A 57,296-nucleotide genomic window follows, 5' to 3' on the forward strand; every position below is an offset into this window, starting at 1 on the left:
GGTTGTTTTCCAGTGGGGGGGACCACCAACACAACGCGGGGTGGCGCCAGCATCCCGGGGCGACAATAGCCCCTCGGCATCAGCATTTCCCCCCCCCCCCCCCCCCCCCCGCGAACGCCGCCAATCACTGCCGACAACAGCTCCAGTCCTTCTACGCTGACGTGAAATCAGGCCCGGCAACGCCAGACCCAGGCATCAGCATCACGGACGTACCAGCTCCAGAAACGGGGGATATCTTGGCATGGAGTGTCGATGCCGGGACAAAGATGGATACACTGGGAACCTACCATTTGCCCAATGCGTTGCTTACTTTTAGTATATTTTACTGATTTTCAATTTGATAACTCTAATTTCATTTTATGCATGTTATAGTGAAATTTAGAAAAAAATCAGGAAAAATTGTGGCAATTCCAAAAAAACAACACTTTCAATTTCTCGATGGACTACGCTTTATCTGTGCCGTATGGGTTGTTTTTTCTCATCTAGGAGAACCGCCAATATTTACAGTGTTCGATGGCAGCGCTCTATCAATACTGGCGGTGCTTGCTCAAAAAGTTTTTTCGATCATGTTCAACGGCACTGCAGCGGTCGTGGTGTTTTTTATCATTTCCGGCTTCTGCATCCATTATCCCTATGTGTCGGGGCGGGAGTTTAGCGTTTCCGCTTTTTACATATCACGTTTGACCAGGATTGCGATACCGATGTTAGCCGCGATCGCAATTTCACTTTTTTTACCACACGGTTACACATCACTGGAGGCCGTACTCTGGTCCCTGTATTGTGAAATCGTGTATTACACGATCTATCCACTGTTACGACTTATATATTCGCGTTTTGATTACTATTTACCCATTGCCATCAGCTTCATCGTATCGTTTGGCTTGGCATTGGTGCCCGATCAGCATGACGGTTTTTTTTGGACCTATGGCGTGCTTGGATCGGCGTTATTGGGTTTGCCGATCTGGATGTTGGGCTGTCTGGTTGCAGATGTCGTGCATGGGCAACGACCACCTAAATTGTTGCAGTACCCTCATGCTGGATTAGTGTTGCGCGTATCCGTTCTGGTTCTTTGCATATTGACTGCGCTATTACACAATAAAACCGCTTTTGACTTCAAATTCTCGATGCTGTTGGTTGCGCCATTCTTTGCGCTATGGGTTTTATTCGAATTCAACCAAATAAAATCGTTTTGGCTGTTCGAAAAAACCTCTTCAGTTGGTCAAGGTTGTTACTCCATTTATTTGGCACATAAGCTAGTGCTACCTACGATGTCGCTTTTTTTTGTGGTTGATGCTGGCTCCCTTGGATGGATATTTACTATGACAGGAGTCGTGATCGGTTCTGCGGTATTTTATTTTCTTATTGAAAAACCTGCTCATCGATTGTCTAAATTTTTAAGCAAACGTAAATCTCGTGATACAGTTTCCGCTTTGACTAACAATTAGTTACCTACCTCAGAGTGCAGCAATTTTGTTGAAGACCCAAGAAGTCTAAGTAACCCCCAATAAATTATTGTGATTTCTGACCTCCATAACCGGCGCTCTGTGGCGTTGCCCACTGCTAGCAGTGCTCGCACTGCGTCGCAGCGGGCGCCTTGCATAGCATCCGGTTCTGTTCGTCATAAATTCACAATAATTTCCTGAGGATTACTTAGCTGCATTCACTGACCCGCTCTCCGCAGAGGCATCGCGGGTTTTTTATTGCCCAGCATCATCGCTCACTCCTGCATGAATGCCACAAACTTTTTCAGCATATCAATACATGCAATGAGCAATGCAATTCAACAACAAATCACCCACTATGGCAGCACCGCCGTCACCTCGATCTCCACGCGCGCCCGGTCCTCGATCAGGCCGGCCACCTGCACCGCCGTCATGGCAGGAAAATGCTTGCCGATCAGCTCACGGTAGGCCACGCCGATTTGCGGATACGCCGCCACGTACTCCTGCTTGTCGAGCACATACCAGTTCATGCGCACGATATGTTCGGGCAAGGCGCCCGCCTCGGCCAGCACGGCGACGATATTCTGCAGCGCCTGGCGCACCTGGCCCGCGAAATCGTCCGTGTGAAACTGCCCCTGCGCATCCCAGCCGATCATGCCGCTGACGTACACCGTGCGCCCGCTGGCGGCCACGCCGTTCGCATAGCCGCGCGGCCTGGCCCATCCCGGTGGTTGTAAAACTTGCATATTGCTTCCCTCGTTATTCATGCGGTTCATGCCGCTCATGCGTCCACCGCCGCCTCGCGCAGCAGTTCGCGCGCGATGATCAATTGCTGCACTTCGCTGGCCCCCTCGTAGATGCGCAAGGCGCGAATTTCGCGGTACAGGCGCTCGACCGGATGGTCGCTGACCACGCCCATGCCGCCGAACAGTTGCACGGCAGCGTCGATCACCTGCTGCGCCGTTTCCGTGGCCGTCAGCTTGGCCATCGCCGCCTCCTTCGTCACCTTGCGCCCCTGGTCGCGCTGCCAGGCGGCGCGGTAAGTCAGCAAGGCAGCCGCGTCGATGCCGGTGGCCATCTGCGCCAGTTTCGCCTGTGTCAATTGAAAATCGGCCAGGGTCTGGCCGAACATCTGGCGCTTTGTCGCGTGGCGCAGCGCTTCATCGAAGGCGCGCCGCGCAAAGCCCAGCGCGGCGGCGGCCACCGAGGTGCGGAACACGTCGAGTGTCGCCATCGCCACCTTGAAGCCCTGCCCCGCCTCGCCCAGGCGCTGCGACACGGGCACGCGGCACTGGCTGAAGCGCAGGCGCGCCAGCGGATGCGGCGCGATCACGGCGATGCGCTCGGCGATTTCCAGGCCAGGATTGTCGGCATCGACGATGAAGGCGCTGATGCCGCGCGCGCCGGGCGCTTCGCCCGTGCGGGCGAACACCACGTAAAAATCGGCGATGCCGCCATTCGAGATCCACGTCTTTTCGCCATCGAGCACATACGCGTCGCCGTCGCGCCGTGCCGCGCACGCCATCGCCGCCACGTCGGAGCCGGCCTGCGGCTCGGACAGGGCAAAGGCGGCGATGCGCTTGCCGCTGGCCACGTCCGGCAGATAGCGCGCCTTGTTCTGCGCACTGCCGAACAGGCCGATGGCGCCGGAACCGAGTCCCTGCATGGCGAAGGCAAAATCGGCCAGGCCGTCGTGACGCGCCAGGGTTTCGCGCATCAGGCAAATGGCGCGCGTATCGATCTTGCCATCGGTGCCCGTGGCGTGCGCCAGCCAGCCGTCCTGGCCCAGTTGCGCCACCAGTGCGCGGCAAGCCGCATCGACGTCGGCGCCATGCGCACCGTCCAGGTGCTGCGTCGCCCAGGCATCGAGCTCGGACGCAAGCTGCGCATGGCGCGCCTCGAAAAATGGCCAGTCCAGATAGCTAGTATCACGCATGTCAATTACCCTCGAACTGTGGTTTTTCCTTCGCCACGAAAGCGTGATAGGCGCGGTGAAAATCGTTGGTGGCCATGCAAATGGCCTGCGCCTGCGCTTCCGCCTCGATGGCTTCATCGACGCCCATGTTCCACTCCTGCTGCAGCATTTTTTTCGTCATGCCGTGCGCGAAGGTGGGGCCGCCGGCCAGGCCGGCGGCGAACAGCTGCGCCGCCTCGCCCAGTTCCTCCGGTTCGACCAGGCGGTTGAGCCAGCCCCAGCGCTCGGCCTCGGCGCCGGCCAGGGAGCGGCCCGTGTACAGCAGTTCGGCAGCGCGACCCTGGCCGATCACGCGCGGCAGCAAGGCGCAGGCGCCCATGTCGCAGCCGGCCAGGCCCACGCGGGTAAACAGGAAAGCCGTCTTGCTGCGCGCCGTGCCGAGGCGGATATCGGAAGCCAGCGCCAGCATGGCGCCGGCGCCCGCGCAAATGCCGTCGATGGCGGCGATGATGGGCTGCGGGCAGGCGCGCATGGCCTTCACCACATCGCCCGTCATGCGGGTAAAGGCCAGCAGGCCGGGCATGTCGAGCTGCGTCAGTGGGCCGATGATGTCGTGCACGTCGCCGCCCGAGCAGAAATTGCCGCCGCTGCCAGTGATCACCACGGCCTTGACGTCGTCCGCATGCGCCAGCGCGCGGAACAGCTCGCGCAATTCCGCATACGAATCGAAGGTGAGCGGATTCTTGCGCTCGGGCCGGTGCAGGGTCAAGGTGGCGACGCCTGCGTCGACGGAAAACAGGAAATGCCGCGCGGCGTAATGGGCCAGGCTGGCGCGGTTGCCTGGCAGGTCTTGCGGCTGGCCGGGTAGGTGGCGCATGCTCAGTCCTTTATGGAAATGTCATTGAGCTGCTGCTTCATCTGCGACAGCAGGTCGATCAATCGGGTTTTGTCGTCCGGCGTCACGCCGTGCAGCAGTTCGGCGATCCAGCCTTCGTGCACGCGCGCCATCTCGTCGAAGGCGCGCCGGCCGGCCGGCGTCAGCTTGACGCTGTACGAGCGGCGGTCCTTCGGGTCGACCACGCGCAGCACCAGTTTTTCCTGCTCCAGCTGGTCGGTGATGCCCGTGATATTGCCGCCCGTGACCATCATGCGCCGGGACAGTTCGCCCATGCGCAAGCCTTCGGGAAAGCGTTCGAGCTGCGCCATCAGATCGAAGCGGGGCAAGGTGATGCCAAAGGTGGCGCGCAAACGCGTGCGCACCTCGTTTTCGATTTTCACCGTGCACGACAGCATGCGCAGCCACAGCTTGAGCGACTGGTGGTGGTCCTGCGTCAGGCGGCTGGCCAGATCCAGCACCGGTTCGGCCTGCGGGAGGTCGCGTTCATTGTCCATTTTATCCATTGTCTACATGACTTCACCGCCGGCGACGGCGATCGATTGTCCATTCATGGCGGCCGACGCGGGCAGGCAGAGCCAGGCCACCGCATCGGCCACTTCCTGCGGCTGCACCAGCCGCTGCTGCGGATTGCCAGCCGCCAGTTCCGCGCGCGCCGCGTCTGCGCCGCGCCCCGTCTTGCGCACGATGTTCTGCACGGCCTGCGCCACCATCTCCGTTTCCGTGTAACCGGGGCAGACGGCGTTGACGGTGACGCCGCGCAGCGCCACTTCCAGCGCCAGCGCGCGCGTCAGGCCGATCACGCCGTGCTTGGCGGCGACATAGGCGCTGACATAACGATAGCCTTTCAGTCCCGCCGTCGACGCCACGTTGACGATGCGTCCCCAACCCGCTTCCAGCATGGCCGGCAGGGCCGCCTGACAGCAGTGAAAGACCCCCGTCAGGTTCACGGCCAGCATCTGCTGCCAGATGGCGGCATCCGTCTTGCCGAACGGCGCCGCATGCGCCTGGCCCGCGTTATTGATCAATATATCGATGCGGCCGAAATGCGCGGCGGCCTGCGCGAAGCCCGCCTGCACCGACGCTTCCACGGCGACGTCGAGCACGCAGATGGCGACCCTGCCCGCGTGGCCCGCCTCTTCCAGCTGCATGCGCGCGCGCGCCAGCCGCGCACCGTCGCGCCCGGCCAGGGTGACCCTGGCGCCCGCGTCCAGCAAGGCGCCCGCGCAGGCCAGGCCAATGCCGCTGCCGGCGCCCGTCACCAGCGCATGTTTGTCGGCCAATGCGCCGTCCATTCGTTCCTTGTTCATGTCATCCTTCCAGCAGCCGCGCGGCCACCTGTTGCGGGGTCAGGCCCATGCTGGCGGCGGCCAGCTGGCGCTCGCGCTGCAGATTGCGCTCCAGCTGCTGCTGGCCCGGCCGATACTGTTTCGGCCAAGTTGCACCGGCGCCGCTGTAGCCGATGCGCGCCGTCTCCGTCAGGGTCCAGGCCGGGTTGGCCAGGTGCGGGCGGCCCACGGCGCACAGGTCGGCGCGCCCGGCGGCGATGATGCTGTTGGCGTGGTCGGCTTCAAAAATCGAGCCGACGGCCATGCTGGCGATGCCGGCTTCATTGCGCACGCGGTCGGCGAACGGCGCCTGGAACATGCGCCCGTACACGGGCCGTTCGAGCTTGCTGACCTGGCCCGAGGAACAGTCGATCAGGTCGGCGCCGGCCTGCTTGAACAGGCGCGCGATGACGACCGCATCGTCGGGCGTGATGCCGCCTTCGACCCAGTCGTGGGCCGAGATGCGCACGCTCATCGGTTTATCCTGCGGCCAGGCGGCGCGCATGGCGCGCAATACGCGCAAGGGATAGCGGCAGCGGTTTTCCAGGCTGCCGCCATACTCGTCCGTGCGGCGGTTGGTCAGCGGCGAGATAAAACTCGACAGCAGATAGCCGTGCGCGCAATGCAGTTCCAGCCAGTCGAAACCGGCGACGGCCGCGGCCAGGGTGGCGCGCACGAAGTCTTGCTCGATGCGCGCCAGGTCGCTTTCCGTGGCCGCGCGCGCCAGCTGCGACACGCCGGCCAGGTACTGCTGTTCCGAAGCCGAGATCAGCGGCCAGTTGCCTTCCCTGAGCGGCAGGTCGATGCCGTCCCACATGGGGCGCGTCGAGCCTTTCGGCCCCGCGTGGCCCAGCTGCAGGGCGATCTTCGCATCGCTGTTCGCGTGCACGAAATCGACGATGCGGCGCCAGGCCTGCGTGTGCGCTTCGCTGTACATGCCGGGGCAGGCGGGCGTGATGCGCGCATCGGCCGACACGCACGTCATCTCGGCAAACACGAGGCCCGCGCCGCCCATGGCGCGCGCGCCCAGGTGCATCAAATGGTAGTCGCCCGCCACGCCATCGACGGCGCTGTACTGCGCCATCGGCGAGACGGCGATGCGGTTTTTCAGCAGCACGCCGCGCAGCCGGAAAGGCGTCAGCATGGGCGGCAAAGCCTCGTCCCGCATTTCCACGCCGGCCTGTTCACCCGCGCGCCGCGCCAGCCACCGTTCATAATCGGCCACGTAGGCGGGATCGCGCAGGCGCAGGTTTTCATGCGAGATGCGCTGGCTGCGCGTGAGCATGGAATAGGCGAACTGCGGCGTTTGCATGGCGCTGTAGCGCTCGACGTTTTCAAACCACTCCATGGAATTGCGCGCCGCGCTCTGGATTTTCAGCACCTCGATGGCGCGCAGCTGCTGGTAGGCGGCCAGCGCCGCATCCGTACCAGCAGCGGTATCGGCCTGCTGGCCAAAGCAGCGCGCCAGCTCAATGGCGTCTTCCAGCGCCAGCTTGGTGCCCGAACCGATCGAGTAATGCGCCGTGTGGGCCGCGTCGCCCATCAGCACGACGGGCACGCCATCGTGCCGGTGCACCCATTGCCGGCAGACGATGCGCGGAAAGGTGATCCACTGGGCCGAGCCGCGCAGATGCGGCGAATTGCTCAGCAATTCATGGCCATCGAGTTCCTCGGCGAACAGGGCTGCGCAAAAGGCGATGCCCTCTTCCTGACTCATGGCATCCAGGCCCGCCGCGCGCCACACGTGTTCCGGCGTTTCGACGATGAAGGTCGACGTCTCGCCGTCATACTGATAGATATGCGCCTGGAACCAGCCGTGCGGCGTCTGGCGGAAGGCGAACGTAAACGCCTCGAATTTCTTGCGCGTGCCCAGCCAGACGAAGCGGCAATGACGCTGCTCGATCTCGGGCTGGTAGCTGGCCGCATAGCGCGTGCGGATGCGGCTGTTCAAGCCGTCGCTGGCGATCACCAGGTCGGCGCCGTACTGCTTCGCGATGGCCTGGTCGTCCTGCACTTCCGTCTCGAAGACGAGATCCACGCCGAGTTCCTCGCAGCGCGCCTGCAGGATATTGAGCAGGCGCTTGCGGCCGATGCCGCAAAAACCATGGCCGCCCGAGCGCACGGTCTCGCCCTTGAAGTGGATCTCGATATCGTCCCAGTGGTTGAACGCCTGCAGGATGGCGCGCGCCGTCGGCTCGTCCGCGCTGGCCAGGTTGCCCAGGGTCTGGTCGGAAAACACCACGCCCCAGCCAAACGTGTCGTACGGGCGGTTGCGCTCGATGACGGTGATGCGGTGCTCCGGGTTCTGCTTTTTCATGAGCAGGCTGAAATACAGGCCGGCGGGGCCGCCGCCGATGCAGACGATATTCATGGGGTGTCCGTGCGAAGTTTGAAGCGCTGCAGCTTGCCCGTTTCCGTGCGCGGCAGCGCAGGCAGGAAACGGATGGCGCGCGGATATTTATACGGGGCGATCTGCTGGCGCACGAAGTCCTGCAGTTCGGCTGCCAGCAGGTCGCTGGGCTGGCAGCCCTCCTTGAGCACCACGTGCGCCTCGACGATCTGGCCACGCTCGGCATCGGCGCGCCCGACCACGCCGCATTCGGCCACGGCCGGATGGCGCAGCAGCGCCTCCTCCACTTCAGGGCCGGCGATGTTGTAGCCGGCCGAGACGATCATGTCGTCGCTGCGCGAGCGGTAATAGAAATAGCCGTCGGCATCCATCTCGAAGGTGTCGCCCGTCAGGTTCCAGCCATTCTGCACATACTCGCGCTGGCGCGGGTCGGACAGGTAGCGGCAACCGGTGGGGCCTTTCACGGCCAGGCGGCCCGTCACGCCGGGCGGCTGCGGCACGCCCGCGTCGTCGACGATGCATGCCTGGTAGCCGGGGATGGCCTTGCCGATGGCGCCGCGGCGTATGCCCTCGCCCGTGGCGGAGATGAAGATGTGCAGCATTTCGGTGGCGCCGATGCCGTCCGTCATGGCCAGGCCCGTCGCCGCCTGCCAGGCGTCGCGCGTGGCCAGCGGCAGCGCCTCGCCGGCCGAAACGGACAGGCGCAGGCTGCGCAGGTCGTGCTGCGCGGCCAAGGGTGCCATCTGGCGGTAAAAGGTGGGCGCCGTGAAGCAGATCGTGGCGTGATAGGCGCCGATGGCGCGCAGCAGACCCTCGGGCGTGAGTTTTTCCAGCAACACGGCGCAAGCGCCAAAGCGCAGGGGGAACAGCAGCAGGCCACCGAGGCCGAAAGTGAAGGCCAGCGGCGGCGTGCCGATGAAGATATCGTCGGCGCGCACCTGCAGCACGGAGCGGGGAAAGCAGTCGCAGATGGCCAGCAGGTCGCGTTGCATGTGCATGGTGCCCTTGGGCACGCCCGTCGTGCCCGAGGTAAAGCTGATCAGGCAGACGTCGTCGGCCGCCGTGTCGCATGCGGCAAAGGGCGCATCGTGGGCGGCCATGCGCTGTTCCAGTGGCGCGTCGTCGGCGCCAAAGCACAACATCGGCGGGCATTTCGGCACGCCGTCGAGTTCCCCGCGCAAGCCCTGCGCGCACAGCACGGCGTTCACTTGCGCCTTGGTGATAATCGTGGACAGTTCACGCGCGCGCAGCAGCGGCATGGTCGGCACGGCGATGCAGCCGGCCTTCAGCACGGCCAGCAGACAGGCGGCCATCATCGGCGTATTCGCGCCGCGCAGCAGCACGCGGTTGCCGGGGATCAGGCCCAGGTCGGCGCGCAGCACGTGGGCGATGCGGTCGACCTGGCGCGCCAGCTGCGCGTAAGTCCAGCGCTGGCCGTCGGCAAGGATGGCGGTGCGTTCGCCGCCACCGCTGGCGACGGCCGCATCGAGCAGCACGGCGACGCAATTCAGGCGCGGCGGATACCGCAGCTCGGGCAAGTCCAGGCACAGCTGCGGCCAGAGTGCGCGCGGCGGCAGGTGCGTGCGCGCAAAGTCGTCCTGGGGAGATGCGGTGCTGGGCGAAGGGTCGCTGCTCATGCTCATCCTGGCTGGTAGCGGGCGCGTGCACATGGCCCGGAAGCAGATACTTTAAACCTAAAGTATTTTCCCGGCAAGCAGAAAACAGCAAATTCAGTCAGCGCCGTCCTGCCGCAGCAAACGCGACTGCTGCGCCACGCTGCGCGCCAGTGCGGCCAGCGCCGCCTGTATCTGATCGCCATCGAGCACCGATGCCTGCAGCAGGTCCATCATCCCGGCCTCCGCGCCATGCAAGCCCAGGGTGCGGCAACCGAGGTGCAAGCGTTCGAGCTGCTGGCGCGCCTGGGCCGGTTCGCCGCGCGCCAGCAAGGCGTCGACCTGCTCGCTGGCGGCATCCACCTGCCCCTGGAAACCCGTCAGATAGGCCTGCAGGCGTTCGCTGTCGATGCCGAGGCGCTGCAAGGTGTCGCGCGGCGCCTCGGCCGGCAAGGCGGAGATGTCGAAGCAGGCGTCGATATGCTGGCGTACCTGCTCCGGCTGGAAGGGTTTGACGATATAGCCTGCGGCACCGGCCTGCACGGCGTCACGCACCGTATCCTGGTCATTCGCCGACGACACGAGCACCAGCGGCATGGCGTCAAGCGTGCTGTCGGAGCGGATTTTCTGCAGCAGTTCCATGCCGGACAGGCGCGGCATGCGCAAATCGCAAAAGCACAGCGACGGGCGCAAGCCCCCTTCGAGCTGCTCCCACGCCGCCGCACCATCTTCGGCTTCCACGATATCGTGCACGCCGCAGCTGTCGATCAGATGCATCAATACCATGCGCGACACGACATCATCGTCAACCACCAGTACTTTCATTGCTTTCTCCATTGCCGGCGGCGTCAGGGGCCTGGCCGTATTCTACCCAGTTTCGCCGCGCGTTCGAAGGCCGGCATTGCCTATTTTACATTTCCTTGCCCGAAACGGCTATTTGCGCCAACAGTGCGCGCAATTGCGGCAAATGCAGGGCCACCTGCGTCCAGCGCCCGCCGTCCGCCGCCTCTTCCATTTCCGTGCACAGCATGTGCAGCTGCGTTTCGTCGAGATAGGCGGCGCTGCCCTTCAAGCCGTGCAGCAGGCGCCCGGCGTTGTCGCTGTCCTGCGCCGCCAGGGCGGCGTCGAGTTCGCGCAGGCGCCCCTCCAGGTCGGCGACGAAGGCGACGCGGATGCGCCGTTGCAGTTCACCGCTGCGGATGGACTGGGAGGGGGCCGCGACGGGGGCAGCCGGCGCGATGCCGAACAGGGCATCGAGTTCGGCCTGCCCCCGTGCGGCGGCGCGCGGCACGTTCGACGGCATGCGCGGCAACATGAAACCGCGCTGCAGCTGGCGCTCGATGGCGCGCGCCAGCAAGGCATGCAGCGCCGCCTCGTCGACCGGTTTGCTGAGGAAATCATCCATGCCGACGCCAAGATAGCGGCTGCGGTCTTCATCGCTGGCATTCGCCGTCAGGGCCACGATCATCAGTTCCTGATCGCGCACGGGCTGGTCGGGCCAGCCGCCCACGCGGATCAATCGCGTCGCCGTGGCGCCGTCCATCTCCGGCATGCGCCCGTCCATCAGGACCAGGTCATAGCGCGTATGCACGCAGGCCGCCACCGCCAGCACGCCATTGGCGACCACATCGACCCTGTGCCCCAGTTCTTCGAGCATGACGCGGATGATGATCTGGTTGGTGGGGAAGTCTTCCGCGCACAGCACGCGCAACTGGTGGCTGTGCGGCGCCAGAGCCACCTGCGGCACCAGCGGCGGCGCCACGCCATCGGCCAGCGGCAAGGTGAAGGCAAAGGTGCTGCCCTGCCCCGGCGTGCTGGCCACCTCGATCTGACCATCCATCAATTCGACCAGCTGGCGGCAGATCGCCAGGCCCAGCCCCGTGCCGCCGTAGCGCCGCGTGGTGCTGGCGTCGGCCTGCTCGAACTTCTGGAACAGGCGCGCCATCGCGTCCGCATCGATGCCGATGCCGCTGTCGCTGACCGTAAAGCGGATCAGGTTGACACGGCGCCCGCCGCTGCCGCTGGCCACGCCGGCCCGCTCGACGCAGACGCTGACGCCGCCGCGCTGGGTGAACTTGAAGGCATTGCCGACCAGGTTGACCAGCACCTGGCGCAAACGGGTCGGGTCGCCCACCACGAAGGGCGGCAAGTCAGGCGCGAAATCGATGGCAAAACCGATGCTGCGCGCGGCCGCCTGCTCCTCGAACAGGCTGACGACCGTCTCGATCGCCGCACCGAGCGCGAAGTCGATATTTTCGATACTCAGCTTGCCCGCCTCGATCTTGGAAAAATCGAGCAAGTCATTGATGATCACCAGCAGCGACTGGGCATTGGCCTGGCCGCGCAATATCTGCTCGCGCGTGGCATCGTGCAGCTGCTCGTCGCGCAGGGCAAAGCCCAGCATGCCGATCACGCCGGCCAGCGGCGTGCGCATCTCGTGGCTCATATTGGCCAAAAACTCCGACTTCTGGCGCGTCGCATCCTCGGCTTTGCGCTTGGCCTGGCGCAGGCTCTCCTCGTTTTTCGTCAGGCTGCTGTTGGCTTGCGCCAGCTTTTCCGACTGCGCCAGCACTTCGATTTCCTTGCTCTGCAACTCGGCCGTGCGTTCGCCGACCAGTTTTTCCAGCTCGTTCTGCTGGCGCCGCAGCGCGCGCACGCGCTGCCGGTAAGCGCCATACACGGCGCCCAGCAGCAGCGCCGCCATCAGGGTGCGGAACCACCAGGTTTTCCAGAACGGCGGCAGGATCGTGATGGCCAAGGTGGCGCCGCTCTCGTTCCACACGCCATCCTTGTTGGCCGCCTTGACGCGAAACACGTAGTTGCCCGCATCGAGGTTGGTGTAGGTGGCAAAGCGCCGCCCCGCATCCGTCATGACCCAGTCCTGGTCGAAGCCCTCGAGCCGGTAGGCGAACATGTTGCGCTGGGGCGCAGCGAAATGCAGGGCCGCGAATTCCAGCGAAAAGACACTTTCACGGCTGGTCAGCACCAGCTGGCGCGTATGGTCGATGGCCGTCCTGAGCACATGCGCGAATTCGCCGCGGCCGATGGCCACCGGCTTGTTGAAGATCTGCAGCTCCGTGATGGCCACCAGCGGCGGCACGCGGTTGTCGTGGATATCTTGCGGCACGAACGCCGTCATGCCGTTAAAACCACCGAAATACATGGTCCCGTCAAACGCGCGCAGCGCCGCGCCATCAAAGTACGAGCCTTCCACCGTGCCATCGGCGCTGTCATAGTTGCGAAACAGGCCGCTGCGCATGTCGAGCCGCGTGATGCCGCTATTCGTGCTCAGCCACAGCTGCTCGTTGTCGTCGCCGAGGATGCTGGCGACGGCATCGTCGGCCATGCCATCCTTGCGCAGGAAGCGCCGGAAGCGGATCTCGCCCTTCGCATCGACATCCATGCGGTTCAAGCCATTGGCCGTGCCCACCCACAGCACGCCGCGCTTGTCCTCGTGCAGATAGTGCACCTCATCGTGGCTGAGGCTATGCGGATTTTGCGGATCATGGCGGAAATGCCGGAAGTGGCCGCTGGCGCGGTCCAGCAAATCGAGGCCGTGGAAGGAACCTATCCACAGCCGCCCCTTGCCGTCTTCCAGCACGGGCCGCACCATGTTGTCGGACAGGCTGTGCGGGTTGGCCGGATCGTGGCGGTAAGTGGTAAAGGCCCGGCTGACGGGGTCGAAACGGTGCACGCCGCCGCGCGTCGAGACCCACAGCATGCCGCTGCGGTCGCTCACGATATTGCGGATGGTGTCGCTGTTCGGATCGCCGGCGGCAAAGCGCATGGTAAAGAAACGCCCGAGTACCGGATCGAAGCGGTGCAAGCCCGTCGAGCCGCCCACCCACAGGGTGCCGTCCGGCGCCTTGTACAGGGTGGTGACCTGCTCGTCGCGCGACATGCCGGGCGCGCTGCGCAGGTCGAACAGGCGCGAGCTGCCGTCGCGCGTATCGTACAGTTTCAGGCCGCCCTTGGTGGCCAGCCACAGTTTGCCATTGCCCGCGTCGGCCACGGCGCGCACTTTCTTGTCCGCCAGCGCGCCCACATCGCCGGGCGCCCGCGCCATGCGCGAAAAGCCGCCGCTGCCCAGGTCGACCCGGCTCACGCCGTTATACCAGGAGCCGACCCAGAAGGTGCCCGCACGGTCGCGGTACAGCGACGACAGCTGGTTGTCGGCGACGCTAAATTTGTCGCCCGTCTGGTGCCGGTACTGCAGGAAGGTGTCGCTCTCGGGCTGCCAGCGGAACAGGCCATCGGCATTGCTGCCCAGCCAGACGGTGGCGTCGATATCCTGGTACAGGCTGGCCACGCGGATGGCGGAAAAACCCTGTTTTTCATGCAGGCGCAGGCGCGACTGCGGTGCCTGGCCGGCGCCTCCCAGGCGCCAGCGCTCGGCGCCGGCCATGGTGCCGATCCACAGATTCTGCTGGCGGTCCACCAGCAGCGACTGGATCACGTTATATTTGGAGCCGGGCGCCGTGTCGACGGCGAAATGCTCGAAACGGTCGCTGCCCGGCGCCAGCATGTCCAGGCCCGTGACGGTGCCGATCCACAGGCGCTGTTGCGCGTCCAGCGCCAGCGCCTTGATTTCATTGTCGCCCAGGCTGTGCGGGTTGCCCTCTTCATGGTGCCAGGTGCGGAAGGCGCCCGTGGCGGGGTCGAAATGCTGCAAACCGTCCGAGGTGGCGATCCAGAAGCCGCGCGCGCCATCGTCGAGGATGGCGTGGATATGCCGGTTGCCGTTGCCGCGCTTGCTCTTTTCGGCCGGGACGTAATGCGTGAAGGTCTGGCTGGCGGGGTCGAAGCGGTCCAGGCCGTTGTCGGTGCCCACCCACAGCTGGCCCTGGCTATCGACATGCAGTTCGCCGACCCAGTTGTCGGCCAGGCTGGTCTTGTCGCCCTCGATATTCTTGTAGACGACCATGCGATAGCCGTCGTAGCGGCTCAGGCCAGACTGGCTGCCAAACCACATATAGCCCTGCCGGTCCTGGGCGATGGCCAGCACCGATTCCTGCGCCAGGCCCTGTTCCACACTGAGCTGATCGAAACGCAGGGTGGGCGCAGGCGCCGCCGCGGCCGGGCCGCCCGGCAGCAGCAAAGACAACAGCAATACCACTTCGCAAACACGTCGAAATACCAGCACAATCGTCCTGTCAAAAAAAACGCGAAAAAAACGCACGCCACTCCAAGGGCCGTCTCAGGAACCAAAGAACGCCAGGACATCATCCTTGCGGGCCTGCGTATCGCGCTGTCCAAGACGGATCAGCTCGTTAGTATACGTCGATTCGAACAATAAATACGATGCCAGCGCCGCACCGCGCGCTTCGGCCGCGCCGATGCCCGACAACATGGTGCGGATGGGACGCGGCAAACTGCCGATATGCCGGCTGGCGATGGCGTCGAGCCGCTCGGACGGCGCGATGACCAGCAATTCCACGGGCCGCAAGGCCGTCTTGCCCAGCAACTCGGGCGGCAGCATCGACAGGGTCAGGTTGATGCGGTTCAGGCGTTCGATGTCGACGGCCAGGCCATCGAGGAAGATCGACGACAGCGCATGGCCGGCGATCTGCGCCAGGCTCGGGTAGCGCGCCGCTTCGGCCGCGGCGGGCGCCGGTTCCGTCATGCGTCCCGCGCCCACCACCAGCACCTTGTTCGCCCCCAGGTGGATGGCCGGCGAGATCGGCGCCAGCTGGCGCATGGAACCGTCACCGCAGTATTCGCGCTGGCCGCCCACGTACAGCGGCACGGCGGGAAAAATAAAGGGGATGGCGGCCGAGGCGAGCAAGTGTTCCACGCCGATCTGGTCTTGCAAGGCCAGCCGCTGCGTGCGCACCCAGGGCGCGATCTCGGCCCCCGTCTGGTAAAACGTCATGTGGCGGCTGCCCGAATACGACGACGCCGTCACGGCCAGCGCATGCAGCAGTCCATCGGCCAGCGCCGCGTCCAGGCGCGGCAGGTCGAGCATCCGGTGCAGCAGGCTGACCAGCGGGGTATTGTCGAGCAGGGAATTGGGCGGCGAGGCATGCCACTGGCGCAGCAGCCAGCCAAACGACAGCAGCGACAGCCAGCGCGCGCCCGAACGGATCACGCCCAGCGAATCGGCGCGGTAAACTTGTTCGACCTGGATATGCTGCCACACGTCGAGCAGCTTTTGCACGCCTTCGCCGAAATTGTCGGCGCGGCAAGCCAGCGCCGTGGCGTTGATGGCGCCGGCCGAGGTGCCGCAAATGATGTCGAACGGGTTGCGCGCCGGCGCCCAGCCCGCTTCCCACAATATCGCCGAAATCGCCTGCAGCACGCCCACCTGGTAGGCGGCACGGGCACCGCCTCCCGTGAGTATCAAGCCTGTTTTATTTTGCATTCCCATGCTGGCAGATTAGCAGGGTCTTGATACTTTGTGGAAAAGTTTCAATCTCCCTTGACCATGCCTTCACGGCGTGGATCGGCGCCGCCAAACCAGAAATCCTTGCCGTGCGCATGCAGGCGCATGATGCCCTGCAGGCCGGAATTCTGTTCGATGACGCGCACCTCATGACCCATCGCTTGCAGCGCCTCGACCTGGGCGGCAGGCGCGCGGCCCTTTTCCAGCTCCGTCGGGCCGTTGCGGCTGCCGAAGTTCGGCAGGCTGATGGCCTGTTGCACGTTCAAGCCCCAGTCCATGGTGCCGACCAGCACCTTGGCGACATAATTGATGATGGACGAGCCGCCGGGCGAGCCCGTCGCCAGCACGAGTTTCTGCGTGCCCTTCTCGAACACCAGCGTGGGCGACATGGCGCTGCGCGGGCGCTTGCCCGCCTCGACACGGTTGGCGATGGGGCCAGCGGCATCGCGCGAATCGAACGAGAAATCCGTCAGCTGGTTGTTCAGCAGAAAGCCGTCGACCATCTGGCGCGAGCCGAACGCATCTTCCACGCTGGTGGTCATCGACAGGCCGCCCCCAAAAGCGTCGACCGCCACCAGGTGCGAGGTCGACGGGCGCTGCAGCGCGTTATCCATGCCCCACGCCACTTGCATGCCGGGCGGCGTGCCGGGCAAGGCTTTCACCATGGATTTGTCGCCGATCAGCGAGGCGCGCTGCGCCAGATAGCTTTTGTCGAGCATCGAGGCGATGCCCCTGCCGGGCAGCGGCACGAAATCCGTGTCGGCCACGTAGCGGTTGCGGTCCGCGTAGGCCAGGCGCCCCGCTTCCGAAAACAAATGGATCGCCTGCACATCGAGCACGCCGTCGACGGGCGCATACGGGCCGATGTCCTTCACTTCCAGCATGCCCAGCATCTGCGCGATGGCGATGCCGCCCGACGACGGCGGCGGCATGCCGCACACGGTCCAGGCCTTGTAATCGCTGCACACGGGTTCACGCACCTTGGCGCGGTAACCGGCGATGTCTGCCGCCGTCAGCTTGCCCGGATTGCTCGGGTGCGAGGCCACCTTGGCGGCGATGTCGCGCGCGATGCGGCCCTGGTAAAAGGCGTCGGCGCCGCCACGCGCGATCTCGCGCAGGGTGCGCGCCAGCTGCGGGTTTTTCAGCACATGGCCGACGGGCCAGGCCTTGCCTTCGCCGTCATAGAAATAGGCGGCGGCGACAGGGTCGCGCTTCAGGGCCTGGTCCCAGCTCAACAGGCCGTTGAGGCGCTGGCTGACGGGAAAGCCGCCGTGCGCCAGGCGGATGGCGGGGCCGAACAGGGTCGCCCACGGCAGCTTGCCGTGTTCCTTGTGCGCCAGCTCCAGCATGCGCAGCACGCCCGGCGCACCCACGGAACGTCCGCCCACCACGCCCGTGGCGCGCGAGACGGGGCTGCCGTCCGCATTCTGGAACAGGTGTTCGTCGGCGGCGGCAGGCGCCGTTTCGCGCCCGTCGAAGGCCTGCACGCCCTTGGCCGTGGAGTACAGCAAAAAGGCGCCGCCGCCGATGCCCGACGATTGCGGTTCGACCAGAGTCAGTACCAGCTGCGTGGCGATGGCCGCGTCGATGGCGCTGCCGCCCTTTTTCAGCATCTGGTAGCCGGCATCGGCGGCCAGCGGATTGGCGGCGGCGACCATGAATTTCTGCGCCGCCCAGCCACTTTTTTCCGCATACGCGGTGGCGATTTCCGGCGCCTTTTGCGGCACTTCGGCAAATACGGGACTGGCGGCCAGGGCGCCCAGCAAGGTCAGGCTCAGCGCCAGCGGCTTCAATGTGATCATGGATTCTCCGATAAAAAAAGGGCGCACAGCCGAGCAAGGCTGTACGCCCCATACGGGGGTATCCTACATCAAATCACGCCGGGCTTATTTGGGCTGCATGCGAATCGCACCATCGAGACGAATGGTTTCGCCATTGAGCATGACGTTTTCCACGATGGCTTTCACCAGCTGCGCGTATTCGCCGGGCTTGCCCAGGCGCGATGGGAACGGCACCATCTTGCCCAGCGCATCCTGCACTTCGGCCGGCATGCCGAGCAGCATCGGCGTCTCGAAAATGCCGGGCGCCACCGTCATCACGCGGATGCCGTTGCGCGACAGGTCGCGCGCCATCGGCAGGGTCAGGCCCACCACGGCCGCCTTCGACGACGCATACGCGGCCTGGCCGATCTGGCCATCATAGGCTGCCACGGACGCCGTGTTGATGATGATGCCGCGCTCGCCTTCAGCGGTGGCATCCTGTTTCGCCATGGCATCGGCCGCCAGGCGGCACATATTGAAGGTGCCCACCAGGTTGATGTTGACGACTTTCTGGAACAGGGCCAGCGGATGCGGGCCGTCCTTGCCCACGGTTTTCACGGCCGGCGCCACGCCGGCGCAGTTGACCAGGCCGCGCAATGTACCCAGCTTGCCTGCCGCTGCCACCACGGCCATGCCGTCTTCTTCCGACGTCACGTCGCACTGCACGAACACGCCGTTCAGTTCAGCGGCCAGCGCCTGGCCCGCCTCCGTCTGCACATCGGCCAGCACGACCTTGCCGCCAGCGGCCGTCAGCATGCGCGCCGTGGCGGCGCCCAAACCCGATGCGCCGCCCGTGATGATGAATACATTGTCCTGAATCTGCATGAAATCTCCTGAGTGATGAGGCCCGTGTTCCCGGCGCCCGATGGTTGCATGGTGCATGATGCCATCATTACGTTTACGTAAACGTAATGTCGGCGACAATTGTAGCCATTTTTGCGCTCACCGAGCGAAAACTTGCGGCGCCGGCGTACGGCGGGGTTAAAAACACTGAATAAAGGCGCCGTTGCGGTGGCAGATGCGCCCGTTGGCATCGAGAGTGGCATTGCCCGCGCCGTTGTAGCGCGCACCGGCCGCATCGCGGCAGCCGCCCGTGTCGCAGGCACCGATGGGCTGCGGCGCGCCGGGCATGGGCACGCTCGGGCCGGGCGGCAAGGGTGCCATGGGCACGACGGGTGGCACCGGGCGCTGCACGGGCATGCGGCCAATTACTTGCGCCACGGAACGGCGCGGCTGCACGGGCGGTGCCGGGCGGCATGGTTCCACGGCCAGCTTGCCGCTGTCGCGCGGGTCGAGCTGGCATACCGGCAAGTCATCAAGCGCCGCCGGCTCCTGGGCGCCTGCATGGCCGCCAGCGAGCAGCATGGCGCAGGCCAGCGCCGGTATGGTTTTGATCATCGTCTTCATGTCCCCTCCCCGAGCATCGATCATACCGCTTTCATGATTGGCACACGCCGCGCCAAATGCCATGCACATGCTGCAACGGTGTTTTATTTCCTTTCAGCACTTTCCTTCTTGCCAGGATGGCATTACAATAAGAACGATTCTTATTCTCATTAAGAAAATTCGAGCGCAGTTGATTCTCTTTTCATTCATTGATACCCGAGCCACCCGGAAGGCAGCCAGGAAATAACAACATCCGGAAAGTTCACCATGACCCAGCGTAGTCCCGCCATCGCAGCCCCCGTCGCCACTCCCGCCCGTGCCATCCATTCCACCGCCCTGCTCCTGCCCTGCCTGCTGTCGCTGGCCGTCAGCAGCGCCTGGGCCGAAGGCAATGTGGCCGCCGATCCCACCATGAACACGGTGGTCGTCACCGCGTCCGGCACGGCCATCGACATCAAGGATGCGCCGGCCAGCATCAGCGTCATCACGCGCGAGGAAATCGAGCGCCAGCCCGTGTATGACTTGAATACCCTGCTGCGCCGCATCCCCGGCGTGACGGGTGGCACCAGCCCCACGGGCGAGGAATCGAAGATCAAGCTGCGCGGTTTGCCCGATAAATACACCTTGATCCTGGTTGATGGCAAGCGCATGGGCAGCTCGGCCGACACGGCTTACCGTCCCGACCTGGGGCGCCAGGACTTGAACTGGATCTCGCCCGAGATGATCGAGCGCATCGAAGTGGTGCGCGGCCCCATGTCCTCGCTGTACGGCTCGGACGCCATGGGCGGCGTGATCAACATCATCACGCGCAAGGTGCCGGGCAAGTGGAACGGTTCGGCCACGGCCAACTACACGCAGCCGCAGGACAGCGACCGCGGCACGGCGCACCAGTTGGGCGTGAACCTGGCCGGCCCCCTGTCGGACACGGTCGGCATGCGCCTGGGCGTGGCGCAATCGAAGCAAAATCCCGATGAGCGCAGCAGCGGCAAGGCGGGCGGCATCGGCGGCGAGCGCAACCAGACCGTGAGCGGTCAGTTGAACTGGGCACTGAATAACAAGCACAGCCTGTCGCTGGACGCCAGCTATGGCCGCCAGGAAGCGAGCGATTCGCCCACCGTCAACGCCAATGGCAGGCCTGTGTTCAGTGCCTGGGGCGCCAGCAAGCTGATACGCAAGAGCGCCAGCCTCGGCTATGACGGCCGCTATGATTTCGGCAAGGCCAAGGTCAACCTGTACCACAACGATTATGATAACCAGTTTATCGGCACGGTGGCCAAGTCCAAGGACAGCACGCTGGACGCGACCCTGGAGAAACGCCTGGGCTGGGGCATCGAGCAATTATTGGTGATGGGCGGCCAATGGAAACACCAGGAATTGACGAATACGGACACCATCGGCACCGTGCCCACCGATTACCTGGGCAATCCCGTGAGCGGCGCGACCTTGTCCGGCACCACCTCGGCCCTGTTCGCGGAAGATCAGCTGTTCCTGCGCGAGGACTTGACGGCGACGGCCGGCCTGCGCCTCGACCACCACAGCAAGTTCGGCAACCACTACAGCCCGCGCCTGTACCTGGTGTACCACCCGCTACCGGCCTGGACCGTCAAGGGTGGCGTATCGCAAGGCTTCCGCGCCCCCAGCCTGAAGGAAAATGCACCGGGCGCCGCCACCCAGTCGGGCGGCAACGGCTGCAACGGCTTGCGCCCGATGGGCTACATCACGGGCGGCTGCTACATGGCCGGCAATGCGGACTTGAAGCCGGAAACGAGCACGGCGGCCGAATTCGGCGTGGCGTACGAACACAACGGCTGGGATGCAGGGTTGACGTATTTCCACACGGATTTCAAGAACAAGATCGACTACACGCCGCTGGGCTTCTTCCAGGGACAATGGTGGACCAGGATGACGAATATCCAGAAGGCGCGCACCAGCGGGCTGGAAGGCACGTTGACCATTCCACTGACGAAAAACCTGAACTGGCGTAACAACCTGACCTATATGGCGGAAGCGAAAAACCTGACGACCGGCGTCAACCTGCTGTCGACACCGAAAGTGTCGCTGTATTCGGCGCTGGGCTGGCAAGTGAACGACCAGTTGTTCGGCGAAGTGTCGGCCCAGTACACGGGCAAGGAACTGGACGCCGAAGCGCGCTCGGCGACGCGCCGCAAGCCCAACAAGGCCTACACCATCGTCGACGCGATCATGTCTTACAAGATCACGCCAAACTGGACCGTGCGCGGCGGCGTGGAAAATCTGTTCAAGAAGGGACCGGCCAACGACGGCCTGGTCACCTACTACGTGCCGGGCCGGCGCATGTTTGCAGGCCTGACGTCGCGCTTCTGACGCAGCACCGCCCCGCAGCCTGTGCCGCGGGGCGGCAGCGAGTGCCTGGCCCTACTGCGCCGGCAACACTTGCACCGGTGTGGCCGGCGCCAGGATGGGCGGTGCGGGCGCGTGGATGGGCGCCGGTGCCCTGACGGCCAGCCAGCCCGTGGCCGGCAACAGCGGCACCAGCAGCAGGGCCACGATATTGATGATCTTGATCAAGGGGTTCACTGCCGGACCGGCCGTGTCCTTGTACGGGTCGCCCACCGTGTCGCCCGTGACGGCCGCCTTGTGCGCGTCCGACCCTTTGCCGCCGAAATGGCCATCCTCGATGTATTTCTTCGCATTGTCCCAGGCGCCGCCGCCCGTGGTCATGGAAATGGCCACGAACAGGCCCGTGACGATGGTCCCCATCAACAGCCCCCCCAGCGCCGCTGGCCCCAGCAGCATGCCCACGACGATGGGCACCACCACCGGCAGCAAGGACGGCACGATCATTTCGCGGATGGCCGACGCCGTCAGCATGTCGACGGCCTTGTCGTATTCGGGCCGCGCCGTGCCTTCCATGATGCCCTTGATGTCGCGGAACTGCCGCCGTACTTCCACCACCACGGCACCGGCCGCGCGGCCCACGGCTTCCATCGCCATGGCGCCGAACAGGTACGGTATCAGGCCGCCGATGAACAGGCCGACGATGACCATGGGGTTCGACAAATCAAAGGTGATGTGCTGGCCCACCGATTCAAGCGCATGCGTGTAGTCGGCAAACAGCACCAGCGCAGCCAGCCCGGCCGAACCGATGGCATAGCCCTTGGTGACGGCCTTGGTGGTGTTGCCCACGGCGTCGAGCGGATCGGTGATGGCGCGCACGGAATCGGGCAAGCCCGACATTTCCGCGATGCCGCCCGCGTTATCCGTGATGGGGCCATACGCGTCGAGCGCGACGATGATGCCCGCCATCGACAGCATGGCCGTCGCGGCGATCGCGATGCCGTACAGGCCGGCCAATTGATACGAGACGAGGATGGCGACGCAGACGGCCAGCACCGGATACGCCGTGGACTTCATCGACACGCCCAGGCCGGCGATGATATTCGTGCCGTGGCCCGTCGTCGAAGCTTCGGCGATGTGGCGCACCGGCTTGAAGTCCGTGCCCGTGTAGTACTCGGTGATGTACACCATCAGGCCCGTGAGGACGATGCCGACGACGGTGGCGCCCAGCATCTTGTAGCGCATGGCGTCGTCGGGCCACAGCAGCCACGTCACCACGGCAAAGCCCACCAGCGACAACCCGGCCGCCCACCACAGGCCCGTGTACAGGGCCGACATGATCTTCGCGCCCGGCTTGGTTTTCACCATCGAGCAGCCGACGATGGAGGCGAGGATGGAAACGGCGCCCAGCAGCAGCGGGTAGATGATGGCCGTGCTGCTGGCCTCTGCCATCAGCAGTGCGCCCAGCAGCATGGTGGCGATCAGGGTCACGACATAGGTTTCGAACAGGTCGGCCGCCATGCCGGCGCAGTCGCCCACGTTGTCGCCCACGTTGTCGGCGATGACGGCAGGATTGCGCGGATCGTCCTCGGGGATGCCCGCCTCGACCTTGCCCACCAGGTCCGCGCCCACGTCGGCGCCCTTGGTGAAGATGCCGCCACCGAGCCGCGCGAAGATGGAAATGAGCGAGGCGCCAAACGCCAGGCCGATCAGGGGCTTGATCAGGTCGTGCTGGGTCAGGCCGGGCGCACCCGTCGTCACCAGCAGCCAGTAGAACAGGGTCACGCCCAGCAAGCCCAGTCCCACCACCAGCATGCCGGTGATCGCGCCGCCCTTGAAGGCCACGTTCAGGGCCTGGTTGATGCCCAGGGTGGCCGCCTGCGCCGTGCGCACATTGGCCCGCACCGAGACATTCATGCCGATGAAGCCGCAGGCGCCCGACAGCACGGCGCCGATCAAAAAGCCCAGCGCCGTGTGCAGGCCAAGCAGCGCATAGATGGCGATCAGCAGCACCACGCCCACAAACGCGATGGTGCGGTACTGGCGCGCCAGGTAGGCGGCCGCGCCCTGCTGGATGGCCAGGGCGATTTCCTGCATGCGCGCGTTGCCGGGATCCTGGCGCAGGATCCAGCTACGCGACACCAAACCGTAAATGACTGCGACCACGCCGCAGGCTACCGCAAACCACAAACTGGCTGCCATATCGTCCCCTTCTGTTTTTATCCGACGTCATTGCCAACAGCTGCAGACCGCACCGGGTAGGTGCGCGCAGCCAGGAAAACACGACCTGCAAAAAACCTGAACCACGAAAACGACACGGCACCACTGGCGAGCAGCGGGCACAAAAAAGCGGACACTCAGGTCCGCTTTTCAAAAACTGCTTATTCCGCCAGGGCGGCAAAGGCGCTGTCGCGGATTTGCTCGACCGGACCGACGCCGGCGATGCGGCGGTATTTCGGCGCGCCCGGCAGGCCGGACTTGGCCCAGTCGTTGTAGTAACCGAGCAGGACCTTGGTCTGGTTGTGGTACACATCCAGACGCTTCTTGACCGTTTCCGCCTTGTCGTCGTCGCGCTGGATCAGCGGTTCGCCCGTGATGTCATCGACACCGTCGACCTTCGGCGGGTTGAACTTGACGTGGTAGACGCGGCCCGAACCCGGGTGGCTGCGGCGGCCGTCCATGCGCTCGATGATCGAAGCGTCAGGCACGTCGATTTCCAGCACGTAGTCGACATTGATGCCGGCATCTTTCATGGCGTCCGCTTGCGCGATGGTGCGCGGGAAACCGTCGAACAGGTAGCCATTGGCGCAATCGGCTTCCTGCAGGCGGTTCTTGACCAGGCCGATCATGATGTCGTCCGACACGAGGCCGCCCGCATCCATGACTTTTTTCGCTGCCAGGCCCAGTTCCGTGCCTTCCTTGATCGCCGCGCGCAGCATGTCGCCCGTGGAGATTTGTGGAATGTTGTATTTTTCTTTGATGAAGTTAGCTTGGGTGCCCTTGCCGGCACCGGGTGCTCCTAAAAGTATCAGACGCATTGAAAGTTCCTAAAAAACAGATTTTGGATGGTGGTATGTGTAATTATTTTTTTTAGATGATGTTGCTATGGCTATCTTTCCCCACGAAACTTACCACAAAAAATCCCCGGAGCGCCAGTTTGCTATCGAATTGCTATGCCCTGATTGATCAAAGCCAGCAATTAGCGCGACGGACGTTTCAAAATGTGGTTTTTACTGCAGGCGCACAAATTATATTTGCACGCCTGCCGTTTTGCGGGTAATGCCTACAGGGCGCCGTAGTGGGCTTGCACCCTGGCAAGATCTTCCGGCGTGTCGACACCGGCTGCCGGCGCGCTATCGGTCACATGCACGGCGATGGCATAGCCATGCCACAGCACGCGCAACTGCTCCAGCGCCTCGATGGCCTCCAGCGGCGAAGCGGACAATTGCGGATATTCCTGCAAAAACGCATTGCTGTAGGCATACAGGCCGATATGGCGCAGCGGCACATAGCCGGCAGGCAGGCTGTCTTTCGACTGCGCGAAGCCATCGCGGTGCCAGGGAATGGTGGCGCGCGAAAAATACAAGGCACGGCCATTTTTATCCAGCACGACCTTGACGACATTCGGGTTGAAGGCCTCAAGCACATCGTGCAGCCGATGCGCGCACGTGGCCATGGGAACGGTGGCGCTGATCTGCGCCGCGCAGGCGGCCAGCAGGCCCGGATCGATCAGCGGTTCGTCGCCCTGCAGGTTGACGACGACGGCGTCCGGCGGCAACGCGAGCGTGCGCGCCACTTCGGCGATGCGGTCCGTGCCCGACGGATGGTCGCTGCGCGTCATGCACACTTCCACGCCATGCGCGGCGCAGGCGGCGCGAATGCTGTCATGGTCGGTGGCGACGATGACGCGCGCGGCGCCAGACAGGGCTGCCTGCTCGGCCACGCGCACCACCATGGGCTTGCCGCCCAGGTCGGCCAGCGGCTTGCCCGGCAGGCGCGTCGAGGCCAGGCGGGCCGGGATGATGACGATGAACGCCATCGTTATTCCACTGCGTCTTGCAGGGTGCGCGCTTCGTCCGCCCACATGATGGGGATGCCATCACGGATAGGATAGGCCAGGCGGTCGGCGCGGCAAATCAGTTCCTGCGCCTTCTTATCGTGTTCAAGCGGACCCTTGCAAACAGGGCAGACCAGGATATCAAGCAGTCGAGCGTCCACGACATTTCTCCACAATTTGTTGGGCCAGCGCGCTATCGATGCGCGCACTGACGGGGACGACCCACAGTCTCGGGTCATCTTTGAGATATTCAATTTGCGCACATTTTACTGCATCCTTCTCGGTGATCAAGATCAGATCCGTGTCGAGCGCGGCAAATGGCTGGTCGAGGAAGTCGTGATGGTCGGGCAAAGGCAGTTCCGTAAAATCCAGTCCGGCGCCGCGCAGCATGGCAAAGAAGCGCTGCGGATTGCCGATGCCGGCCGCCGCCACGATGCGCTGGCCGCTGGCTGCCAGGGATGCAAGCGGCAGGCTTTCGCCGCGGTTCGCCATGCGCTCGGCCACGCCACCGGCCAGCAGCATCTGCACCACCAGAGCGCCCTGTGGCGCGATCCTGGCCACGAGTGCCGGCGCCAGCTCCGGCGCATTGATCACCGTCACATCGCGCCGGCGGCGCGGCGATTCGCGCAAAGGTCCCGCCGGCAGCAGCCAGCCGTTGCCAGCGCCGCGGCCGTCGAACAGCACGATTTCCACGTCGCGCTGCAAGGCGTAATGCTGCAAGCCGTCGTCCGTCACCAGCACGTCGACGTCCGGGTGCGCGGCCAGCAGCGCCCTGCCCGCCTGCGCGCGGTCGCGCCCCACCATCACGGGGCAGCCGCCGCGCTGGAAGATCAGCAGCGGCTCGTCGCCCACCTGCTGCGGCGTCGAAGCAGCGGTCACTGCGCGCGGCGAACGGTCGGCGCTGCCATGGCCGCGCGAAATGACGCCCGGGCGCATGCCCGCGTCGCGCAAGGCTTGCACCAGCCAGATCGTCAGCGGCGTCTTGCCCGTGCCGCCGATAAAAATATTACCGACGACGACGACGGGCACGGGCAGGCGCGTCGATGTCAACACGCCGGCGCGGTACAGGCCGCGCCGCACGGCACTCAGGGCGCCGAACAGCAGGGAGACGGGCCACAGCGCGCACGCCAGCGGGCCGCGCGTCAGCCAGGCGCGGGTCAATGTGGTTTCAAGCTTGGCGGGGGAGGATGTGGGCATGAAGGAAGACGTAAAAATAGTGTAGGTCGGATTAGCTGCGCCGTCAGGTGCAGCGTAATCCGACATGCCAGGCGGCGGCTTTGTCGGCTTACGCCGTGCCGGCTAAGCCGACCTACAGGCCGATGCTGCCTGCTTATTTGCTGCCACCGGCTTGCGCCGCAAACGTCAGCTTTTCATAGCCGGCCAGGCGCGCCGCTTCCATCACGTGGATGACCATCTGGTGCATGGCGAACTGGTCGGCATTGACCACCACCACGGGCGTCTGCGCAGGCGCCTTGCCGCCGTTGGCCGCCTTGGCCGCGTTTTGCAGCGCATCGGCCAGGCCGGCCACGTCGCGGAACGAGACGGGTTCGCGGTTGACCGTGTAATTGCCCTTGGCATCGATGGTGACGTCGATCTGCTGCGGCTTGTCCCTGGCTTGCTCGGCGTCGGCCGTCGGCAAGGTGATCTGCAACTCCGTAAATTTGCTGTAGGTGGTGCTGACCATCAGGAAGATCAGGATCACCAGCAGCACGTCGATGAACGGGATCAGGTTGATTTCGGGGTCTTCACGCCCCTTGCCTTTGCGGAAGTTCATTGGCGGCCACTGTGGACGATGTCGACGAATTTGACCGCTTGCTGCTCCATGTCAATGACGAAGCTGTCGACGAGGGCGCGGAAGTGGCGGTAGAAGACCAGGGCCGGCATGGCGATGGCCAAGCCGAAGCCGGTGTTATACAAGGCCACCGAGATGCCATGGGCCAACTGGGCAGGATTGGAGCCGCTGGCGTTTTGCGAACCGAAGATTTCGATCATGCCCACCACCGTGCCAAACAGGCCCATCAGCGGTGCCAGGGTGGCGATGGTGCCCAGGGTCGTCAGGAAACGTTCCAGCGTGTGGGCCACGCCACTGCCCGCCTCTTCGATCGATTCCTTCATCACCTCGCGCGGCGCGTCGACATTGCGCAGGGCGGCGGCCAGCACCACGCCCAGCGGCGAATTGTCTTCCAGCTTGGCCAGCGTATCCGGCGTGATCTTGCCGCTGCGATACACCTGTACCACTTCATCGAACAGCTTGCGGGGCAGAATCTTGGCGCGTCGCAAATACAGCAGGCGCTCGATGATCAAGGCCAGGGCGACGATGGAAGCGATCAACAACAGCCAGATGGGCCAGCCAGCGGCTTGAAATATAGCGAGCAAAAGAAACTCCTGGTAAAGGAAGGCGGTGAATCGCCCGGACAGCCTGTATTGTACCGAGCGCCGAAGACCGATGGCATGTCGGCGCGGGAATGGCGCAATGTAGCGCGTTGCCGCGCCGGCGGCAAGTGGCGCCCGCATGCGTACTTGTCCACACGGCGCGGCGGGCGGGCACCACCAGCGCACAGTTTTGCACACTTTGTGTGGATAAGATTGTGAGCAAACATGAAGTCCAGCATGCAAGTGCTTGATTCACATGGAAAATATGATTCTGCGCAAAATACAGGCATAGCAGCTTATCGACAGTAGTCAATGTCAATAAATTAATAGTTACAGAGTTCTGCACATTAACTGTGGACAAGATTGTGCGCAAAGCCGAGGAATTCAATTAAGCCATTGATTTTAAAGGATATTAAATCAATGCACAAAAAAGTGGCAAACAGAGCGAAACGTGCGGCATTTCCAGCGTCAAAGTTCTGCACACAATCTGTGGACAAGATTGTGCGCAAGCGCAAGAATAGACGCCAAGTACCTTGATTTATATCGTTTTTATTGCCCTGCATAAAAATGTAGCAAGGGCTGAAAAGCGCAGGTTTTCATGCCAAAACCTATCGTCAAACACTACTTTTCCACCGCCAATACAGTTCCACACATAAAGTGTGGATAAGATTGTGAGCAAGCCGATTGACTCCCTGCAAGAGCCTTGATTTAAAAGGAGTTTTTTTCAATGCTCAAAAATAAGGCAGCGATGCAGCCTGTGCATGCCGTGGAAAACCCGGACAAACCACGAAACGGTTTATGCAGTTTTGCACACATTCTGTGGATAAGATTGTGAGCAAGGCGTACACCTGGATGCTACACCCTTGATTTATATGGTTATTTTTATGCTGCGCAAAATTCAGGCAAGCCATGCCATGGCCGTTTCAGTGGATCATTCCGGCGCTGCGCCAGAGTTCTGCACATTTTTTGTGGATAAGATTGTGCGCAAGGCCAGGCATGCGATACTAAGCGCTTGATTCCTATGTACTTTATTTCCATGCGCAAAAATGTGGCAGCGCATTTTCCTTTGCCGAAAGGGGCCTGTCCGGCAACAATTGTCCAAGGCAAAAAGTTCCGCACACTTTCTGTGGATAACTTTGTGCGTAAGTGGCAGTGGCTGCACTGATGTGCTTGATATTAAAGGTTTTTTTCCCTGTGCACGCAAATCAGGCATACGGGAATTGTGCATGAAATCAAATACTTAGAAATAGAACTTGTTGTTTTGCGCGATATATGACATAAGCATGACCTCGCCGATAATATGTGGACAGCTTGCTTCTTTCCCCTTGCCAGATGATGAACGACACCCCGACTGACAGCGGCTTTGCCGCCCCACCCGTGCTGACCGTCAGCGCCCTGAACCAGGCCGTCGCGCGCCTGCTCGAACGCTCGTTTCCCCTGACCTGGATCGCCGGCGAGATTTCCAACTTCACGCGCGCCGCCTCCGGCCACTGGTACTTCACCCTCAAGGATGACGGCGCCCAGGTGCGCGCCGTGATGTTCCGTGGCCGCGCCCAGTTTGCCGGCTTCACGCCGCGCGAAGGCGACAAGGTGGAAGTACGCGCCCTCGTCACCCTGTACGGCGCGCGCGGCGATTACCAGATCAACGTGGAAGCCATCCGCCGCGCCGGCGTGGGCGCCCTGTATGAAGCGTTCCAGCGCCTGAAGGAAAAATTGGCCGCGCAGGGCCTGTTCGACCAGGAACGCAAGCGCGCCATCCCCATGTTCGCGCGCAGCATCGGCATCGTCACCAGCCCGCAGGCGGCCGCCCTGCGCGACGTGCTAATCGCGCTCAAGCGCCGCGCGCCGCACGTCTCCATCATTCTGTACCCGACGCCCGTGCAGGGCCAGCAGGCGCCGGAAAAAATCGCGCACGCCATCCGCACCGCGTCAACAAGGGCCGAGTGCGACGTGCTGCTGGTATGCCGTGGCGGCGGCAGCATCGAAGATTTATGGTCGTTCAACGATGAAGCCGTGGCCCATGCGATCGCCGACTGCTCCATGCCCGTGATCAGCGGCGTGGGCCACGAAACCGATTTCACCATCGCCGACTTCGCGGCCGACCTGCGCGCGGCCACGCCGACGGCGGCGGCCGAACTGGCGGTCACGCCGCGCGCCGACTGGCTGGCCTCCCTGCGCGCCGATGCGGCCGACCTGCGCCGCGCCATGCGCCGCCGCCTCGACGACGCGGCGCAGACGCTGGACCGCCATAGCCGCCGCCTGCTCAACCCGAAGGCGCAGCTGCAGCAGCAGCGTTTGCAGCTGCTGGCCCTGTCGACGGCCATGACGCATGCGGCGCGCGCGCCCGTGAACCAGTCGCAGTACGCGCTCGAACGCCTGCGTTCGCGCTGGGTCGCCTTGCGGCCCGACGTCACGGCGCCGCGTACCCGCCTGGTGGACATGCAGCGGCGCGGCGGCGCGGCCATGGCGCAGCTGGTGACGCAGCGGCGCCACCGCCTCGACGGCCTGGCGGCGCAGCTGGAACTGTTGAATCCCCAGCGCACCCTGGAACGCGGCTACGCGATTTTGCGCGACGAAAAAGGCGCCATCGTGCGCTCGCCGTCGCAGCTGCAGGCGCGCCAGAACGTCAACGTGCGCCTGGCCGAAGGCAGCGCGCAGATCGGCATCGCCAGCGTGCAAGCCACCCTGGAATAAGCGTTAGCGTAAAAAAGGCCGGGGAAGGTCCCCGGCCCAACACCTGCCCTACTGAGTGGACTGCTACTGCAACTGCTCTTTCACACGACCCAATTTAAAACTTCATCGACACGCGCGCGCCGACCGTGCGCGGCGCGTTGTAGAAGGCGCCGTAGATCTGCTGCGTGGGCTGGCATGGCATGCCCACGTCCGTGCAGATTTCATTGACGTCCAGCTTGACCGCCTTGTCGGTGGCGTTCTGCACGAACGCTTCCACCGTATAGGCCTTGTTCGCCGGCTGGAAGCGCAGACTCAGATCCAGCGTGGTGTAGGCTTCCTGGCGCTTGACGCCCGTATGGCCCGGCACGTCGCCGTTGAAGGCCCCGGCACCCACGTACGACATGGTTTCGTAGTGCACCGAGGCGCGCGGCGTGAGCTGGCCGCCGGCGACAGTGAAATCATGCTCGTACTGGACGGTCGTGGAAAACTTCGGCGCATGCTTCATGGTGCTGCCGCCCACGTTCACCAAAGGCGCCGTCGAACCGCAGGACTGGCCATTCGCGCGCGCCGCGTCGACGTCGCACGACATGAAATCATCGTACACGGCTTTGAGCCAGGTGGCGTTGCCCGTCAGGCGGTCGACCTTCGTTGGCCGCCAGACCCACTCCGCTTCCAGCCCCTTGACGGTGGCGCCGGCCGCATTGAAATTGGCCAGCACGCTGTTGACCACCTGCGATTCGAGCTTGTCCTTGTACTTCATCAAAAACGCGTCGAGGTTCAGCGTCAGTTCACGGTTCAGCAAGTCCGACTTGAAGCCGATTTCATAGCTGGTCAGCTTTTCCGGCTTGGTGGTGGCGCCGCCGTCGCCGATGGCCGGCGAGTGGAAGCCCGTCGTCACGGAACCGAACAGCAAGATGTCCGGACGCAGCTTGTACTCGATGCGGCCCAGCCAGGTAGCCTGGCCGTATTTCAGGTCGGCCGTATTGTCGCCCGGCGTATTGCCGCAGCTGGCCGCCGTGATGGCGCCGCCTGGCCCGATATTGTGCGTGTTGGCCAGGCCCGTGCCGGGCGTGACCAGCTGGCGCAGCTGGTCGGCGGTAAGCACCGTGGTGCCCAGCGGCGTGTTCGCGGGCCAGTTCGGGCAGGCCCAGTTCTTGCCGCCGATATCGAACTTATGGTCTTTCGTGTAGCGCGCGCCGGCCGTCAGCTTGATCTGGTCCGTCACCTGCTGGCTGACCTGGCCGAACACGGCCTTGGATTTCAACTGGCGGTCGCCCTGGATGAAGGACATGGCCGAGGCATACTGGCCCACGGTCGGCTGCACGAAAATCACGGCGCCGTTGGCGATATCCTGCTGCACGGCCGCCTGCGAAATCTGGCTGCGGTCGATATCGAAGCGCACCTTGTTCTTTTCATTGAAGAGGAACAGGCCGGCCACCCACTGGAATGGCGCATCGTCGTCCGAACGCGCCTGCAGCTCGTGCGAATAGCTGTCGAACTGCGCCCAGTCGGTGCGGTTTTCCGATTTGAAGCCGGGGAACAGGCCCGCATCGGCATCGTTGCTGTTCTGGCGCTTGTAGCGGCTCCAGCTGCCCAGGTACGTGAAGTCGAGCGCATCGGTCGGCTTGTAATTGAGCTTGCCCTTGTAGGTCAGAATCGACTGGTCCAGGGTGCCTGGCGTGTCGATCAGGGCCGAGCGCAGCTTCTCGCCCGGCTTCGGTTCGGCCGCCAGGTAGACGTTGCCGGCACCCTGGTCGAGGAAGTAGTCGGCGATGAACGTGCCGCGCAGTTGCGGCGTGAACTTCCACAGCAGCGAGGCGCGCACGCCCATCTGGTCGCCGGCGCCATACTTGGCCGTGCCCGGCATGACGTTCGAGCCGCGGCGGAAGTCCACCGTGCCGTCATGGCTATCCTTGATGGCGGCGATGCGCAGCGCCACGTCGTCGGACAACGGGATATTGAGCATGCCCTGCGTCTGCAAATGGCGGTAGTCGCCCACGGTGATGCCGGCCGAGCCCATGAACTTGGCCGTGCTCGGCGCGGCCGACACGAGGTTGACGGCGCCCGCCGTCGAATTGCGGCCATTCAGGGTGCCCTGCGGTCCGCGCGCCACCTCGACGTGCGACAGGTCATACATCAGCGCCGTGGCCCCCTGGGGGCGCGGCGAATACACGCCATCGACATAAAAGGCGACGGCCGGGTCGCCCAGCTCCGTGTGGTTGGCCGAACCGACGCCGCGCATGTAGACGTGCACGCCGCCCGAGTCGCCATGCTGCTCGACGACGAGGCTCGGCACCATGGTCGCCAGCGAGGCCAGATCTTTCACCTGATTGTTTTGCAGGGTGTCCTGGTTGAAGGCGGTGACGGCCAGCGGCGTCTCCTGCACGAAGGTGTTGCGGCGCGTAGCCGTGACGACGATGCGGTCCATCTGTTCGGCTGCCGGTTTTGCCGCGTCCGTGGCTGCTGTGTCCTGTGCCAGCGCGGCGCCGCTGCCCAGCAAGATGAACTGGGCGAAGGTCGCATGCGCCAGGCTGAGGGCGATGGTATTGCGTTTGAGCTGTTGCATTATTGTTGTCTCCTGTACCGCTGGTTGAATGATGATCACATAGCTCTTTGGCTATTGCTGCACATTTTTGGGGTGTCAATCTGAAGTCATGTCGCCTCCGTGCGGGGTCAATGGGTGGCCACGGCGCGCCCGGCCGTGTCGAATAGAAAGGCATGGCCCTCTTCCGGCGCGAAGCCGATGGCGCTGCCCTGCGCCAGCGCGTGGCGCGCCTCGCCATGCAGCTTGATGGCCACCGCGTGCGGGCCGCCGTCGATGCGACCGTCCAGCGTCGCGTGGATGATCTGCGCGTCGCCCAGCTGCTCGATCAGCGTGACCGTGGCGCCGTAGCCTTCATTGCGCGGCACCAGGCGCAAATGCTCGGGGCGTATGCCGACCAGCATGCCGGCCTCGCCACCGAGTTCGCTGGCCAGTGCCGGCACGGCGGCGCACGGCAAAAAGTTCATGCGCAGCGCGCCGATGAAGCCGGCCACGAACTGGCTGGCCGGATGGCGGTACAGGTCCAAAGGCGCGCCCACCTGCTCCAGGTGGCCGCCGTGGAAGACGGCGACCCTGTCACCGAGCGTCATCGCCTCGACCTGGTCGTGCGTGACGTAGATCATGGTGGTGCCCAGTTCCTGGTGCAGCTTGGCCAGCTCGATGCGCGTCTGCACGCGCAGCGAGGCGTCGAGGTTGGACAGCGGCTCGTCAAACAAAAACACCTTGGGCTGGCGCACGATGGAGCGGCCGATGGCCACGCGCTGGCGCTCGCCGCCGGACAAAGCCTTCGGTTTGCGGTCGAGCAGGTGCGTGATCTGCAGGATCTCGGCCACCTTGCCGACGGCCGCCCGCACCTCGGCGTCTGGTTTACCGGCCAATTTGAGGGCAAAACCCATGTTGTCGCGCGCCGTCATGTGCGGATACAAGGCGTAGCTCTGGAAGACCATGGCGATGCCCCGCTCGGCCGGCGCCACGTCGTTGGCCAGCAGGTCGCCGATGCGCAGCTGACCCGCGCTGATGTCTTCCAGTCCGGCGATCATGCGCAGCAGGGTCGACTTGCCGCAGCCGGACGGCCCGACGAAGACCATGAATTCGCCGTCATGGATATCGAGGTCCAGGCCCTTGACGATTTCCGGGCCGTCGCCGTAGGTCTTGCGGATGCCGCGCAGGGAAATGGCGGCCATGTCAGTGCTCCCCGACCAGGGCAACGGCATGGGACGCGCGCTGGGCGAGAATAAAATCGCGGTACCACAGGGCGCTGTCCTTGAAGCTGCGCTGCTGCGTGGCGTAATCGACGTACAGCATGCCGAAGCGCTTGGCGTAGCCCGAGTTCCACTCGAAGTTATCCATCAGGCTCCAGTAGAAATAACCGCGCACGTCGATGCCCTGCGCGATCACGGCGCGCAAGGCGTCCAGGTGCAGCCGCACGTACTCGATGCGCGGCGCGTCGTGGATCTTGCCATCGACGGGCTTGTCGGCCACGGCCATGCCGTTTTCCGTGATGTAGACGGGCGGCAGCCGGTATTCGCGGTGCAGGCCCACCAGCAGCTCCGTCAAGCCCTGCGGATAGGTCTCCCAGCCCATGTCGTTGACGCCGAGCTTGCACTCGGGCTTGCGCGGCGGCGTCTCGGCACTCATGAAAGCGCGCGTGTAGTAGTTCACGCCGAGGAAATCGATGGGCTGTTTGATATCTGTGAAATCGTTTTCAAAGATAGCTAAAGCAGAAGCATCCGGGTGTTTCAGGGCCAGCGCCGGGTAGCGGCCCTTGAAGATGGCATCCATATACCACTGCACCGAGCGCGCATATTCGAGTTCGGCCAGCGCGCGGTCCTGCGCGCTGTCGGTGGCCGGCGTGGCCGTCCATTGATTGAGCACGATGCCCAGTTTCGCCGGCACATTCACGGCACGCATCGCCTGCATGGCCAGGCCGTGCGACAGCAGCAAGTGGTGCGACACTTGCACGGCGGCGGCCGGGTCGGCCATGCCGGGGGCGAACTGGCCCGTGCCGTGACCCAGCACGGCCGTGCACCACGGTTCGTTGTGCGTGGCGATGCTGGCGACCTGGTGGCCGAAGCGGCGCGCCACCTCGGCCGCGTAGACGGCGAAGTGGTAGCAGGTGGCGCGATTGAGCCAGCCACCCTCGTCCTGCAAGGCTTGCGGCAAGTCCCAGTGGTACAGGGTCAGATGAGCGTCGAGTCCCTTGGCGGCCAGCGCGTCGAGCAGGCGCGCATAAAAGGCAAAGCCGGCCTCGTTCCAGGCGCCGGAGCCCGTGGGTTGCACGCGCGACCAGGACATGGAAAACCGGTAGGCGTTCACGCCCAGCTTGGCGATCAGCTCCACGTCATCCAAGTAGCGGTGATAGTGGTCGCAGGCCACGTCGCCATTGCTGCCGTCGATGATCTTGCCTTCCGTGTGGCTGAAGGTATCCCAGATGGACGGGCCGCGGCCGTCGATGGCGGCCGCGCCCTCGATCTGGTAGGCGCTGGTGGCCACGCCCCAGGTGAAGGTGGCGGGAAAGTTGGTATCGCTGTCGTCGTTATGCATGGTGGTGGTATCAGTGTGAGGGGTTGAAATAAGTGAGTGCATCAGCCTTTGACGGCGCCTTGCGTCAGGCCTTCTATGAGGCGTTTCGAGGCGACAAAAAACATCAGCAGCAGCGGCAGCACGGCAATCGCGGCGCCCGTCATCAGCGCGCCCCACTCCGTGTTGTTCGGCGCCTGCATGCTGCGCAGGGCCAGCGGGATCGTATAGTTCTCGACCGAGCGCATGACCACCAGCGGCGTGATGAAATTGTTCCACGAGTTGATGAAGGTGATCAGGCCCAGGGTCCCCATGGCGGGGCCGATCAGCGGCAGCACGACCCGCCAGTAGATGGCAAATTCGCCGCAGCCGTCGATGCGCGCCGCCTCGATCAGGTCCCTGGGAATGGCCGTGCCGATGTACTGGCGCATCAGGAAGATACCCAGCGCGCCGGCCGCTCCCGGCACGTACAGGGCGCGCGGCTGGTCCAGCCAGCCGAGGAAATCCATCAGCATGAAGGTCGGGATCATGTTCATGAACGACGGGATGATCATCGACGCCATCACCAGGGTGAACAAGGGCCGCTTGAAGCGGAATTCGTACATGGCGAAGGCATAGCCGCCCAGCGAACAAAAGAACAAGGTCAGCGCGGTGGTCATCAGGGCCACGTACAGGCTGATGCCGATGTTGCGCCAGAACGGCAGGCGCTCCTGCAGCAGCTCGATGTTGTTGAGCAGGGCCGTGCCGAACCAGCGCGGCGGCGGCAAGCTGTAGATCTCGGCGCTCGTGTGCGTGGCGAAGACGAACATGAAGTAAAACGGCGCGACCATGATCAGGGCGCCGATGGCCACCATGGCGTAGGCCGTCCAGCGGGTGGTTTTCATCGGTTCTCCTTGCGTTCATTGCGGCTGAAAATGCGGTTATTCACCCAGGTGGTGCTGGCGATGATGAGGAACAGCAGCCAGGAAATGGCCGACGCCGTGCCGAAGTCGCCCGAGGAAAACGCCGTCTTGTAGACGAAGATGGCCGTCGTCATCACCGACTGGCTCACGCCGCTCGATTCGGCCACCAGCACGAACGGCTCCTCGAACAGCTGCAGGTTGCCCATGATGGTGAGTGTCACGGCCAGGTAGATCATGGGGCGCAGCTGCGGCAGGGTGATGTACCAGAATTGCTGGCGCGTCGAGGCGCCGTCGATGGTGGCCGCTTCATACAGGTCCTTGGGGATGACCTGCAGCGCGGACAGATACAGCACCAGGTTCCAGCCCAGGTAGCGCCAAAAAATGACGAAGGCGACGGCCGGCTTGATGAACAGCGAGCTGCCCAGCCAGTCGATCGATTCGGCCGGGAACAAGCCGCCCACCAGCGGCAGGCTGGCGCACCATTGGAGCAGCACATTGATCTGGCCATAGTCGCGCGAGAATAGGGTGTTGAAGACCATGGCGATGGCCACGCTGGAGGTGATGAACGGTAAAAAGTAAATGCCGATCACCAGGTTGCGCGAGCGCTTGAAGCTGTTGTGGATGAAGGCCGCCAGCGGAATGGCCACCAGGTGCTGCGGCACGCCCGAGGCCAGCGCCAGCCACACGGTATTGCCCAGCGAGCGCAGAAACCACGGATCGCTCAAGGCATATTTGTAGTTGTCCAGGCCCACCCACTGCATGGCTTCCACGCCGCTGGCCGCTTCCCACTGGTTGAACGACAGGTAGATCGAAAACAGCAGCGGGAACAGGCTGAAGACGGCGAACAGGATGAAGAAAGGGCTGATGAAAATGTACGGCGCCCACTGCTTCATGTTGTAGCGCTTTCTGGCGGGCCGCGCCGCGGCAGCAGCGGGCGCGCCCTCGGTACAAGGCATGGAGGTAGTCATGCTGCTCCTAGCGCCGCGCGCGGTGGGTGATCAGGGCCTTGGCGTCGGCCAGCGCCGTCTTGATATCCTTGTTTTGCGCCAGCACGCTTTCCAGTTCCATGTTGACGATGTCGCGCGCCACGGCGTCGAACTTGTCGACGCGGATGACGGGAATCTTCGCCGCCGTGTCGCGCGCCAGCAGGCGCGTTTTCTGGCCGCCGAAATACGCCTGCGGCTCGTCCATCATCGGGTCCGCATACGCCGCCGTCAATGCCGGGAAGGCGCCGATCTCTTTCAGCGAGTGCAGCTGGATATCCTTGTTGACGGTCATGAACTTGATGAATTCCCAGGCTTGCACCTTGTTGCTGGCCTTTTTCGGTATGCCGTAAAAAGAGCCGCCATACGACGCCAGCGCGCCGGCCGGCAAGTTCGCCGCGCGCCACTGGCCGGAAGAAGCCGGCGCCAGCCACTTGGCCAGGTGACCACTGAGCCACGATCCCATCATCTGGCTGGCCACCTTGTCGCGTTTAAAACCTTCGGCCCACTCACCCGTCCAGGCCACGGTGCGCGCGTCGATGCCCGCCACGCGCGCCGCCTTGGCCAGTTCGAAGGCTTTCACGAAACGGGGCGAGTCGACCAGCACCTGCCCCTTGTCGCCAAAATAAATGCCTTCGCCATCCTTCAGATTGGCGCGGATGACAATGTCGGCCAGGTCGCTGGCGCCGGCCAGCAGATAGGTGCCGGTGGCGGCCTTGAGCTTCTTGCCGGCCGCGATATACGACTCCCACGAGGCCGTCAAATCGCTTTCCTTGATGCCCGCCTTGTCCATCAAGTCCTTGCGGTAGAACAGGGTGCCTGGTCCCAGGTCGGCCGGCATGGCGCCCAGGGTGCCGCGCGAGCTGGTCGCCTGCACGAAGGTGAACGGCACGAACTGGGCGCGGTACTGCCCTGCCCCGTAAGGCGGCAGCAAGAGGTCTTCCATGCCCTTCGATTCGGCGAAGCTGCCGACATAGCGGAAGTCGATGGCCATCACGTCGGGCAGGCGCGCGCCGGCCGCCAGCGCCGTCGTCATCGAGTTATGGTGGTCGTCGATCTGCAGGCTGACCAGCTTGACCTTCACTTGCGGGTACAGCTTTTCCCACAGGGGCAAGGCCGTCTTGACGGCGCGGTCCAGGTCGGGGAAGGAGGCGACAGTGATGGTCGCCGGGGCCAGCGCCGGCACAGGCGGCGCGACGGGGGCGGCGGCCACGCTGGCGGCCAGGGTCAGCGCGGCCAGGGGGGCGGCGCCAAGGATGCTTGACTTCATTATTTCATCTCCGTTTATTGAGCGTCTTCTATCTTGAAAACGTTTTCACAACATGCGTCCATTTAACACCGCAAAGAAAATCAAGTCAACCGAAAAAGTTGTCATTTATTTTAAGATGGCTGACCGACATGCTGCCGACACGGCCCCTTCTCCTATGAAAAGCGGGAAAAATGGCGCTTGAAAAAAACTGTGGCTTTTTATGAAAACGTTTTCAGACGTAGATCGGATTAGCGCGCGAGCGCGTAATCCGACGCATTGTTGGCGGCAAAAGCATGGTTCCTGCGCATTGTTGGCTGCGCTGTGTCGGCTTACGCCCTGCGGGCTAACCCGACCTACCCCGGCCTGCGGTCGTTATCGGCCGTTTATGGTAATCTTTCACTGAAAAGGTTTTCAGAGCACTGACAACCAGCCATCTTGATACCCAGGAATCACCTTGAACGATAGCGCCCACGCTGCTCCCCCTTCCACCCTGCTCGACGTGGCCCGCCAAGCCGGCGTGTCGCCCAGCACCGTCTCGCGCATCCTGAACGGCACGGCCAGGGTCTCCGACGACAAGCGCGACGCCGTGCTGGCGGCGATTGCGCACATGAAGTTTGCGCCGAACCAGATGGCGCAGGGTCTGAAAAAGGGCCGCTCGATGACCATCGGCATCGTGGTGCAGGATATTTCCAGCCCCTTCTTCGATGAAAGCCTGCGCGGCGTGGACGATGGCTTGAAAGACACGGGCTACGCGTCCGTCATCGTCAGCGGGCACTGGAATGCGCAGGAAGAGGCCGACCGCATCCGTTTGCTGCTGGCGCGCAAGGTCGACGGCATCATCCTGCTGTCCGGACGCATCTCGGATCAGAGCGTGCTCGATTTCTCGCAGCAGCGCCCCATCGTCTCGACAGGCCGCCTGCTGGCGACGAAAAGCGCCATCGGCTTCAAGCTCGACAACGAATACGGCGCCTACCTGGCCGTGCGCCACCTGGTGGAACTGGGACACCGCCGCATCGCCTTTGTCTCCGGCCCGGCCAACAACACGGATGCGGCCGAGCGCCTGACGGGCTACCAGCGCGCGCTGCGCGAAGCGGACATCGCCATCGATCCGAAGCTGATGGTGGAAGGCGATTTCCACGAGGCCAGCGGCATGCTGGCCATGAACCATCTGTTCGATACGCAGCAGCAATTCAGCGCCGTCTTCGCCGCCAACGACCTGTCGGCCTACGGCGTGCGCCTGTGCCTGTACCGCAAGGGCATCCGCGTGCCCGACGATATCTCGCTCGTCGGTTTCGATGACTTGCCCGGCTCGTCCTACACGACGCCGCCGCTGACCACCATCCACCAGCCGCTGTACGACATCGGCCGCATCGCCACCGAAGCGCTGCTCGGACTGATCAATGGCGAAGCCGTGCAGGCGGCCATTCCGCCGCTGGAACTGATCGTGCGCGAGACTACGCGCCGCATCCGCTAAGGATTGCACCATGATAAACCTACTGCGCAGCCCACTCTCGGGTCGGCGTTGCTCGCTGTACTTTTTGTACAGCTGCGCTACTCAACCCGATATCGGGCTTGCTCGCTACGGTTTCTCAAGGTGCTGACGCTTCACCATATACCAATATTTTCCTGAACGAGAATCACTACGCCGACGGCATCCGCGACGCGTGTGGGAATCTGCAGCAATGGCGCATCCGCTTTACAATAGTGGCTCGTTCAGCAAGAATGCTTGGTTCAAGCACGCAAGGCTCAACCCTCCGGCCCCGGCCGGAAGACTCCGAACACTCACCATAAAGGGACATCACATGGAACATACTCTGCCACCACTGCCGTATGAAATGGACGCTCTGGCGCCGCATATTTCGAAAGAAACCCTGGAATACCACTATGCCAAGCATCACCAGGCGTATGTCACCAACTTGAACAACCTGATCAAGGGTACCGAGTTCGAGAACCTGTCGCTGGAAGAGATCATCAAGAAATCGTCGGGCGGCATCTTCAACAATGCGGCGCAAGTATGGAACCACACCTTCTACTGGAACGGCATGAAGCCGGCCGGCGGTGGCGCTCCTACCGGTGCCGTGGCTGACGCGATCAACGCCAAATGGTCGTCGTTCGACAAGTTCAAGGAAGAGTTCACCAAGTCGTGCGTGGGCAACTTCGGTTCGGGCTGGACCTGGCTGGTGCAAAAGGCCGACGGTTCCGTCGACATCGTCAACACCTCGAACGCCGGCTGCCCTTTGACCACCGGCGACAAGCCACTGCTGACCTGCGACGTCTGGGAACACGCCTACTACATCGACTACCGCAACCTGCGCGCCAAGTACGTGGAAACGTTCTGGGGCCTGGTCAACTGGGAATTCGTTGCCAAGAACTTCGCGTAAGCGGTTCCTGACAACGTAAAACGCACGCATCCGCGGCCTGCGCCGCAGTGACGTGTCCTGGAAAGAAGCCTGCGCTTGCGAGCGCGGGCTTTTTTTTGTCCGCGAAGCAGGCAACGGTGGAAGGCACTGGTCAAACGAACAAGATCCGCATGCAGCATATTATAAAATACGCAAGTGCACGCCCGTGCTCATCGGCCAGCTTCGCCGCCATCCCTTGCTGAAAGAAAACAATGAAAAAATTCATGCTTGCCCTGCTCGTCCTTGCCTCCGGTTCCGCCTTCGCCAACTCGGCCTGCGACACGCCGCGCAACGACTTCGACGGCCTGTATTGCCTGAACAAGGTGTACCAGGAAGCGGACAAGGAACTCAACGCCAACTACAAGAAGCTGAGCGCCCAGCTCGATGCCAGCGGCAAGCAAAAGCTGAAATCGGGTCAGTTGGCGTGGATAGCCAACCGTAACCAGAACTGCTCCAAACGCGAAGCGTCTGGCTTCTATGTCAACCTCGATTGCGCCACCCAGACCACCATCGAACGCGCACAATTCCTGCAAGACCGCGTGCGCGAATGCGTCAGTGCCGGCTGTCAGAACAGCAAATTGTGAACTGAAGCTGCGCCAGCGCAAACGGCGGCGGGCGACAGGCGCCCATACTGACCGCTCCGATTTCTTTCCCGTTTGCGCCATGAGCAAACTCATCGACATTCCCCTGCGCCACTGGGACGCCAGCGGCAGCGCGGCGCAGCAGGCGGCGGCGCTGCAGGCACTCGAAGAGGGGCAAGTCGTGTGGCTGCCCGCTCTGGGCTTTCCCCTGCAACAGGAAGAGCATGCGCTGCTCGAAGGCGTGGCGGGCAGCGCCAAGAACATCAGCTGGGAACCGGCGCGCGGCGTGCGCGGCCACGACGATGCCTGCGATGCGTCCCTGCTGGCCGCGCTGATGCAGCGCTATGCGGGGCACACACAGCGCTTGCTGGCCGGCTTGCTGCCTGGCTATGTTCCCCATCTGCAGCAAGGCAAGGGCAGCTTTCGGCCCGTGGAAATCGCCGGCCGGGCGACATCCTGGCGCAAGGACGATACGCGCCTGCATGTCGACAGCTTCCCCTCCGCACCCACGCAAGGCCGGCGCATCCTGCGCGTCTTCACCAACATCCATCCGCGCGGCGCTCCCCGCGTGTGGAAACTGGGCGCGCCCTTCGAGCAGGTGGCGCAGCATTTCTTACCCGTCGCGAAGCGTCCGCAACCCGTTCTGGCAGCCCTGCTGCAATGGCTGCACGTCACCAAGTCGCGGCGCACGCCCTACGATCACTACATGCTGCAGTTGCACGACGCCATGAAGGCCGATCTGGATTACCAGGCGCAGGTGGAGCAGCAAACGCATGCGTTCGCGCCGGGCCAGACGTGGATCGTCTTCAGCGACGCGGTATCGCACGCGGCCCTGCGGGGACAACATGCGCTGGAGCAAACCTGGTTGCTGCCCGTACGCGCCATGGCCGCCCCGCACAAATCGCCGCTGGCCATCCTCGAGCGGCAGCTGCAACGCCCCTTGGCCTAGCCGGGCCGAGCTGCCAGGCCTGACGCTCCGGCGGACTCAGGCCGGCAAACGGGCCGCCTTGAAGCGCCGCCATGCCTTGTGCATGCGGCCATCGGTGCCCTGCGCCTGCGCGCGCGCCGCCAGATAGCCGCGGATGAAGGCCGCGTGCAGCCGCAGCCCATCCTGGGCGAACTGGTCAGTCTGGTCGGCCTGGGCATCGGGCAATTGCTGCAGCAACCGGTCGGCCACCTGCACGTCGTTGAGCCAGCCCAGTTCATCCTGCAGGGCCGACAAGCGCCCCACATACGGTTGCACGGCGCGCGCGGCAAACAGCGAGGCAAAAAATTCCGTCGCGTAACGCGTCTTCTTGGCCGCGATGCGCACCTGGTGGCGCTGCTGCGGCGAGGCATGCAACAGGCGCTTGCCGCGCTTCATCAAGCGGCGCTGGTCCTTGCGCACGGTAGCATGGGCAAACGGGGAAACGGGCGCGTCCAGCCGCCGCAATTGGCGCACGGAACAGCTGTCGCGCCAGGCGCGCGCCTGCAGCCAGCGCTGCAAGGCCAGCATGCAAGCCGTGCAGCGCGCCGAGGTGACGGCCTGGGCGGCCTGTACATGCTTGAGGCGTGCCTGCGCGTGCGCTGCCTGCGCCAGCGCTGCCGCATCCGCTTGCGCCTCGCCGTCGAGTTGCGCCAGGGTATTGCCAGCGAGCACATCCCAGTCGCGCGCCTCGCCCAGCGCGCCGCCCAACCAGTCGAGTTCGCTCTTCAAGGCGTCCGGCAGCGCCAGCAGGGACTTGAACATGCCCAGCGCCGAGCGCAAACGGCGTAGTCCCACGCGCATCTGGTGCACGCTTTCCACATCCGCGCCCCCCGCCACGCCATCCTGGTTGCCGCTGACCTGTTCCAGGCAATTGCCGGCGATGGCCAGGAACGCTTGCTCCACCGACATCGCCGCGTCCAGCGCCAGGGGCTGCGCCTTGACGGCGCGCACAGGCTGCGGTGCGGCGAGGCGGTAGCCGCGTTCCGCCTTGCTCATGTGGCCCAGCTGCAGCGGCACCTCCTGCAGCAGCGCCAGCGCCACGTCGAACAGGCTGGCGGCCTGCCCCTGCTTCAACTCCAGCTCGATCTCGCTGACGGCCACGCTGTGTAGGACACCATTGGCACCATCGGCACCGTCCGCACCGCTTTCAATGACGCCCTGGTCCAGCACGCATTCGATCTGGTCGCCCTGCGGCGTGCGCAACTGCCAGACGGTGCGCTCGATGCGGGTGGTAAACACGGGCCGCAAGGCGTCGCGGATGGCATCCTGGCGCAGCAGCGCGCGGATGGGCTGCTTGCGGCCGATGGCAGCGTCGAGCGCGGCGAGGTCCGGCTGCGGCCCCGGCACCTCGCCTTCCCATTCGTGGCGGCTGTGCAAGCCGCCGCTGACCGTGCCGCCCGCCTTCAGGGTTTGCACCCAGCGCCCGTCCACCTGGCGCACGCGCAAGCCCGCCTGCTGGCGGCACAGCTGCAAATCGGGCGTATCGACATAGATATCGTGCATCTGCAGCACCAATGGTCCTTGCGCGGACTGCGCCAGCAACGGGTGCGCGCGCAGCCGGGACGCGTCTTGCGGCGCCAGCAGCAATTTCAATTCGATTTCCATGACCGCTCCTTGCGAGATTCCTCAACGCCTATTGTAAGGCGCGTCCCGTCGCGCGCAAGGCGCATACACACACACCTTGATTTTGCGCCAGAATAGGCGATTCATTGACAAGGAGACGCCATGACCTACCACGCCGCCGAAAACCGCTATGACAGCATGCCATACCGCACCTGCGGGCGCAGCGGGTTGAAACTGCCGCTGCTGTCCCTGGGACTGTGGCACAACTTTGGCGACAGCAACCATCTGGCTTCGCAGCGCGACATGCTGCGCACGGCCTTCGACCTGGGCATCACGCATTTCGACCTGGCCAATAACTACGGCCCGCCGTATGGCAGCGCGGAAAGCAATTTCGGCAAGCTGCTGCGCGACGATTTTTTACCATACCGCGATGAACTGATCATTTCCACCAAGGCGGGCTGGGACATGTGGCCCGGCCCATACGGCCAGGGCGGCGGTTCGCGCAAATACGTGCTGGCCAGCCTGGACCAGAGCTTGCGGCGCCTGGGCCTCGATTACGTCGACATCTTTTACTCGCACCGCTACGACGCCGACACGCCGCTGGAAGAAACCATGGGCGCACTGGCGACCGCCGTGCAGCAGGGCAAGGCACTGTACGTGGGCCTGTCCTCCTACTCGCCGCAAAAGACGGCCGAGGCGGCCGCCCTGCTGAAAGAGTGGAAAGTGCCGTGTCTGATCCACCAGCCGGCCTACAACATGCTCAACCGCTGGATCGAGGAAGACGGCTTGCTCGACACCCTGCAAGAGCAAGGCATGGGCTGCATCACGTTCACGGCGCTGGCGCAGGGACTGCTCAGCGACAAGTACCTGGACGGCGTGCCGCAGGATGCGCGCGTCAACCGCCCTGGCGGCGGTTCGCTGACGCAACAGCACCTGAGCGCGGAAAACCTGGCCCGCGTGCGCGCGCTGAACCAGATCGCCGCGCAGCGGGAGCAAACCCTGGCGCAGATGGCGCTGGCCTGGGTGCTGCGCGATCCCCGCGTCACGTCGACCCTGATCGGTGCCAGCAGCAGCGCGCAAATCCGCGAAAACGTGGCCGCGCTGCAGCAGCTGTCGTTCACGCCCGATGAATTGGCCGCCATCGACGTGCAGGCGCGCGAAGGCCATATCAACCTGTGGGAAGGCCCGTCGCGGGCCGTGTAAGGCGTTCACGGCGGCGCTGGCGGCGACAGGGGCGGGGGCAGCAGGGCCAGCAGTTCCTGCGCCACCTGCCGGCGCCGTTCGGGCGTCGCGTACACGCCCACGTCCACCTGCGCGCCGCCCGCACCGCTATCGTTGATGTGTATCAACTGGCGCGGCCCTTGCGGCATCGCGATGCGCGTGCGCCACGGCGAAAAATGGTGGCGCCGGCAGTGGCCGGCGCTGACCTGTTCGACGATCAGCTCGCCGTCGCGCAGGGCGATGTGCTCATAGTCGCGCGCATGGCGCAGGTAATGCTGCAAGGCGATGGCCACCAGGCCCAGTTCGGCGAACGAAAAGACGGGAATGGTCCAGATGCCGCGCAGCGCAAAGGCGGCGGCGATCGTCAGGGAAAACAGGCATAGCAAGCCATAGGCGCGCAGCAACTGGCGCGCCGTCAAGGCACTGTGGCGCGCCAGCAGCCATTGCGGCTGCTCGCGCGAGTGATCGCGTGGCATGATGCCTCCCGCACTCTTTCCCCATCACCGCAGCGGCCCTTGCCGCCGCAGGTTCAGCCAGGTCGTTCAGCCAGCGTGCGCCCGGCTCAGGCGCCCATGCGCACCAGCGCATGGCCCACATGCTGCCACCAGTGATCGCGCGACTTGACCTGCTTCAGGCAAGACGTGTCGATTTCCGCAGGGAAGACGCGATCCTGGCACGCCTTCGTTGCCAGGGCATAGCGCTGGTTCTCCGCCGCCGCCAGGGCCACGACGAGCCAGAACGCCAGCGCCAGCAACACCACCAGCACACTCCAGGCCAGGTGATTGGTGTTACTTTTTACGCCAAAAAACTCGCGTGGCCGCGTCTCGCGGTACATCAACATCAAGTCTTTTTCTTTCTCTTGCGACATCTGCGTTTGCATCCTCTGACATCCTATCCTGTGCCGGCCGGCTGGCCATGGCGGCGCGCACGCCGGCTTGCCTGCATTTTACGCTGATGGCGCAGGAGGGACAGTACTTCGTGGAGGCAATTCGTCCTCGCCTTCCTCTGCCGGCGGTACGGGCGCCAGGCGTTCCACATGATCGACGTCGATGTCGCCGCCATCGGCTACCCCGTTGTGCGGCTCCACGCCGGCCCGCTCGCCCGTGCCGGCCGCATCGCTGTCGTTGTCGAGCTCTTCCGCATCCTGACCAGGCACGCCCTGCATGTCGCTGCCGCTGTCGGAACTGTCGCTCGGTCCCAGCGCGCCCTTGCCGTGACCGCTGCCCAGAACGCGGTCGGGAGTGACGGGCAAATTGTCCGGATCGAGTGTGCTGTTGCTCATGACTGACTCCCGTTGATCAGAAAAACAGCTTACTCCCCTGGACCGGCCAGCGGCGCACGCCTGCACGGCATTTCCCCCGGGGAATTGCGGCATCGCACAACTATTTTCATAAATTACTTCACAAATGTACTATTCATTGCTATAGTTAATTCAAGTAAGCATCTTCTCATCCAGAAATTGCTTCATCGGCGGCACGGCGCCCACCAGCGCCATGCCGCCGAACCGACCGGTACGTGGCGAGCCGGCCCATCCACCCAGCCATCATGCACATATTGGAGTCTTATCATGCAAGCCAAATCACTGATCGCAACATTGTTTGCCATCACCACCGCCACCTCGGCTTTTGCCCAAAGCGCCGCGCCAGCCGCTGCCAGCCAGCAACTCACGCGCGAGCAAGTCACGGCCGAATACATCCGTGCCCGCAACGCCGGCGAAATCGCCACCAGCGAAGTCGACTACCCGAAAATGCCGGCCACCGCCGCCAGCAACGTCACGCGCGAACAAGTCATGGCCGAGTTCTACGCCGCCCGCAAGGCTGGCCTGATCCCGCAAACGGAAGCGGACTTTGATGTCGCGCAAACGACCAGGCACGTCGCGAAATAAGAAACCAGTCAGCCGGTTTCAGTCAGTAACAACTCAGTTGCGGCGTAGCACTCGGGCCACTCCCGAAGCTGCCGCGGCGAGCTGTGATTTCCCCAGCCACACCCCGACACCATCCACCCCGGAGTCCCTGCATGTCCCTGCACCGCCGTCTGCTTGCCGCCAGCCTGATCCTTGCCTTGAGCGCTTGCGCCGACATGGGCCATATCGCGCCGCAATCGGCCATGCTCGACGCCAATAAACTGCAGGCCAGCCAGGCCATGGATGCCGCCGCCAGCGCCGCCATACAATGGCCGCGCGCGCAATGGTGGCAAGACTTGCACGACCCCCAATTGAACCGTTTGATGGAGCAGGCGCTGGCCGACAGCCCCACCCTGCGCGGCGCCCAGGCGCGCGTGCGCCAGGCCGAGGCGCTGGCCGGCGCGGCGGAAGACAAGACCCGCCCGCAGGCCGACGCATCCGTCTCCATCAACCGCGAACTGTATTCGCAGCACGGCAGCACGCCGGCGCCGCTGGCCGGCAATTACGCCTGGCGCAACCAGGCCACCGTCACCGCTTCGTACGACCTGGACCTGTGGGGCCGCAACCGCGCCGCCCTGTCCGCAGCCCTGGGCGACGTGCAACTGGCATCGGCCGAATCGCAGATGGCCCGCCTGGCGCTGGAAACGGCGCTGGTGCGCACCTATATCCAACTGTCGTATGAGTTCCGGGTGCAGGACGTGATCGAACGCAGCCTGGCGCAGCGCGCCCGCATCCTCGACATCACGCGCCAGCGCAAGGCGGCCGGCATCGGCACCGATATCGACGTGGCGCAAATCGAAACCACCCTGCCCGCCGGCCGCCGCCAGCTGGAACAGTCGGCCGAGTCGCTGGCCCTGCTGCGCAACCAGCTGGCCGCGCTGGCGGGCAAGGGTCCGGCCGCCGGTGCGGCGCTCACGCGTCCCGTGCTGCGCCTGGACCAGCCGCTGGCCATTCCCGCCGCCCTGCCGGCCGACCTGATCGGCCGCCGTCCCGACATCGCCGCCCAGCGCTGGCGCGTGGAAGCGGCGGCGCAGCGCATCGACGCCGCCAAGGCCGAGTTCTACCCGAACGTCAACCTGGTGGCCTTCGCCGGCTTCCAGGCCTTCGGTTTCAGCCACTTTCTTGACGCCAACTCGGACATCCGCGGCATCTCGCCCGCGCTGAGCCTGCCCATCTTTGCCGGCGCCCGCCTGCGCGCCCAGCTGGGCAGCCAGACGGCCGTGTACGACGGCGCCGTGGAGCAGTACAACGCCACCGTCATCAACGCCATGTCGGACGTGGCCAACGCCGTCACCCGCGCCCAGTCGCTGGCAAAGCAGCACCAGCTGACCGTGCAGGCGCTGGCCACGGCGCAGCGCGCACGCGACCTGGCGGAAAAGGCCTACAAGGCGGGCATGAGCGACGCCATCGCCATGCTCAACACGCAAGTGGCACTGCTGGCGGAAGAACAGCAGCAGGCGCAAAATGGGGCGCGCGAGCTCGATCTCTACGTTTCCTTGATGAATGCACTGGGAGGCGGGATCTGAGCTTGCAATCCTGGCATTGCCCTAGCTCAACAAGATACAATCGGCACTTTATTCACACATGAAGGAATTGACATGACCGCTTTTGACGCCACCTCCAAGCGGCTGCAAAACATCCGCACGCGCATGCCAGGCTTCCCCATGGAACTGATGCGCCTGTTGCGCATGACGTACCACATTCAAAAAGGCATGAAGGACCTGACCAATGCCGCGCTGAAAAAGCACGACCTGGTCGATGCCAGCTACATGGTGCTGGCCGTGCTGTACGGCACGGATGACGAAACCTCGAACGCCTGCACCCTGGGCATGGCGTGCCATGAAAAGCCGGCCAACCTGACGCGCGTGTGCAACGACCTGGAAACGCGCGGCCTGATCCACCGTGGCACGCGCCCCGGCGACCGCCGCTCGGTGATGATCTCGCTGACCGACAAGGGCCGCGCGCTGATCGAAACGGCGCTGCCCGACGTGTACCAGGAAACCTCGGCCCTGTACGAGGGCTTTACGCAAGAAGAGCTGCAAGTGCTCGACAAGCTGTACGTGCGCCAGTTGCGCAACCTGAATAATCTCAACAACCAGAACTGATAGCCTATCGATGACGCCAGCCACAACACCTACATATGGCCCCCTGAGCCGGGCGGCCCGCTGGCTGGCGCTGGCGCTGCAAGACTGGCGCACGACGGAAGGCGAGCGCTGGATCTACGTCGGCAAGACCCTCATCGCCGCGTTCTGCGCCCTGTGGCTGGCCTACCGCCTGGGCCTCGATTCGCCCAGCACGGCGATGACCACCACCATCATCCTGGCCCTGCCCAGCAGCGGCATGGTGCTGGAAAAAAGCTTTTACCGCCTGTGCGGCACCCTGCTCGGATGCACGGCCGCGCTGACCCTGATCGGCCTGTTCCCGCAGCAGCCCGTGCTGCTGTTCGCCGGCCTGGCCCTGTGGGTGGGCCTGTGCACGAGCGGCTCGGCCCTGCACCGCAACGCCCAGTCGTATGTGTATGTGCTGGCCGGCTACACGGCCTGCATGATCGTGCTGCCCGCCATCGAGCAACCGATGCAGGTGTTCTCGCTGGCCGTCACGCGCGTGGCCGAAGTGGGCCTGGGCATCATCTGCTCGGCCGTCGTCTCCAGCGTGCTGCTGCCGCGCCACCAGGGCACGCAGGTGATGCGCACGGTGCAGGCGCGCTATGGCAAGTTTCTGACCTTTTGCCAGGACGTGCTGCAGCAACAGCTCACGCCGGCGCAGGTGGAGCTGACGCATCTGCAGTTTGCCGCCGACGTGGCGGCGCTGGAACTGGGCCGCTCGGCCGCGCTGTTCGAAGTCACCAGCAAAGTGGGTCACGTGCGTGCGCAAAACCGCAAGCTGCACGCCTTCAACGCCACCTTCATGACGGCGCTGACCACCTTCTATACTTTCCACCGCCTGTTCGACCGCCTGCAGCGCGATGGCGAAACCCGGGTCATGCAGGCGTGCGCGCCCCTGTACGCCATCGTCGCCGAGGCGCTGCAGGCCACGCCGTCGCAAGACTCGCTCGACACCATGCAGCGGTATCTGCAAACGGCGCTGGCGCAGGCGCGCACAGATATTGAAGCGGCGCCAGTCGCGCATGCGCAGCGCATCGACTTCGACACCGTGTGCGAGTTGCTGGAACGCTTCGCGCGCGACATGAGCCGTTTTCACGAAGTGTATTTCAGCCTCGTGCACGACACGCCGCTCGAAGTGAGCACGCCGCAGGCGTACGCGCCGAAGACGCCGCCCGCGCTGGTCATCGCCAGCGGCGCGCGCGCGGCCATCAGCCTGGCCCTGCTGGCGCTGGGCGCCTACTTCCTCGCCTGGCCCTACGCCAGCACGGCGATGCTGATGGCGGCCGTGTTCTGCGCGCTGGCCTCGTCCTCGCCGCGCCCCATCATGATGATCCGGCAAGTGCTGACGGGCTTTTTCATCGCCATGCCGCTCTCGCTCGTGTGCGTGTATTTCGTGCTGGTGCACGGCGACGGCTTCCCCATGCTGGTACTGAGTTTTACACCGTTCCTCGCCGTCGGCCTGTACCTGATGACCAATCCCGCCAAGCTGGGCGTGGGCCTGGGCGTGTCGACTTTCATCACGCAGATGGCGCCGACGAATCTGATGCATGTCGATGGCGCAGCCTTTTTGAACACGGGCATGGCGCTGATCGTCGGCCTGATGCTGGCCGCCCTCGTGTTTGCCGTGCTGCTGCCCGAGCACACGATGGGCCACAAGGACCACATCGGCCGCGCCCTGTGGCGCGAAGCGCTGCATGCGTGCACGGCGCCGGCGCGAAGAGTCAAGCACCGCTTCGACAACCGCGTGCGCGACCTGCTCAGCCAGCTCAATGCGGCGGCCGGACCGGCGCCGGGCGTGGCCACGCGCGCCGTCGTGCGCCAGGCCCTGACCCTGCTGGAAATCGGCCACTCGGTGATCGAGCTGCGCGAACTGATCGCGACCGCCCGCCCGGGCGCCACGCGCCACGCGCTGCAGCAGTGCGTGGAACACATCGCCGGCTGGCTGCGCACGCGCAGCGACACGGCACTGCAAGCGGCGCTGGCCGCCACCCTGCAGGCGGGCGCCGTGGTGCGCGCAGCCCAGGCGGAAGTCGATGCAAGCGCCGAACGCAGCGCGCGTCTGCAGACGGCGCTGGCCGACCTGCATTCGATCTACACCTCATTACTCGACCATATGGCGCCTGGCGCCGGAGACCACCATGCCGCGTGAATTCGCCCTGTTCGGAATTCTGATTCCTACCCTGCTGCCCCTGTTCATCCTCAGCATCGGCCTGCAAACCCTGCTCGACCGCGTGCTGGGCTGGCTGGGCGTATACCGCATGGTGTGGCACCCGTCGCTGGCGCGGCTGTGCATCTTCATCGCCATCTTCGGCGCGCTGGCTTTATCGCTGTACCAATAACCGTCAAATAAAAAAAATGTTCAACCCCATCAAGGAAAGGCTGCCGACATGGTAAGCAAACTGACCCGCTATGCAATCACCCTACTGCTCCTGGCCGCAGCCCTGTGGATAGGCAAGACCGTCTGGGACCGCTACATGGCGTCGCCGTGGACGCGCGACGGCCGCATCAAGGCCGACATCGTCAACATCAGCGCCGACGTGGCCGGCACCGTCACGGACGTGCTGGTGCGCGACAACCAGGTGGTACACAAAGGCGATGTGCTGTTCGTCGTCGACAAGGAGCGCTATGCCAGCGCGCTGGCGCAGGCCGACGCCGTGCTGGCGGCGCAGAGGACGGAGCAAGGCCGCCGCGGCAAGGAAGCGCAGCGGCGCGCCGGCCTGGACGCCAGCATCATCTCGACGGAAAGCCGCGAAAGCGCCGCCTTCGCCGCCAGCTCGGCTACCTCGCAAGTACAGGCCGCCGTGGCCGCGCGCGCGCTGGCGCAATTGAACCTGGAGCGCACCACCGTGCGCGCCCCCGTCAGCGGCTACGTGACCAACCTGAACGTGCACAAGGGCGATTTCGCCGCCGTCGGTGCCCCCAAGCTGGCCGTCATCGACAGCGCCTCATATTATGTCGTCGGCTACTTCGAAGAGACCAAACTGGGCATGCTGGCGCAGGACGACAAGGCGGAAATGAATCTGATGAGCGGCGGCACCCTGCATGGCCACATCGAGAGCATCGCGCGCGGCATCACCGACCGCGACGCCGCCACGGGCCGCGAACTGCTGGCCGACGTCAATCCCACCTTCAACTGGGTGCGCCTGGCGCAGCGCGTGCCCGTGCGCATCCACATCGACGAGCAGCCAGCAGGTCAACTGCTGGTGGCCGGCACCACCTGCACCGTGGTGATCACGCCCCATTCGGCGCCGGCCAAAGCGTAACTTTTAGCGCCCGCCCGCCACGTCGAGGATGCTGCCCGTCACATACGTCGCGCCCGGCCCCAGCAAGTACAGAATCGCGTCGGCGATTTCTTCCGGCTCGCCGCCGCGCTGCATCGGCACGCCGGACGCCAGGCGCGCCACCCGTCCCGGTTCGCCGCCAGACGCGTGGATGTCCGTATAGATGATGCCGGGCCGCACGCCGTTGACGCGGATGCCTTCGGCCGCCACTTCCTTCGCCAGCCCGAGGGTCAAGGTATCGACCGCGCCTTTCGAGGCCGCGTAATCGATGTATTCGCCCGGGGAGCCGAGGCGCGCGGCCACCGACGAGACATTCACGATGCGCCCGCCCTGGCCGCCATTGGCCGTCGACATGCGCCGCACGGCCTGCTGGCAGCACAGGAAATAACTGATCACGTTGGTGCGCAACACGCGCTCGAGGCGCTGCACGGAAATGTCGGCCAGCCGGCATTTCTGCTCCAGCACGCCCACATTGTTGACCAGCGCCGTCAAGGTGCCCAGGCGCGCATCGACTTGCGCAAACAGGCGTTCCACGTCTTGCGCATCGCTGACGTCAGCCTGCACGGCGATCGCTTCGCCGCCGCCAGCGACGATGCGCGCGCACAGGTTTTCGGCCGCCCGCGCATCGCGCACATAGTTGACGCAGACGGCATAGCCCTGGCGCGCCGCCAGCTGTGCAGTCGCCGCACCGATGCCGCGGCTGCTGCCGGTAATCAGGATCACTTCCTTCATCGTTCCTCCGGGATGGTTGTGGCTGCTTGTGGCTGCATCATACGCGGACGAAAAAAAACCCGCGCGCAGCGGGTTTTTCATGCAAACGCCTTCAATTCCTGAAGTGCGTCATGGCGTAGGTCAGATGCTGCCACCAGTGTTCGCGCGACTGCACGGACGCCAGGCATTTCGCATCGACCTCGTTCTTGAACGCGGGGTCCACGCACGCCTTGGTCACCAGCGCATTGCGCTGGTTTTCCACGTTGACGACGGCCAGCGCCAGCCACGCCACGAGGGCGAGGGCCAGTACGCACAAAGTCCAGGGCAGCTGTTTCATGGCGCTCTGCGCTTACTTCTTCGCTGGCGCGGGCGCGCGCTCTTTCAGCGTGCGCGCCACCAGTTCATCCATCACGCGCAGGGTCGCCGCCTGGGTCTGCGGCTCGGACTGGCCCGGACGCGACAGCTGCGACGGCGACGTGACGAAGCGGCCGTCGATGACGATGGTCGGCGCGCTGTCGATCTTGCTGGCGGCGATCAGCTGCTCGTTGCGTTTCAGCTTGGTCTGCACGCCGAAGGAATTGAACATGTCCAGGTATTTCGCCTTGTCGATGCCGTTCTTGACCAGCAGGTCGAGGATGGCGTCATCGCGGTTCAGGCGGTTGCGCTCGACGTGGATGGCGCGGAAGATCTTGTCGTGGAACTGGTCCAGCTGGCCCATCGCTTCCAGGGTGGCATACGCGTGCGCCTGCGGGTCTTTCGGGCCGGAGAAGGCCAGGTGGATGCGGCGGAAGGCGATCTTGTCGCCCTGCTTCTTGACCCAGTCGTGCATCAACGGATCGAGCGCGTAGCAATGCGGGCAGGAATACATGAAGTACTCGACCACTTCCACCTTCTTGCCCGTGTCCGTGCGCACTGGCGTCGGAAGCGTGGTAAAGCCGGTATCGGCAGCCATGGCGCCGCCGGTGGCCGCCACCAGGGTGACGGCGGCAAGCAGGGGACGCAAGAAACGCAGAAAACGCATAATAATCCTTCATCATAAAGTGGTCGTGAACGGGGCGAGATTACCACTTTTTGCGCCGGTCGATGAAGCCCGGGCGGAAAAAAGCCGTATTTGTCGCCCCGCTTGGCGCCCGCTTAAGCCGCATTTAAGCCCCGCTGCGCCCCTGCCTTAGAAATGGTAGCGCGCCGACACGCGCAGCTGGCGCGCATCGTTGAGGTAAATGCTGGAGTGGCAACCAGGCGCATCGCCGTAATGGCGGCGGTTGGCCAGATTGCTGCCGGCCAGTTCCAGCTCCCAGGCGCCGAGCTTGCGCACATAGCGCCCGTCCAAGGTGGCAAACGCGGGCACTTGCGCCAGGCAGCTGCCGGCGAAATCGGGGCCATAGCGCAGGGCGCGCAGCCACTGCACGCCCACGTCGGCACTCGCGCCGGCCGGCCCCGTCCAGTACACGCGCAGGCTGGCCAGGGTCTTGGGCACGAGGGCGATATCCGGGCCGTCGTAGGTGTAATCGTCGTAGCGCGCATGCACCTGGCGCAGCTGCGCGTCGAGGCGCCAGTCGCGCGCCAGCGCCAGGCTGGCCTCGATGGCGATGCCGTCGCGGCGCGAGGGGTCGAGGTTGCCCGCAAAGCCCAGCTGGCCCAGGTTCTGGTCGAAGACGATCTGATTGCTCAGGCGCTCGCTGAAGACGCGCACGGAAGCACTGCGCGCCGCGTCGCCGAAGGTAGCGCCCACCTCCGTTTCGCGCCGCAGCTGTCCCGCCAGGGGACGGTAGCCGGCGCGCGTATAGCCATCGTCATCGATGCGGTAGCTGCGCGCGGCCTTGGCGTACACACTCAGCTGCGGGCGCAGCTGCAGGCTGCCCTGCACGTCCCAGGCGTTCTGGTTTTCCCAGTCGCTGCCGCCGGCGGGCATGTCGGCCGGATCGAGCTGGAACTGTTCATGCCGCAAGCCCAGCAGCAGACGCGGCGCATATGGGCCGCCGAACGCCAGCTCTTCGCGCAGCAGCAGCGCGCGCGAGTACTGGCGGCGCCGTCCATCGCCATCGCGGTCCGAGCGCCGCTCCCACTGCATCAGGTCCAGGCCCACTTCCGTATCCGTGCCCACGCCGCCCACCTTGCCGTAATGGCGCATGCGGGGCGCCAGTTGCCGGCGGCGGCTGCTGTACCGCGATTCGCTGCTGCCCGCCTCGCCCGCATACTGGGCGGTGGCGCGCTTTTCCCGCTGCGACAGCTCCACGCCCAGCTCGACATTGCCCACATAGCGCTGCACGAAGGCGCTGGCGCGCCGCACTTCATAGCGGTACAGGTCTTCCGGGCGGGCCGCCAGCAAGGCCAGGAACGGCGCCTCGGGCGCGCGATAGCGGGTGTCCTGGTTCAACTGGTCGGCGCTGAAGCCGAAACGCCCCTGGCGCAGCTTCCATTCCGCGCCGCCGTTGAAGCCGCGCTGGTGAAACACGCTGCCATCGCGGTAATTGCCATTGCGCAGCCCGTCGACGGCCAGATCGAGCGTCATGCCGTCCTGCTCGCGCGACAGGGCGCCGCGCACACTGTGCTGGCCACCCTGCGCCAGTTCGGTGGACAAGTCGCCATGCGTGACGCCGGCCGCGCCTTGCTGTGCGCACGCCGGCATGGCCAGGGCGCACAGCAGCAAGGTGCGCGTGGCGATGGTCAGGGCGGGAGGGGCAGGCATCATGGCGGCAAGCTCGGTACGCTACCGGGGCACGCACGGTAGTGAAACGGGAGGATGGCAAAAGCGAATCATTATACGCACGGCGCGCGCCGCTGAGGCCGTCAGCTGCCCAGGCGTCCTTCATCGGCCAGGAAGTCGATGAAGGTGCGCACTTTCGAGGACAGGTAGCGGCGGCTCGTGTAGACGGCGTACACCTTGCCGCCCGCCAACTGGTAGCCATCGAAGAGACGCACCAGCCGCCCCGCCGCCAGGTCCGCATCCGTCTGCCACGATGGCAGCAGGGCGATGCCCATGCCGTCGAGCGCGGCCGCATGCAGCAGGCTTTCGTTATTACATTGCAGCACGGGCGTAAACTTCACCGTTTCGCGTCCCTGCGGGCCGTCAAACGTCAATTCATTGCCATTTGACAACAGCGAATAACTGATCATGGCGTGCTGCGCCAGATCCTGCGGCACCACAGGCTGGCCCGCGCGCGCCAGGTAGGCGGGCGCGGCCACCAGGTGAAAGGCGATGCTGCCGATGGGCCGCGCGATCAGCGTCGGCGATGGGGCCTGGCTCACGCGCAGGGCCAGGTCGAAACCCTCTTCCACCAGGTTCACCACGCGGCCGCTCAGGTCGATGTCAAACGTGACTTCCGGGTAGCGCTCGCGGTAAGCCACCAGGGTGCGCGTAAAGATGGCGTTGGCGAACCAGACGGGCGCGCTCAGGCGCAGCATGCCGCGCGGCACCACCGTCGTGCGGCCCACCGTCGCTTCCACCTCGTCGAGGTTGTCGAGCATGTCGCGGCACTGTTCGAAGTACACCTTGCCGATTTCCGTCAGGCTCAGGTGACGGCTGCTGCGGTTCAGCAGGCGCGCGCCCAGGTGGCGTTCCAGGTGCATCACGTGCTTGCTGACCATGGCCGGCGACAGATCGAGGCGCTCGCTGGCGCGCACGAAGCTGTCCAGTTCCACCACGGCGCGAAACACGCGCATGCTGCGCAAGGTATCCATGACCATCCCATCATCAACAAAATGGAAATGATATATCAATAATTGCGATCTTGATCAACTGACCGCGCATGACTATCATCGATAGCATCAGTCATTCCACTCCGGAGCCGCCATGCAAGAGCACACTTTCCCCACCTA

Annotated in this window: 50 protein-coding genes (1 of these 50 cut by a window edge); 15 read left to right on the forward strand and 35 right to left on the reverse strand. The window is 64.2% G+C overall.

Annotated elements, in window-relative coordinates:
* Positions 1–401 precede the first annotated feature (401 nt).
* Complete coding sequence (locus ACP7DW_RS06870) at positions 402–1,445, forward strand: acyltransferase family protein (protein ID WP_426085197.1); 1,044 nt, start codon at positions 402–404, stop codon at positions 1,443–1,445.
* A 353-nt stretch (positions 1,446–1,798) separates the two neighbouring features.
* On the opposite strand, the gene ACP7DW_RS06875 is transcribed toward ACP7DW_RS06870, so the two are convergent.
* From ACP7DW_RS06875 to ACP7DW_RS06935, 13 genes are all read right to left on the reverse strand, one after another.
* Positions 1,799–2,188, reverse strand: coding sequence for a RidA family protein (locus ACP7DW_RS06875; RefSeq protein WP_426054791.1), 390 nt, complete (start codon positions 2,186–2,188; stop codon positions 1,799–1,801).
* A gap of 35 nt (positions 2,189–2,223) precedes the next feature.
* On the reverse strand, positions 2,224–3,378 hold the full coding sequence (locus ACP7DW_RS06880) for an acyl-CoA dehydrogenase family protein (RefSeq protein ID WP_426054790.1): 1,155 nt from the start codon (positions 3,376–3,378) through the stop codon (positions 2,224–2,226).
* Between the two features lies 1 nt (position 3,379).
* Positions 3,380–4,234 (reverse strand): enoyl-CoA hydratase family protein, encoded by an 855-nt coding sequence (locus tag ACP7DW_RS06885; protein WP_426054789.1) that lies wholly within the window; start codon positions 4,232–4,234, stop codon positions 3,380–3,382.
* A gap of 2 nt (positions 4,235–4,236) precedes the next feature.
* Positions 4,237–4,749, reverse strand: a complete 513-nt coding sequence (locus ACP7DW_RS06890; RefSeq protein WP_099760237.1) for a MarR family winged helix-turn-helix transcriptional regulator — start codon at positions 4,747–4,749, stop codon at positions 4,237–4,239.
* A 12-nt stretch (positions 4,750–4,761) separates the two neighbouring features.
* On the reverse strand, positions 4,762–5,562 hold the full coding sequence (locus ACP7DW_RS06895; protein ID WP_426054788.1) for an SDR family NAD(P)-dependent oxidoreductase: 801 nt from the start codon (positions 5,560–5,562) through the stop codon (positions 4,762–4,764).
* Between the two features lies 1 nt (position 5,563).
* Entirely contained in the window at positions 5,564–7,951 is a 2,388-nt protein-coding gene (locus ACP7DW_RS06900; RefSeq protein WP_426054787.1) for a bifunctional salicylyl-CoA 5-hydroxylase/oxidoreductase, read from the reverse strand.
* Positions 7,948–9,567 carry an AMP-binding protein gene (locus tag ACP7DW_RS06905; RefSeq protein WP_426054786.1) on the reverse strand — a complete coding sequence of 540 codons (1,620 nt, stop codon included), beginning with the start codon at positions 9,565–9,567 and terminating at the stop codon, positions 7,948–7,950. Before ACP7DW_RS06905 ends, ACP7DW_RS06900 begins: the two co-directional genes overlap by 4 nt.
* A 93-nt stretch (positions 9,568–9,660) precedes the next feature.
* Positions 9,661–10,368 carry a response regulator gene (locus ACP7DW_RS06910; protein ID WP_426054785.1) on the reverse strand — a complete coding sequence of 236 codons (708 nt, stop codon included), beginning with the start codon at positions 10,366–10,368 and terminating at the stop codon, positions 9,661–9,663.
* 85 nt (positions 10,369–10,453) lie between these two features.
* On the reverse strand, positions 10,454–14,659 hold the full coding sequence (locus ACP7DW_RS06915) for a two-component regulator propeller domain-containing protein (protein WP_426054855.1): 4,206 nt from the start codon (positions 14,657–14,659) through the stop codon (positions 10,454–10,456).
* Between the two features lie 81 nt (positions 14,660–14,740).
* Entirely contained in the window at positions 14,741–15,910 is a 1,170-nt protein-coding gene (locus tag ACP7DW_RS06920) for a patatin-like phospholipase family protein (RefSeq protein WP_289950013.1), read from the reverse strand.
* Positions 15,911–15,951: 41 nt separating this feature from the next.
* The gene (ggt, locus tag ACP7DW_RS06925) at positions 15,952–17,727 is read right to left on the reverse strand and encodes a gamma-glutamyltransferase (RefSeq protein ID WP_426054784.1); all 1,776 of its coding nucleotides are present in this window, start codon (positions 17,725–17,727) and stop codon (positions 15,952–15,954) included.
* Between the two features lie 84 nt (positions 17,728–17,811).
* A complete protein-coding gene (locus tag ACP7DW_RS06930) occupies positions 17,812–18,570 on the reverse strand; it encodes a 3-hydroxyacyl-CoA dehydrogenase (protein WP_071078915.1) in 759 nt (252 codons plus the stop codon).
* Between the two features lie 156 nt (positions 18,571–18,726).
* Complete coding sequence (locus ACP7DW_RS06935) at positions 18,727–19,152, reverse strand: hypothetical protein (RefSeq protein ID WP_426054783.1); 426 nt, start codon at positions 19,150–19,152, stop codon at positions 18,727–18,729.
* 246 nt (positions 19,153–19,398) lie between these two features.
* Between ACP7DW_RS06935 and ACP7DW_RS06940 the strand changes: the two genes are divergently transcribed.
* Positions 19,399–21,474: a TonB-dependent receptor domain-containing protein gene (locus tag ACP7DW_RS06940; protein ID WP_426054782.1), complete on the forward strand. Its 2,076-nt coding sequence runs from the start codon at positions 19,399–19,401 to the stop codon at positions 21,472–21,474.
* 51 nt (positions 21,475–21,525) lie between these two features.
* On the opposite strand, the gene ACP7DW_RS06945 is transcribed toward ACP7DW_RS06940, so the two are convergent.
* The 7 genes from ACP7DW_RS06945 to ACP7DW_RS06975 all read right to left on the reverse strand — a co-directional run bounded on the left by ACP7DW_RS06945 (position 21,526) and on the right by ACP7DW_RS06975 (position 27,880).
* Positions 21,526–23,649: a sodium-translocating pyrophosphatase gene (locus ACP7DW_RS06945; RefSeq protein WP_426054781.1), complete on the reverse strand. Its 2,124-nt coding sequence runs from the start codon at positions 23,647–23,649 to the stop codon at positions 21,526–21,528.
* A gap of 179 nt (positions 23,650–23,828) precedes the next feature.
* The gene (gene adk, locus ACP7DW_RS06950) at positions 23,829–24,485 is read right to left on the reverse strand and encodes an adenylate kinase (RefSeq protein WP_071078917.1); all 657 of its coding nucleotides are present in this window, start codon (positions 24,483–24,485) and stop codon (positions 23,829–23,831) included.
* A gap of 245 nt (positions 24,486–24,730) precedes the next feature.
* Entirely contained in the window at positions 24,731–25,486 is a 756-nt protein-coding gene (gene kdsB / locus ACP7DW_RS06955; RefSeq protein ID WP_426054780.1) for a 3-deoxy-manno-octulosonate cytidylyltransferase, read from the reverse strand.
* A 2-nt stretch (positions 25,487–25,488) separates the two neighbouring features.
* Positions 25,489–25,665, reverse strand: coding sequence for a Trm112 family protein (locus tag ACP7DW_RS06960; RefSeq protein ID WP_010395789.1), 177 nt, complete (start codon positions 25,663–25,665; stop codon positions 25,489–25,491).
* Positions 25,646–26,701: a tetraacyldisaccharide 4'-kinase gene (gene lpxK, locus ACP7DW_RS06965; protein WP_426054779.1), complete on the reverse strand. Its 1,056-nt coding sequence runs from the start codon at positions 26,699–26,701 to the stop codon at positions 25,646–25,648. Before lpxK ends, ACP7DW_RS06960 begins: the two co-directional genes overlap by 20 nt.
* A 133-nt stretch (positions 26,702–26,834) precedes the next feature.
* Complete coding sequence (locus ACP7DW_RS06970; protein WP_426054778.1) at positions 26,835–27,278, reverse strand: ExbD/TolR family protein; 444 nt, start codon at positions 27,276–27,278, stop codon at positions 26,835–26,837.
* Positions 27,275–27,880 carry a MotA/TolQ/ExbB proton channel family protein gene (locus tag ACP7DW_RS06975; protein ID WP_426054777.1) on the reverse strand — a complete coding sequence of 202 codons (606 nt, stop codon included), beginning with the start codon at positions 27,878–27,880 and terminating at the stop codon, positions 27,275–27,277. The genes ACP7DW_RS06970 and ACP7DW_RS06975 overlap by 4 nt, the downstream gene beginning before the upstream one ends.
* 1,329 nt (positions 27,881–29,209) lie before the next feature.
* Here ACP7DW_RS06975 and xseA point away from each other — a divergent pair.
* Positions 29,210–30,571 (forward strand): exodeoxyribonuclease VII large subunit, encoded by a 1,362-nt coding sequence (gene xseA, locus ACP7DW_RS06980; protein WP_426054776.1) that lies wholly within the window; start codon positions 29,210–29,212, stop codon positions 30,569–30,571.
* A 94-nt stretch (positions 30,572–30,665) separates the two neighbouring features.
* Here xseA and ACP7DW_RS06985 read toward each other — a convergent pair whose 3' ends face one another.
* From ACP7DW_RS06985 to ACP7DW_RS07010, 6 genes are all read right to left on the reverse strand, one after another.
* Positions 30,666–33,116 (reverse strand): TonB-dependent receptor, encoded by a 2,451-nt coding sequence (locus tag ACP7DW_RS06985; protein WP_426054775.1) that lies wholly within the window; start codon positions 33,114–33,116, stop codon positions 30,666–30,668.
* Between the two features lie 107 nt (positions 33,117–33,223).
* The gene (locus ACP7DW_RS06990) at positions 33,224–34,276 is read right to left on the reverse strand and encodes an ABC transporter ATP-binding protein (protein ID WP_426054774.1); all 1,053 of its coding nucleotides are present in this window, start codon (positions 34,274–34,276) and stop codon (positions 33,224–33,226) included.
* Between the two features lies 1 nt (position 34,277).
* Positions 34,278–35,636: a GH1 family beta-glucosidase gene (locus ACP7DW_RS06995; protein ID WP_426054773.1), complete on the reverse strand. Its 1,359-nt coding sequence runs from the start codon at positions 35,634–35,636 to the stop codon at positions 34,278–34,280.
* Between the two features lie 41 nt (positions 35,637–35,677).
* Positions 35,678–36,496, reverse strand: a complete 819-nt coding sequence (locus ACP7DW_RS07000) for a carbohydrate ABC transporter permease (protein ID WP_096234333.1) — start codon at positions 36,494–36,496, stop codon at positions 35,678–35,680.
* On the reverse strand, positions 36,493–37,482 hold the full coding sequence (locus tag ACP7DW_RS07005; RefSeq protein ID WP_426054772.1) for a carbohydrate ABC transporter permease: 990 nt from the start codon (positions 37,480–37,482) through the stop codon (positions 36,493–36,495). The genes ACP7DW_RS07000 and ACP7DW_RS07005 overlap by 4 nt, the downstream gene beginning before the upstream one ends.
* A 7-nt stretch (positions 37,483–37,489) precedes the next feature.
* Positions 37,490–38,767: an ABC transporter substrate-binding protein gene (locus ACP7DW_RS07010; protein ID WP_426054771.1), complete on the reverse strand. Its 1,278-nt coding sequence runs from the start codon at positions 38,765–38,767 to the stop codon at positions 37,490–37,492.
* A gap of 433 nt (positions 38,768–39,200) precedes the next feature.
* On the opposite strand from ACP7DW_RS07010, the gene ACP7DW_RS07015 reads away from it, so the two are divergent.
* The 4 genes from ACP7DW_RS07015 to ACP7DW_RS07030 all read left to right on the forward strand — a co-directional run bounded on the left by ACP7DW_RS07015 (position 39,201) and on the right by ACP7DW_RS07030 (position 42,675).
* Positions 39,201–40,220: a LacI family DNA-binding transcriptional regulator gene (locus ACP7DW_RS07015; RefSeq protein ID WP_071078929.1), complete on the forward strand. Its 1,020-nt coding sequence runs from the start codon at positions 39,201–39,203 to the stop codon at positions 40,218–40,220.
* A 328-nt stretch (positions 40,221–40,548) separates the two neighbouring features.
* A complete protein-coding gene (gene sodB / locus ACP7DW_RS07020; RefSeq protein ID WP_071078930.1) occupies positions 40,549–41,127 on the forward strand; it encodes a superoxide dismutase [Fe] in 579 nt (192 codons plus the stop codon).
* 230 nt (positions 41,128–41,357) lie between these two features.
* Positions 41,358–41,729 (forward strand): lysozyme inhibitor LprI family protein, encoded by a 372-nt coding sequence (locus ACP7DW_RS07025; RefSeq protein ID WP_071078931.1) that lies wholly within the window; start codon positions 41,358–41,360, stop codon positions 41,727–41,729.
* A gap of 79 nt (positions 41,730–41,808) precedes the next feature.
* Entirely contained in the window at positions 41,809–42,675 is an 867-nt protein-coding gene (locus tag ACP7DW_RS07030) for a Kdo hydroxylase family protein (protein ID WP_426054770.1), read from the forward strand.
* Between the two features lie 36 nt (positions 42,676–42,711).
* Here ACP7DW_RS07030 and ACP7DW_RS07035 read toward each other — a convergent pair whose 3' ends face one another.
* Positions 42,712–44,298, reverse strand: coding sequence for a CHAD domain-containing protein (locus ACP7DW_RS07035; protein ID WP_426054769.1), 1,587 nt, complete (start codon positions 44,296–44,298; stop codon positions 42,712–42,714).
* 120 nt (positions 44,299–44,418) lie between these two features.
* Here ACP7DW_RS07035 and mgrA point away from each other — a divergent pair, with 120 nt between their 5' ends.
* The gene (gene mgrA / locus ACP7DW_RS07040) at positions 44,419–45,459 is read left to right on the forward strand and encodes an L-glyceraldehyde 3-phosphate reductase (protein WP_426054768.1); all 1,041 of its coding nucleotides are present in this window, start codon (positions 44,419–44,421) and stop codon (positions 45,457–45,459) included.
* Between the two features lie 5 nt (positions 45,460–45,464).
* Here mgrA and ACP7DW_RS07045 read toward each other — a convergent pair whose 3' ends face one another.
* From ACP7DW_RS07045 to ACP7DW_RS07055, 3 genes are all read right to left on the reverse strand, one after another.
* Positions 45,465–45,953, reverse strand: a complete 489-nt coding sequence (locus tag ACP7DW_RS07045) for a DUF2244 domain-containing protein (RefSeq protein ID WP_426054767.1) — start codon at positions 45,951–45,953, stop codon at positions 45,465–45,467.
* Positions 45,954–46,039: 86 nt separating this feature from the next.
* A complete protein-coding gene (locus tag ACP7DW_RS07050; RefSeq protein WP_298408507.1) occupies positions 46,040–46,357 on the reverse strand; it encodes a hypothetical protein in 318 nt (105 codons plus the stop codon).
* A 66-nt stretch (positions 46,358–46,423) separates the two neighbouring features.
* Positions 46,424–46,759, reverse strand: a complete 336-nt coding sequence (locus tag ACP7DW_RS07055; RefSeq protein ID WP_426054766.1) for a hypothetical protein — start codon at positions 46,757–46,759, stop codon at positions 46,424–46,426.
* 285 nt (positions 46,760–47,044) lie between these two features.
* On the opposite strand from ACP7DW_RS07055, the gene ACP7DW_RS07060 reads away from it, so the two are divergent.
* From ACP7DW_RS07060 to ACP7DW_RS07085, 6 genes are all read left to right on the forward strand, one after another.
* A complete protein-coding gene (locus tag ACP7DW_RS07060; RefSeq protein WP_426054765.1) occupies positions 47,045–47,362 on the forward strand; it encodes a DUF4148 domain-containing protein in 318 nt (105 codons plus the stop codon).
* A gap of 131 nt (positions 47,363–47,493) precedes the next feature.
* Positions 47,494–48,906: an efflux transporter outer membrane subunit gene (locus ACP7DW_RS07065; RefSeq protein ID WP_426054764.1), complete on the forward strand. Its 1,413-nt coding sequence runs from the start codon at positions 47,494–47,496 to the stop codon at positions 48,904–48,906.
* A 72-nt stretch (positions 48,907–48,978) separates the two neighbouring features.
* Positions 48,979–49,485 (forward strand): MarR family winged helix-turn-helix transcriptional regulator, encoded by a 507-nt coding sequence (locus ACP7DW_RS07070; RefSeq protein WP_099760264.1) that lies wholly within the window; start codon positions 48,979–48,981, stop codon positions 49,483–49,485.
* 10 nt (positions 49,486–49,495) lie between these two features.
* Positions 49,496–51,634 carry an FUSC family protein gene (locus ACP7DW_RS07075; protein WP_426054763.1) on the forward strand — a complete coding sequence of 713 codons (2,139 nt, stop codon included), beginning with the start codon at positions 49,496–49,498 and terminating at the stop codon, positions 51,632–51,634.
* A complete protein-coding gene (locus ACP7DW_RS07080; RefSeq protein WP_101484274.1) occupies positions 51,624–51,824 on the forward strand; it encodes a DUF1656 domain-containing protein in 201 nt (66 codons plus the stop codon). The genes ACP7DW_RS07075 and ACP7DW_RS07080 overlap by 11 nt, the downstream gene beginning before the upstream one ends.
* A 48-nt stretch (positions 51,825–51,872) precedes the next feature.
* A complete protein-coding gene (locus tag ACP7DW_RS07085; RefSeq protein ID WP_426054762.1) occupies positions 51,873–52,748 on the forward strand; it encodes an efflux RND transporter periplasmic adaptor subunit in 876 nt (291 codons plus the stop codon).
* A 3-nt stretch (positions 52,749–52,751) separates the two neighbouring features.
* On the opposite strand, the gene ACP7DW_RS07090 is transcribed toward ACP7DW_RS07085, so the two are convergent.
* The 5 genes from ACP7DW_RS07090 to ACP7DW_RS07110 all read right to left on the reverse strand — a co-directional run bounded on the left by ACP7DW_RS07090 (position 52,752) and on the right by ACP7DW_RS07110 (position 57,158).
* The gene (locus ACP7DW_RS07090) at positions 52,752–53,498 is read right to left on the reverse strand and encodes an SDR family oxidoreductase (protein WP_426054761.1); all 747 of its coding nucleotides are present in this window, start codon (positions 53,496–53,498) and stop codon (positions 52,752–52,754) included.
* Between the two features lie 91 nt (positions 53,499–53,589).
* Positions 53,590–53,814 carry a hypothetical protein gene (locus tag ACP7DW_RS07095; protein WP_426054760.1) on the reverse strand — a complete coding sequence of 75 codons (225 nt, stop codon included), beginning with the start codon at positions 53,812–53,814 and terminating at the stop codon, positions 53,590–53,592.
* 12 nt (positions 53,815–53,826) lie between these two features.
* Positions 53,827–54,498: a thiol:disulfide interchange protein DsbA/DsbL gene (locus tag ACP7DW_RS07100; protein ID WP_298400639.1), complete on the reverse strand. Its 672-nt coding sequence runs from the start codon at positions 54,496–54,498 to the stop codon at positions 53,827–53,829.
* A gap of 147 nt (positions 54,499–54,645) precedes the next feature.
* Entirely contained in the window at positions 54,646–56,169 is a 1,524-nt protein-coding gene (locus ACP7DW_RS07105) for a TonB-dependent receptor domain-containing protein (RefSeq protein WP_426054759.1), read from the reverse strand.
* A 98-nt stretch (positions 56,170–56,267) separates the two neighbouring features.
* Positions 56,268–57,158: a LysR family transcriptional regulator gene (locus tag ACP7DW_RS07110; protein ID WP_426054758.1), complete on the reverse strand. Its 891-nt coding sequence runs from the start codon at positions 57,156–57,158 to the stop codon at positions 56,268–56,270.
* 112 nt (positions 57,159–57,270) lie between these two features.
* Between ACP7DW_RS07110 and ACP7DW_RS07115 the strand changes: the two genes are divergently transcribed.
* On the forward strand, positions 57,271–57,296 hold the 5' portion of the coding sequence (locus ACP7DW_RS07115) for a DODA-type extradiol aromatic ring-opening family dioxygenase (protein ID WP_426054757.1). Its footprint extends 778 nt past the window's final position; 26 of the gene's 804 nt are visible here — the first part of the coding sequence; it begins with the start codon at positions 57,271–57,273; its stop codon lies beyond the right edge, outside the window.

Source organism: Janthinobacterium sp. PSRC1-1, from assembly GCF_049897525.1.
Lineage (GTDB): Bacteria > Pseudomonadota > Gammaproteobacteria > Burkholderiales > Burkholderiaceae_D > Janthinobacterium > Janthinobacterium tructae.

Coding starts and splice junctions, on each gene's coding strand:
- ACP7DW_RS06875 (WP_426054791.1), bottom strand. CDS start 2,188: ATGCAAGTTTTACAACCACCGGGATGGGCCAGGCCGCGCGGCTATGCG.
- ACP7DW_RS06880 (WP_426054790.1), bottom strand. CDS start 3,378: ATGCGTGATACTAGCTATCTGGACTGGCCATTTTTCGAGGCGCGCCAT.
- ACP7DW_RS06885 (WP_426054789.1), bottom strand. CDS start 4,234: ATGCGCCACCTACCCGGCCAGCCGCAAGACCTGCCAGGCAACCGCGCC.
- ACP7DW_RS06890 (WP_099760237.1), bottom strand. CDS start 4,749: ATGGACAATGAACGCGACCTCCCGCAGGCCGAACCGGTGCTGGATCTG.
- ACP7DW_RS06895 (WP_426054788.1), bottom strand. CDS start 5,562: ATGAACAAGGAACGAATGGACGGCGCATTGGCCGACAAACATGCGCTG.
- ACP7DW_RS06900 (WP_426054787.1), bottom strand. CDS start 7,951: ATGAATATCGTCTGCATCGGCGGCGGCCCCGCCGGCCTGTATTTCAGC.
- ACP7DW_RS06905 (WP_426054786.1), bottom strand. CDS start 9,567: ATGAGCAGCGACCCTTCGCCCAGCACCGCATCTCCCCAGGACGACTTT.
- ACP7DW_RS06910 (WP_426054785.1), bottom strand. CDS start 10,368: ATGAAAGTACTGGTGGTTGACGATGATGTCGTGTCGCGCATGGTATTG.
- ACP7DW_RS06920 (WP_289950013.1), bottom strand. CDS start 15,910: ATGGGAATGCAAAATAAAACAGGCTTGATACTCACGGGAGGCGGTGCC.
- ggt (WP_426054784.1), bottom strand. CDS start 17,727: ATGATCACATTGAAGCCGCTGGCGCTGAGCCTGACCTTGCTGGGCGCC.
- ACP7DW_RS06930 (WP_071078915.1), bottom strand. CDS start 18,570: ATGCAGATTCAGGACAATGTATTCATCATCACGGGCGGCGCATCGGGT.
- ACP7DW_RS06935 (WP_426054783.1), bottom strand. CDS start 19,152: ATGAAGACGATGATCAAAACCATACCGGCGCTGGCCTGCGCCATGCTG.
- ACP7DW_RS06940 (WP_426054782.1), top strand. CDS start 19,399: ATGACCCAGCGTAGTCCCGCCATCGCAGCCCCCGTCGCCACTCCCGCC.
- ACP7DW_RS06945 (WP_426054781.1), bottom strand. CDS start 23,649: ATGGCAGCCAGTTTGTGGTTTGCGGTAGCCTGCGGCGTGGTCGCAGTC.
- adk (WP_071078917.1), bottom strand. CDS start 24,485: ATGCGTCTGATACTTTTAGGAGCACCCGGTGCCGGCAAGGGCACCCAA.
- kdsB (WP_426054780.1), bottom strand. CDS start 25,486: ATGGCGTTCATCGTCATCATCCCGGCCCGCCTGGCCTCGACGCGCCTG.
- lpxK (WP_426054779.1), bottom strand. CDS start 26,701: ATGCCCACATCCTCCCCCGCCAAGCTTGAAACCACATTGACCCGCGCC.
- ACP7DW_RS06970 (WP_426054778.1), bottom strand. CDS start 27,278: ATGAACTTCCGCAAAGGCAAGGGGCGTGAAGACCCCGAAATCAACCTG.
- xseA (WP_426054776.1), top strand. CDS start 29,210: ATGATGAACGACACCCCGACTGACAGCGGCTTTGCCGCCCCACCCGTG.
- ACP7DW_RS06985 (WP_426054775.1), bottom strand. CDS start 33,116: ATGCAACAGCTCAAACGCAATACCATCGCCCTCAGCCTGGCGCATGCG.
- ACP7DW_RS06990 (WP_426054774.1), bottom strand. CDS start 34,276: ATGGCCGCCATTTCCCTGCGCGGCATCCGCAAGACCTACGGCGACGGC.
- ACP7DW_RS06995 (WP_426054773.1), bottom strand. CDS start 35,636: ATGCATAACGACGACAGCGATACCAACTTTCCCGCCACCTTCACCTGG.
- ACP7DW_RS07000 (WP_096234333.1), bottom strand. CDS start 36,496: ATGAAAACCACCCGCTGGACGGCCTACGCCATGGTGGCCATCGGCGCC.
- ACP7DW_RS07005 (WP_426054772.1), bottom strand. CDS start 37,482: ATGACTACCTCCATGCCTTGTACCGAGGGCGCGCCCGCTGCTGCCGCG.
- ACP7DW_RS07010 (WP_426054771.1), bottom strand. CDS start 38,767: ATGAAGTCAAGCATCCTTGGCGCCGCCCCCCTGGCCGCGCTGACCCTG.
- sodB (WP_071078930.1), top strand. CDS start 40,549: ATGGAACATACTCTGCCACCACTGCCGTATGAAATGGACGCTCTGGCG.
- ACP7DW_RS07025 (WP_071078931.1), top strand. CDS start 41,358: ATGAAAAAATTCATGCTTGCCCTGCTCGTCCTTGCCTCCGGTTCCGCC.
- ACP7DW_RS07030 (WP_426054770.1), top strand. CDS start 41,809: ATGAGCAAACTCATCGACATTCCCCTGCGCCACTGGGACGCCAGCGGC.
- ACP7DW_RS07035 (WP_426054769.1), bottom strand. CDS start 44,298: ATGGAAATCGAATTGAAATTGCTGCTGGCGCCGCAAGACGCGTCCCGG.
- mgrA (WP_426054768.1), top strand. CDS start 44,419: ATGACCTACCACGCCGCCGAAAACCGCTATGACAGCATGCCATACCGC.
- ACP7DW_RS07045 (WP_426054767.1), bottom strand. CDS start 45,953: ATGCCACGCGATCACTCGCGCGAGCAGCCGCAATGGCTGCTGGCGCGC.
- ACP7DW_RS07050 (WP_298408507.1), bottom strand. CDS start 46,357: ATGCAAACGCAGATGTCGCAAGAGAAAGAAAAAGACTTGATGTTGATG.
- ACP7DW_RS07055 (WP_426054766.1), bottom strand. CDS start 46,759: ATGAGCAACAGCACACTCGATCCGGACAATTTGCCCGTCACTCCCGAC.
- ACP7DW_RS07060 (WP_426054765.1), top strand. CDS start 47,045: ATGCAAGCCAAATCACTGATCGCAACATTGTTTGCCATCACCACCGCC.
- ACP7DW_RS07065 (WP_426054764.1), top strand. CDS start 47,494: ATGTCCCTGCACCGCCGTCTGCTTGCCGCCAGCCTGATCCTTGCCTTG.
- ACP7DW_RS07070 (WP_099760264.1), top strand. CDS start 48,979: ATGACCGCTTTTGACGCCACCTCCAAGCGGCTGCAAAACATCCGCACG.
- ACP7DW_RS07075 (WP_426054763.1), top strand. CDS start 49,496: ATGACGCCAGCCACAACACCTACATATGGCCCCCTGAGCCGGGCGGCC.
- ACP7DW_RS07080 (WP_101484274.1), top strand. CDS start 51,624: ATGCCGCGTGAATTCGCCCTGTTCGGAATTCTGATTCCTACCCTGCTG.
- ACP7DW_RS07085 (WP_426054762.1), top strand. CDS start 51,873: ATGGTAAGCAAACTGACCCGCTATGCAATCACCCTACTGCTCCTGGCC.
- ACP7DW_RS07090 (WP_426054761.1), bottom strand. CDS start 53,498: ATGAAGGAAGTGATCCTGATTACCGGCAGCAGCCGCGGCATCGGTGCG.
- ACP7DW_RS07095 (WP_426054760.1), bottom strand. CDS start 53,814: ATGAAACAGCTGCCCTGGACTTTGTGCGTACTGGCCCTCGCCCTCGTG.
- ACP7DW_RS07100 (WP_298400639.1), bottom strand. CDS start 54,498: ATGCGTTTTCTGCGTTTCTTGCGTCCCCTGCTTGCCGCCGTCACCCTG.
- ACP7DW_RS07105 (WP_426054759.1), bottom strand. CDS start 56,169: ATGATGCCTGCCCCTCCCGCCCTGACCATCGCCACGCGCACCTTGCTG.
- ACP7DW_RS07110 (WP_426054758.1), bottom strand. CDS start 57,158: ATGGATACCTTGCGCAGCATGCGCGTGTTTCGCGCCGTGGTGGAACTG.